General features: G+C 34.4%; 60 protein-coding genes, 6 pseudogenes and 1 riboswitch (2 of these 67 running past the window's edge). Of the genes and pseudogenes, 47 read left to right on the top strand and 19 right to left on the bottom strand.

Features of this window, described 5'->3' with window-relative positions:
* Nucleotides 1–200: the 3' portion of an alpha/beta hydrolase gene (locus ABH955_RS02595; RefSeq protein ID WP_404453195.1), read on the top strand. It extends 511 nt beyond the left edge of the window; only the last 200 of its 711 coding nucleotides appear in the window; the start codon falls outside the window, past its left edge; it ends in the stop codon at nucleotides 198–200.
* A gap of 126 nt (nucleotides 201–326) precedes the next feature.
* Here ABH955_RS02595 and ABH955_RS02600 read toward each other — a convergent pair whose 3' ends face one another.
* Nucleotides 327–701 (bottom strand): YxeA family protein, encoded by a 375-nt coding sequence (locus tag ABH955_RS02600; RefSeq protein WP_404449179.1) that lies wholly within the window; start codon nucleotides 699–701, stop codon nucleotides 327–329.
* 178 nt (nucleotides 702–879) lie between these two features.
* On the opposite strand from ABH955_RS02600, the pseudogene ABH955_RS02605 reads away from it, so the two are divergent.
* Nucleotides 880–1,358 (top strand): annotated as a pseudogene (locus ABH955_RS02605) (Y-family DNA polymerase); the annotation flags it as partial.
* Nucleotides 1,359–1,518: 160 nt separating this feature from the next.
* Here ABH955_RS02605 and ABH955_RS02610 read toward each other — a convergent pair.
* The 3 genes and pseudogenes from ABH955_RS02610 to ABH955_RS02620 all read right to left on the bottom strand — a co-directional run bounded on the left by ABH955_RS02610 (nucleotide 1,519) and on the right by ABH955_RS02620 (nucleotide 3,734).
* On the bottom strand, nucleotides 1,519–2,316 hold the full coding sequence (locus ABH955_RS02610; protein WP_113935831.1) for a sulfotransferase family 2 domain-containing protein: 798 nt from the start codon (nucleotides 2,314–2,316) through the stop codon (nucleotides 1,519–1,521).
* Nucleotides 2,317–2,357: 41 nt separating this feature from the next.
* Nucleotides 2,358–3,131, bottom strand: a complete 774-nt coding sequence (locus ABH955_RS02615) for a sulfite exporter TauE/SafE family protein (protein ID WP_375371240.1) — start codon at nucleotides 3,129–3,131, stop codon at nucleotides 2,358–2,360.
* 88 nt (nucleotides 3,132–3,219) lie between these two features.
* Nucleotides 3,220–3,734 (bottom strand): annotated as a pseudogene (locus ABH955_RS02620) (hypothetical protein).
* A gap of 293 nt (nucleotides 3,735–4,027) precedes the next feature.
* Between ABH955_RS02620 and ABH955_RS02625 the strand changes: the two are divergent.
* Together ABH955_RS02625 and ppsA are read left to right on the top strand one after the other, a co-directional pair.
* A complete protein-coding gene (locus tag ABH955_RS02625) occupies nucleotides 4,028–4,336 on the top strand; it encodes a YolD-like family protein (protein ID WP_404490831.1) in 309 nt (102 codons plus the stop codon).
* 130 nt (nucleotides 4,337–4,466) lie between these two features.
* Nucleotides 4,467–7,073 carry a phosphoenolpyruvate synthase gene (gene ppsA / locus ABH955_RS02630; RefSeq protein ID WP_404453203.1) on the top strand — a complete coding sequence of 869 codons (2,607 nt, stop codon included), beginning with the start codon at nucleotides 4,467–4,469 and terminating at the stop codon, nucleotides 7,071–7,073.
* Between the two features lie 57 nt (nucleotides 7,074–7,130).
* Here ppsA and ABH955_RS02635 read toward each other — a convergent pair whose 3' ends face one another.
* Nucleotides 7,131–7,748, bottom strand: a complete 618-nt coding sequence (locus ABH955_RS02635) for a TetR/AcrR family transcriptional regulator (RefSeq protein ID WP_002084688.1) — start codon at nucleotides 7,746–7,748, stop codon at nucleotides 7,131–7,133.
* A gap of 170 nt (nucleotides 7,749–7,918) precedes the next feature.
* On the opposite strand from ABH955_RS02635, the gene ABH955_RS02640 reads away from it, so the two are divergent.
* The 5 genes from ABH955_RS02640 (at nucleotide 7,919) to ABH955_RS02660 (ending at nucleotide 12,779) form a co-directional block, all read left to right on the top strand.
* A complete protein-coding gene (locus ABH955_RS02640) occupies nucleotides 7,919–9,100 on the top strand; it encodes a YhgE/Pip domain-containing protein (RefSeq protein ID WP_404453205.1) in 1,182 nt (393 codons plus the stop codon).
* A gap of 195 nt (nucleotides 9,101–9,295) precedes the next feature.
* Nucleotides 9,296–9,730 carry a ferritin-like domain-containing protein gene (locus tag ABH955_RS02645; RefSeq protein WP_404490832.1) on the top strand — a complete coding sequence of 145 codons (435 nt, stop codon included), beginning with the start codon at nucleotides 9,296–9,298 and terminating at the stop codon, nucleotides 9,728–9,730.
* A 232-nt stretch (nucleotides 9,731–9,962) separates the two neighbouring features.
* Nucleotides 9,963–10,424, top strand: a complete 462-nt coding sequence (locus tag ABH955_RS02650) for a DUF2691 family protein (RefSeq protein ID WP_404453208.1) — start codon at nucleotides 9,963–9,965, stop codon at nucleotides 10,422–10,424.
* 23 nt (nucleotides 10,425–10,447) lie between these two features.
* Nucleotides 10,448–11,326 (top strand): aminoglycoside phosphotransferase family protein, encoded by an 879-nt coding sequence (locus ABH955_RS02655; protein WP_404453211.1) that lies wholly within the window; start codon nucleotides 10,448–10,450, stop codon nucleotides 11,324–11,326.
* 124 nt (nucleotides 11,327–11,450) lie between these two features.
* Entirely contained in the window at nucleotides 11,451–12,779 is a 1,329-nt protein-coding gene (locus ABH955_RS02660; RefSeq protein ID WP_404453214.1) for a YjiH family protein, read from the top strand.
* A gap of 67 nt (nucleotides 12,780–12,846) precedes the next feature.
* Here ABH955_RS02660 and ABH955_RS02665 read toward each other — a convergent pair whose 3' ends face one another.
* On the bottom strand, nucleotides 12,847–13,239 hold the full coding sequence (locus tag ABH955_RS02665; protein WP_002128009.1) for an MFS transporter: 393 nt from the start codon (nucleotides 13,237–13,239) through the stop codon (nucleotides 12,847–12,849).
* 458 nt (nucleotides 13,240–13,697) lie between these two features.
* Here ABH955_RS02665 and ABH955_RS02670 point away from each other — a divergent pair, with 458 nt between their 5' ends.
* The 6 genes from ABH955_RS02670 to ABH955_RS02695 all read left to right on the top strand — a co-directional run bounded on the left by ABH955_RS02670 (nucleotide 13,698) and on the right by ABH955_RS02695 (nucleotide 18,064).
* The gene (locus tag ABH955_RS02670; protein WP_404453217.1) at nucleotides 13,698–14,042 is read left to right on the top strand and encodes an ArsR/SmtB family transcription factor; all 345 of its coding nucleotides are present in this window, start codon (nucleotides 13,698–13,700) and stop codon (nucleotides 14,040–14,042) included.
* A gap of 29 nt (nucleotides 14,043–14,071) precedes the next feature.
* A complete protein-coding gene (locus tag ABH955_RS02675) occupies nucleotides 14,072–14,587 on the top strand; it encodes an SRPBCC family protein (protein ID WP_016091703.1) in 516 nt (171 codons plus the stop codon).
* Nucleotides 14,588–14,677: 90 nt separating this feature from the next.
* Complete coding sequence (locus ABH955_RS02680) at nucleotides 14,678–15,058, top strand: VOC family protein (protein WP_002033018.1); 381 nt, start codon at nucleotides 14,678–14,680, stop codon at nucleotides 15,056–15,058.
* 160 nt (nucleotides 15,059–15,218) lie between these two features.
* Nucleotides 15,219–15,806 carry a GNAT family N-acetyltransferase gene (locus ABH955_RS02685; protein ID WP_404490833.1) on the top strand — a complete coding sequence of 196 codons (588 nt, stop codon included), beginning with the start codon at nucleotides 15,219–15,221 and terminating at the stop codon, nucleotides 15,804–15,806.
* Between the two features lie 322 nt (nucleotides 15,807–16,128).
* Nucleotides 16,129–16,761 (top strand): YdcF family protein, encoded by a 633-nt coding sequence (locus ABH955_RS02690; protein ID WP_002128006.1) that lies wholly within the window; start codon nucleotides 16,129–16,131, stop codon nucleotides 16,759–16,761.
* Between the two features lie 154 nt (nucleotides 16,762–16,915).
* Nucleotides 16,916–18,064, top strand: a complete 1,149-nt coding sequence (locus tag ABH955_RS02695) for an acyl-CoA dehydrogenase family protein (RefSeq protein ID WP_193665028.1) — start codon at nucleotides 16,916–16,918, stop codon at nucleotides 18,062–18,064.
* A gap of 197 nt (nucleotides 18,065–18,261) precedes the next feature.
* Here ABH955_RS02695 and ABH955_RS02700 read toward each other — a convergent pair whose 3' ends face one another.
* On the bottom strand, nucleotides 18,262–18,732 hold the full coding sequence (locus ABH955_RS02700) for a DinB family protein (RefSeq protein ID WP_404490834.1): 471 nt from the start codon (nucleotides 18,730–18,732) through the stop codon (nucleotides 18,262–18,264).
* 69 nt (nucleotides 18,733–18,801) lie between these two features.
* On the opposite strand from ABH955_RS02700, the gene ABH955_RS02705 reads away from it, so the two are divergent.
* Nucleotides 18,802–19,509, top strand: a complete 708-nt coding sequence (locus ABH955_RS02705) for an ArsR/SmtB family transcription factor (protein WP_016091700.1) — start codon at nucleotides 18,802–18,804, stop codon at nucleotides 19,507–19,509.
* 188 nt (nucleotides 19,510–19,697) lie between these two features.
* Here ABH955_RS02705 and ABH955_RS02710 read toward each other — a convergent pair whose 3' ends face one another.
* Nucleotides 19,698–20,123, bottom strand: a complete 426-nt coding sequence (locus ABH955_RS02710; protein WP_404453230.1) for a hypothetical protein — start codon at nucleotides 20,121–20,123, stop codon at nucleotides 19,698–19,700.
* A gap of 187 nt (nucleotides 20,124–20,310) precedes the next feature.
* Between ABH955_RS02710 and ABH955_RS02715 the strand changes: the two genes are divergently transcribed.
* The 12 genes from ABH955_RS02715 to lepB (ABH955_RS02770) all read left to right on the top strand — a co-directional run bounded on the left by ABH955_RS02715 (nucleotide 20,311) and on the right by lepB (ABH955_RS02770) (nucleotide 31,148).
* Nucleotides 20,311–20,988, top strand: coding sequence for a copper homeostasis protein CutC (locus ABH955_RS02715; RefSeq protein WP_404453233.1), 678 nt, complete (start codon nucleotides 20,311–20,313; stop codon nucleotides 20,986–20,988).
* Between the two features lie 23 nt (nucleotides 20,989–21,011).
* Nucleotides 21,012–21,563, top strand: coding sequence for a signal peptidase I (lepB, locus tag ABH955_RS02720; RefSeq protein WP_002013664.1), 552 nt, complete (start codon nucleotides 21,012–21,014; stop codon nucleotides 21,561–21,563).
* Nucleotides 21,564–21,720: 157 nt separating this feature from the next.
* A complete protein-coding gene (locus tag ABH955_RS02725; RefSeq protein ID WP_002128000.1) occupies nucleotides 21,721–22,473 on the top strand; it encodes an IclR family transcriptional regulator in 753 nt (250 codons plus the stop codon).
* Between the two features lie 14 nt (nucleotides 22,474–22,487).
* On the top strand, nucleotides 22,488–23,201 hold the full coding sequence (pxpB, locus tag ABH955_RS02730; RefSeq protein WP_404447346.1) for a 5-oxoprolinase subunit PxpB: 714 nt from the start codon (nucleotides 22,488–22,490) through the stop codon (nucleotides 23,199–23,201).
* On the top strand, nucleotides 23,192–24,181 hold the full coding sequence (locus ABH955_RS02735; RefSeq protein ID WP_404490835.1) for a 5-oxoprolinase subunit C family protein: 990 nt from the start codon (nucleotides 23,192–23,194) through the stop codon (nucleotides 24,179–24,181). The genes pxpB and ABH955_RS02735 overlap by 10 nt, the downstream gene beginning before the upstream one ends.
* 18 nt (nucleotides 24,182–24,199) lie before the next feature.
* Nucleotides 24,200–24,973: a 5-oxoprolinase subunit PxpA gene (pxpA, locus tag ABH955_RS02740; protein ID WP_404453237.1), complete on the top strand. Its 774-nt coding sequence runs from the start codon at nucleotides 24,200–24,202 to the stop codon at nucleotides 24,971–24,973.
* Nucleotides 24,974–25,007: 34 nt separating this feature from the next.
* Entirely contained in the window at nucleotides 25,008–25,703 is a 696-nt protein-coding gene (locus ABH955_RS02745) for a DUF969 domain-containing protein (protein WP_002127994.1), read from the top strand.
* A 1-nt stretch (nucleotide 25,704) separates the two neighbouring features.
* Nucleotides 25,705–26,667, top strand: a complete 963-nt coding sequence (locus ABH955_RS02750; protein ID WP_002137085.1) for a DUF979 domain-containing protein — start codon at nucleotides 25,705–25,707, stop codon at nucleotides 26,665–26,667.
* 16 nt (nucleotides 26,668–26,683) lie between these two features.
* On the top strand, nucleotides 26,684–27,331 hold the full coding sequence (gene pcp / locus ABH955_RS02755) for a pyroglutamyl-peptidase I (RefSeq protein ID WP_404453240.1): 648 nt from the start codon (nucleotides 26,684–26,686) through the stop codon (nucleotides 27,329–27,331).
* A 75-nt stretch (nucleotides 27,332–27,406) separates the two neighbouring features.
* Nucleotides 27,407–28,132: an NAD-dependent protein deacylase gene (locus ABH955_RS02760; RefSeq protein ID WP_404453243.1), complete on the top strand. Its 726-nt coding sequence runs from the start codon at nucleotides 27,407–27,409 to the stop codon at nucleotides 28,130–28,132.
* Nucleotides 28,133–28,358: 226 nt separating this feature from the next.
* On the top strand, nucleotides 28,359–30,533 hold the full coding sequence (locus tag ABH955_RS02765; RefSeq protein ID WP_404453246.1) for a peptidoglycan D,D-transpeptidase FtsI family protein: 2,175 nt from the start codon (nucleotides 28,359–28,361) through the stop codon (nucleotides 30,531–30,533).
* A gap of 93 nt (nucleotides 30,534–30,626) precedes the next feature.
* Entirely contained in the window at nucleotides 30,627–31,148 is a 522-nt protein-coding gene (gene lepB, locus ABH955_RS02770) for a signal peptidase I (RefSeq protein WP_404447327.1), read from the top strand.
* 10 nt (nucleotides 31,149–31,158) lie between these two features.
* Here lepB (ABH955_RS02770) and ABH955_RS02775 read toward each other — a convergent pair whose 3' ends face one another.
* Nucleotides 31,159–31,782, bottom strand: a complete 624-nt coding sequence (locus ABH955_RS02775; protein ID WP_080220981.1) for a cephalosporin hydroxylase family protein — start codon at nucleotides 31,780–31,782, stop codon at nucleotides 31,159–31,161.
* Nucleotides 31,783–31,967: 185 nt separating this feature from the next.
* Here ABH955_RS02775 and ABH955_RS02780 point away from each other — a divergent pair, with 185 nt between their 5' ends.
* On the top strand, nucleotides 31,968–32,492 hold the full coding sequence (locus ABH955_RS02780) for an NUDIX hydrolase (protein ID WP_404447324.1): 525 nt from the start codon (nucleotides 31,968–31,970) through the stop codon (nucleotides 32,490–32,492).
* 82 nt (nucleotides 32,493–32,574) lie between these two features.
* Here the strand turns inward: ABH955_RS02780 and ABH955_RS02785 are convergent, their stop codons facing one another.
* The gene (locus ABH955_RS02785) at nucleotides 32,575–33,339 is read right to left on the bottom strand and encodes a class I SAM-dependent methyltransferase (RefSeq protein WP_404490836.1); all 765 of its coding nucleotides are present in this window, start codon (nucleotides 33,337–33,339) and stop codon (nucleotides 32,575–32,577) included.
* A gap of 196 nt (nucleotides 33,340–33,535) precedes the next feature.
* Here ABH955_RS02785 and ABH955_RS02790 point away from each other — a divergent pair, with 196 nt between their 5' ends.
* On the top strand, nucleotides 33,536–34,027 hold the full coding sequence (locus ABH955_RS02790; RefSeq protein WP_002165521.1) for a DUF2716 domain-containing protein: 492 nt from the start codon (nucleotides 33,536–33,538) through the stop codon (nucleotides 34,025–34,027).
* Nucleotides 34,028–34,124: 97 nt separating this feature from the next.
* Here ABH955_RS02790 and ABH955_RS02795 read toward each other — a convergent pair whose 3' ends face one another.
* From ABH955_RS02795 to ABH955_RS02805, 3 genes are all read right to left on the bottom strand, one after another.
* On the bottom strand, nucleotides 34,125–34,895 hold the full coding sequence (locus tag ABH955_RS02795) for a DNA alkylation repair protein (RefSeq protein WP_404447318.1): 771 nt from the start codon (nucleotides 34,893–34,895) through the stop codon (nucleotides 34,125–34,127).
* Nucleotides 34,896–34,928: 33 nt separating this feature from the next.
* Nucleotides 34,929–35,234 carry an iron-sulfur cluster biosynthesis family protein gene (locus tag ABH955_RS02800; protein ID WP_404453258.1) on the bottom strand — a complete coding sequence of 102 codons (306 nt, stop codon included), beginning with the start codon at nucleotides 35,232–35,234 and terminating at the stop codon, nucleotides 34,929–34,931.
* Nucleotides 35,235–35,354: 120 nt separating this feature from the next.
* The gene (locus ABH955_RS02805) at nucleotides 35,355–36,821 is read right to left on the bottom strand and encodes an amino acid permease (RefSeq protein WP_404453260.1); all 1,467 of its coding nucleotides are present in this window, start codon (nucleotides 36,819–36,821) and stop codon (nucleotides 35,355–35,357) included.
* A 112-nt stretch (nucleotides 36,822–36,933) separates the two neighbouring features.
* Nucleotides 36,934–37,126, bottom strand: a riboswitch (Lysine riboswitch).
* Between the two features lie 384 nt (nucleotides 37,127–37,510).
* Between ABH955_RS02805 and ABH955_RS02810 the strand changes: the two genes are divergently transcribed.
* Nucleotides 37,511–37,960, top strand: a complete 450-nt coding sequence (locus tag ABH955_RS02810) for a GNAT family N-acetyltransferase (protein WP_061688491.1) — start codon at nucleotides 37,511–37,513, stop codon at nucleotides 37,958–37,960.
* A 40-nt stretch (nucleotides 37,961–38,000) separates the two neighbouring features.
* Here the strand turns inward: ABH955_RS02810 and ABH955_RS02815 are convergent, their stop codons facing one another.
* Nucleotides 38,001–38,903 (bottom strand): sulfite exporter TauE/SafE family protein, encoded by a 903-nt coding sequence (locus tag ABH955_RS02815; RefSeq protein ID WP_061688490.1) that lies wholly within the window; start codon nucleotides 38,901–38,903, stop codon nucleotides 38,001–38,003.
* Nucleotides 38,904–39,110: 207 nt separating this feature from the next.
* Between ABH955_RS02815 and ABH955_RS02820 the strand changes: the two genes are divergently transcribed.
* From ABH955_RS02820 to ABH955_RS02860, 9 genes and pseudogenes are all read left to right on the top strand, one after another.
* A complete protein-coding gene (locus ABH955_RS02820; protein WP_016120448.1) occupies nucleotides 39,111–39,908 on the top strand; it encodes a VOC family protein in 798 nt (265 codons plus the stop codon).
* 14 nt (nucleotides 39,909–39,922) lie between these two features.
* Entirely contained in the window at nucleotides 39,923–40,861 is a 939-nt protein-coding gene (locus ABH955_RS02825; RefSeq protein WP_404453264.1) for an aminoglycoside phosphotransferase family protein, read from the top strand.
* A gap of 13 nt (nucleotides 40,862–40,874) precedes the next feature.
* Nucleotides 40,875–41,618 carry a metallophosphoesterase family protein gene (locus tag ABH955_RS02830; RefSeq protein ID WP_404490837.1) on the top strand — a complete coding sequence of 248 codons (744 nt, stop codon included), beginning with the start codon at nucleotides 40,875–40,877 and terminating at the stop codon, nucleotides 41,616–41,618.
* Between the two features lie 144 nt (nucleotides 41,619–41,762).
* A pseudogene (locus tag ABH955_RS02835) lies at nucleotides 41,763–42,430 on the top strand (P-loop NTPase fold protein).
* 43 nt (nucleotides 42,431–42,473) lie between these two features.
* Complete coding sequence (locus tag ABH955_RS02840) at nucleotides 42,474–43,016, top strand: GrpB family protein (RefSeq protein ID WP_002127972.1); 543 nt, start codon at nucleotides 42,474–42,476, stop codon at nucleotides 43,014–43,016.
* A gap of 275 nt (nucleotides 43,017–43,291) precedes the next feature.
* A complete protein-coding gene (locus ABH955_RS02845; protein WP_061688489.1) occupies nucleotides 43,292–44,116 on the top strand; it encodes a DUF2785 domain-containing protein in 825 nt (274 codons plus the stop codon).
* A 107-nt stretch (nucleotides 44,117–44,223) separates the two neighbouring features.
* Nucleotides 44,224–45,210, top strand: coding sequence for an alpha/beta fold hydrolase (locus ABH955_RS02850; protein WP_003190124.1), 987 nt, complete (start codon nucleotides 44,224–44,226; stop codon nucleotides 45,208–45,210).
* 34 nt (nucleotides 45,211–45,244) lie between these two features.
* Nucleotides 45,245–45,916: a response regulator transcription factor gene (locus ABH955_RS02855; RefSeq protein ID WP_003190126.1), complete on the top strand. Its 672-nt coding sequence runs from the start codon at nucleotides 45,245–45,247 to the stop codon at nucleotides 45,914–45,916.
* Nucleotides 45,913–46,914 (top strand): sensor histidine kinase, encoded by a 1,002-nt coding sequence (locus tag ABH955_RS02860; RefSeq protein WP_404490838.1) that lies wholly within the window; start codon nucleotides 45,913–45,915, stop codon nucleotides 46,912–46,914. Before ABH955_RS02855 ends, ABH955_RS02860 begins: the two co-directional genes overlap by 4 nt.
* A gap of 288 nt (nucleotides 46,915–47,202) precedes the next feature.
* Here ABH955_RS02860 and ABH955_RS02865 read toward each other — a convergent pair.
* Nucleotides 47,203–47,465, bottom strand: a pseudogene (locus tag ABH955_RS02865) (hypothetical protein); the annotation flags it as partial.
* A 118-nt stretch (nucleotides 47,466–47,583) separates the two neighbouring features.
* Here ABH955_RS02865 and ABH955_RS02870 point away from each other — a divergent pair.
* The 3 genes and pseudogenes from ABH955_RS02870 (at nucleotide 47,584) to ABH955_RS02880 (ending at nucleotide 51,278) form a co-directional block, all read left to right on the top strand.
* Complete coding sequence (locus ABH955_RS02870; RefSeq protein WP_061688488.1) at nucleotides 47,584–49,989, top strand: PAS domain S-box protein; 2,406 nt, start codon at nucleotides 47,584–47,586, stop codon at nucleotides 49,987–49,989.
* Nucleotides 49,990–50,558: 569 nt separating this feature from the next.
* Nucleotides 50,559–50,704 (top strand): annotated as a pseudogene (locus ABH955_RS02875) (sensor histidine kinase); the annotation flags it as partial.
* Nucleotides 50,705–50,780: 76 nt separating this feature from the next.
* Nucleotides 50,781–51,278: a DM13 domain-containing protein gene (locus ABH955_RS02880; protein WP_002120388.1), complete on the top strand. Its 498-nt coding sequence runs from the start codon at nucleotides 50,781–50,783 to the stop codon at nucleotides 51,276–51,278.
* A 41-nt stretch (nucleotides 51,279–51,319) separates the two neighbouring features.
* On the opposite strand, the gene ABH955_RS02885 is transcribed toward ABH955_RS02880, so the two are convergent.
* The 3 genes from ABH955_RS02885 to ABH955_RS02895 all read right to left on the bottom strand — a co-directional run bounded on the left by ABH955_RS02885 (nucleotide 51,320) and on the right by ABH955_RS02895 (nucleotide 53,221).
* Nucleotides 51,320–51,445: a helix-turn-helix domain-containing protein gene (locus tag ABH955_RS02885; RefSeq protein ID WP_172796638.1), complete on the bottom strand. Its 126-nt coding sequence runs from the start codon at nucleotides 51,443–51,445 to the stop codon at nucleotides 51,320–51,322.
* An 842-nt stretch (nucleotides 51,446–52,287) separates the two neighbouring features.
* Nucleotides 52,288–52,557, bottom strand: a complete 270-nt coding sequence (locus tag ABH955_RS02890) for a hypothetical protein (protein WP_061688487.1) — start codon at nucleotides 52,555–52,557, stop codon at nucleotides 52,288–52,290.
* 526 nt (nucleotides 52,558–53,083) lie between these two features.
* The gene (locus ABH955_RS02895) at nucleotides 53,084–53,221 is read right to left on the bottom strand and encodes a hypothetical protein (protein WP_000283272.1); all 138 of its coding nucleotides are present in this window, start codon (nucleotides 53,219–53,221) and stop codon (nucleotides 53,084–53,086) included.
* A gap of 319 nt (nucleotides 53,222–53,540) precedes the next feature.
* Between ABH955_RS02895 and ABH955_RS02900 the strand changes: the two genes are divergently transcribed.
* Nucleotides 53,541–54,248, top strand: a complete 708-nt coding sequence (locus ABH955_RS02900; protein WP_061688486.1) for an alpha/beta hydrolase family protein — start codon at nucleotides 53,541–53,543, stop codon at nucleotides 54,246–54,248.
* 63 nt (nucleotides 54,249–54,311) lie between these two features.
* On the opposite strand, the pseudogene ABH955_RS02905 reads toward ABH955_RS02900, so the two are convergent.
* Nucleotides 54,312–54,579 (bottom strand): annotated as a pseudogene (locus ABH955_RS02905) (IS4 family transposase); the annotation flags it as partial.
* A gap of 69 nt (nucleotides 54,580–54,648) precedes the next feature.
* Between ABH955_RS02905 and ABH955_RS02910 the strand changes: the two are divergent.
* The 3 genes in view from ABH955_RS02910 to ABH955_RS02920 are tightly spaced (at most 4 nt apart) and all read left to right on the top strand, a layout consistent with a single transcriptional unit that may run on beyond the window.
* Nucleotides 54,649–56,184 (top strand): spore germination protein, encoded by a 1,536-nt coding sequence (locus ABH955_RS02910; RefSeq protein ID WP_002120381.1) that lies wholly within the window; start codon nucleotides 54,649–54,651, stop codon nucleotides 56,182–56,184.
* Nucleotides 56,185–56,188: 4 nt separating this feature from the next.
* Nucleotides 56,189–57,289, top strand: a complete 1,101-nt coding sequence (locus ABH955_RS02915) for a GerAB/ArcD/ProY family transporter (protein WP_061688485.1) — start codon at nucleotides 56,189–56,191, stop codon at nucleotides 57,287–57,289.
* Nucleotides 57,286–57,671 carry the beginning of a Ger(x)C family spore germination protein gene (locus ABH955_RS02920; protein WP_002168107.1) on the top strand. The gene runs 718 nt beyond the window's last position, so the window shows 386 of its 1,104 coding nt (coding positions 1–386); its start codon is at nucleotides 57,286–57,288; its stop codon lies off the right edge, out of view. The genes ABH955_RS02915 and ABH955_RS02920 overlap by 4 nt, the downstream gene beginning before the upstream one ends.

Here is a 57,671-nt window from a genome sequence, read left to right on the forward strand (position 1 = left end):
CTTTAGCAACAGTAGAAAAAATAGAGAACAGTAAAAAGTTAATGTCAAATAATACAACTATGCACATGATAAAAGGGGGAAACCATGCTAATTTTGGCATGTATGGTGAGCAAAAAGGTGATAATGCTAGCTTAATTACGTCAAAAGCACAACGAGATGAAACGGCTAAAGTAATTGAACAATGGTTATTAAAACAATGATAACTAATTTAATAAATTTACCGAAATAATGCTCCTTCCTCAAAGGAGAGGTAATCAAGAGCCAGCTCATACGAGTAGGCTCTTTTATTTATCCCGCTATTTGCCAGGCAGTAAGACTCCCACTGATTAAAGTTTCACTTTATCTTCTATCTCCAATTGCACCCTTATTTTCTCCGGAATGTCCTTTTCAGAAATAACGTCGTAAGAATAGACATACTTTCCTTTTACATGAATTTTTAAGTAAGTTTTTCTTATGAAATCATTAGGAGTATTAGTTCCTACTGTATATTTGTTCTCATTCCTTGCTTCATCAACACCTTTTAGGGAGTACATAGCTCTTCCTTTATGATGATAATCTGGAACGCCATATCCCTTCGCAATGGCGTATACATTTTTTTCTTCAGCAATCGGATTAAATCTGTCCAAATCCCCGCGTAATATGAAAGGTAGTAAGTATATAGGAAGGCTTATTCCTATTATGCAAAGTAAAAATTTCTTCATGATTGTTTCTCCTCTTATGTATTTACATTTTTCAGTATAGAAAAAACTTCTTATGAATATAGAGGGAAACTCCTTAAGTTTTTCTTAAATATGTTTTTAAAGTCTGGCTATTTTAACCAGAATTTTCATGGAAATATCTTTGATAAGAACCAACGTTCTTTGTTTGGGAGTGATAACCTTGGATAATCATTCTCTTTTACCAAATCGGATTATTTTATGTGTAGATCTTCGTAGCTTTTATGCGAGCGTATCATGTATTAAAAAAGGACTTGATCCACGTTATACAAAATTGGCTGTCGTAGGAGATGTGAATCGGAGTGGATCAATCGTATTGGCAGCAACACCGCCATTAAAAGCGTTAGGAATTAAGAAGATGGCTCGTTTGTATGAAATACCGAAGCGGCAAGATATTATTATTGTGAATCCAATTATGCATACGTATGTGAAATGTTCAAATTAAATAATGGGCTTAGCTTTACAGTATGTTGCGCCGGAAGATTTTCATCAATATAGTATCGATGAATTTTTCATGGATATGACTGCGAGTATTCATTTGTTTGCGAATTCGCATTAAAGTTCAAGCGAGGAATATATGAACGTACACGGATCGAAAGTACGATTGGTATTGGGCCAAACTTAGTATTGAGTAAAGTAGCTTTTAAAACATAAGAACAAGCTATTAGAAAGTGAAAATGAGCACTTAAAAACACAACTAAAAAAAGAATTAGGAGAAGTGTATGGAAATTTATAAATATGTGATGTTGTCGTATCAGTTTTAAGATAAAACACTTAATAGAGCCAGTGGCTTTGAACACTTTTATTTTGAGAGAAAAGAATTTAAATCATAATGATACATATTAAAATCTTTTGCAAATATTTCTTGAACCAATTGAGTTGTTTCTGCATCATAAAAACTATCATAAGTAGGTAATCGTGGGAAAAGAGGGGTTGTGATATCACCGTCTGCATAAACTCCTTTGTAAATCATCTTACTCTCTTGATAATGCCAAGCTTTTGATAACAGATCTAATGGTGATTTTTTTAATTTATATACTTCTTCTAGTTTCGAAATTCCTGTGTTGAAATTTTCTAGATAAATATAGTTCGTAACGAATTCCTCTTCTCCTTGTATATATTGTTGTGTAAAGTGAGGATCTACTTGATCTAATTTGGTCATGTGTGCTTTTAAATAATACAAAAATAGTTTAAAGGAAATGGGTTTATTGCAGGTTTCATCACCATACAGAAATTGTCGAATGGGTTTCCATGCGGGATTCTCAAAATTTGGTGGCGGAATCAGAGCAACAAAAGAACTTACTGCTCTTCTATAAGGATTTCTTACTAGTTTGTAAGTATTCTTCTCTTTAGTTTGTAATCCACTAGCTAATTGTGCTAAATGATGTGTAGAGTTTTTATATACTTCATACTCATAGTTGTGAATGAACGGGTTGTATTTTATCGCTTCTTTAAATAAATTAATTTGATAAAAAAACCAGTGGGCTAGCGAAGTACAACCGCTTTTTTGGCTCCAAAATAAGATTAGGGGAAAATCTTTATGGAAATGAGGGACACGCCCTTGCTTGTATATAAAATTATATAGTTCTGTATGAGCCATTTTGAACCTCCATTCTTATATAGCAAAAGCATAAATTTTTTTTAATAAGCGATAACTAACTTTAGTCCACTAACACCAATAATGATAGCTAGAAATATTTGAAGGGGTTTAACGGGAATCTTAGTGGAGAATTTACTACCAAGTATGACACCTGGGATAGAACCAATGAGTAAATGAATTAACAAGAGATAATCTACGTTGCCTAAATTCATATTTAGTATGCTTGCAACCGTCACTAATAAAAAAGCATGTGTAATATCTGTGCCTACTAACTCGGATGGTCTCAGTTGATATAAATATATCATTGCAATAGCGAATAAAGAGCCTGACCCCACAGAAGTAAGTCCAACGATAAAACCGAGTATTGCACCAATAAGAATTGTTAGGCTCTTTTTTTGTACCATAGTCTGTCTTTGAAAATAATTTTGTGTAGATTCATTATAGAAAAATGCCTTTATTAAAATAGAAATTGCCGCAAGGATTAGAACATATCCTAATATATACTTTATAATTCCTTCTCGACTATAGTGAAAGATCGGTAAGAAATGAATCGTTACTACTGCGATAATTGCACTAGGTATACTCCCAATAGCTAGATATTTTACTAGTCTAAAATTGATGGTCTTCTGTTTCCAGTGTTGGGATATTCCAAACATTTTAGTAATAGAGTTATATACTAGATCAGTTCCAACAGCTACAGAAGGACTTATACCTAATGTTAGAAGAAATGGAGTCAGTAATGCGGCCCCACCTATCCCTGTTACTCCAACCAATCCCCCTATGATGAAACCCATCATTATAATAGAAATACTCATTATATTCCCCTTCCATACCGCTGGCTTTTAATAGTGGTTTTCGTTTTTAAAGAGACTCTATGCATAGTGGGGGTTATAGGTATATTAGTTAAAAATTAATTTCATTCTTTTTATATCCATATGCTTCAAAATCGTCATTATATATTTCTGAAACAAGCTTTAGAGCTTCTTCATCATAAAAACTTCGATAGGTTGATAATGAAGGGGATTTTGGATTTGTAATATCTCTATTTGCATAGTTTCCTTTATAAATCATTTGATGTGCCCTATGATGAGTGGAGTTTGTAAGGAGTGATATATCAGAAGAAAGTAATCCATATTCTTTCTCCAGCTCCGGAATTATTGTATTAAAATTCTCTAGTTTTATATTTTGTTTGATGACCTTTTCTTCCCCCACAATATATTGTTGTTTTCAGATTCATAGTAATGAATGAATGGTGCATATTTCATTGCTTCTTTATATAACCCAATTTGGAAGAAAAACCAATTCGTCAGGGAAGTTCAACCGCTTCTGTGACTCCAAAATAAAATTATAGGGAAATCCCTATGATAGTGCGGAATCCGTTCACCATACTCAATCAATTCTTTAACAGTGTCCTTCATTATTTATGATATTTCATACGGGCATTTATAACGAACGCTTAAATATAATGGTAACTACTCATACCATTGTATTTAAACATTACTGTAAAGGTACTCATTTGCATATAAAATCCCAGTGTATTAAAAATAACTTATATATGTACCTGAATTTTCTAAGCATATCGAAACGTAATAATTACTTATCAAATTTTAAAATATAGAAATCTGTTATAAGGAGAATTATGTATGAAGATATGTGTACAAAGATAGAGGGATTAATATAGCTACAATAATTTGAAAAATGTCTTGATAATATGGTGAAGTGGCAACCGTTTGCCAGTATGCCAGAACAGTTCGCAGTTATTAAAGAAATTATAAGTGAACAAATGAAAGTCCCACGTCCAATCGTAACGCAAGATGAAAAGGGAATGATTGGAAATGAGCTGCTATGTTCATTTTTAGGTGAAGAAGAGGTTTTACTTACATATTATAAGGATTGCTATCTATATAAAAATTACATAACAGTAGCTGATATAAATCCATTAAATAAGAAGATTACTTGTACCGATGCTTTTCATAATCAAAGGATGTTTAAGTTTGTTGATGTAATTGAAGTGAATTAGAGGGGGAGAAATAAAAAATCATCTCTTCCTAACTTAATTATATCACGTAAATCACGTTCGAAATAGACTGTTTATTCTTATTTACTACTGCTACAATCAAGAACACACGCATAGTAAGGAGAGATGTTACATGAGTTCTTTCGTTCTCGATTTTCAGGAAATAGAAAAAACGCAGCTTTCGCTCGTTGGCGGAAAAGGATTGAATTTAGGGGCATTATCAAACATTCAAGGTATACAAGTGCCAGAAGGTTTTTGTGTTACAACGGTAGGGTATGAAAAGGCCATCGAACAAAATGAAGCGTTTCAAGATTTGTTGAGTCAATTAGCAATGTTAAAAATTGAAGACCGGGCTCAAATTGGTGGAATTAGTAAGAAGATTAGAGAAGTCATTATGGCAGTAGAAATCCCTTCTGATGTAGTGGAAGCGGTAGCTCATTATCTCTCACGTTTTGGAAATGAACATGCGTATGCCGTGCGTTCTAGTGCTACTGCTGAAGATTTACCATATGCCTCGTTTGCTGGTCAACAAGATACGTATTTAAATATAATCGGAAAAGAAGCGATTTTGCAGCATGTAAGAAAGTGCTGGGCGTCTTTATTTACAGAGCGAGCAGTCATTTACCGGATGCAAAATGGTTTTGAACATAATCAAGTTTCTATATGTGTTGTCGTTCAAAGAATGGTTTTCCCGCAGGCTTCAGGCATTTTATTTACTGCTGATCCAATTACTTCTAACCGAAAGGTGCTATCAATTGATGCCAGTTTTGGGCTTGGTGAGGCTTTAGTCTCTGGCTTAGTATGTGCTGATAATTATAAAGTAAAAGAAGGCGAAATCACCGGAAAGATGATTGCAACTAAAAAATTAGCTATCTATGCTTTAAAAGAGGGCGGAACAGAGACAGGGCAGATTGAGCCGGCTCAGCAAAAGATTCAAACACTTACGGAACAACAAATAATACAACTAGCACGCATCGGAAGGCAGATTGAAGCTTATTTTGGTTGTCCGCAAGATATTGAATGGTGTTTAGTGGATGATGCATTTTATATTGTCCAAAGCAGGCCGATTACGACTTTGTATCCAATTCCAGAAGCAAATGATCAGGGAAATCATGTGTATATATCGGTTGGTCATCAGCAAATGATGACCGATGCGATGAAACCACTAGGATTATCTTTTTTCCTGTTAACGACTAGTGCTCCTATGCGTAAAGCGGGAGGCAGGCTATTTGTTGATGCTACACAAAGATTAGCTTCACCTGCTAGCAGAGATTTCTTAATAAACACTTTAGGAAAATCTGATCCGCTCATACGAGATGCATTAACAACTGTAGTCGAGCGAGATGATTTTATTAAATTGTTACCAGATGATGAAAAAGAAAAGAGTGTTGGTAAAAGTGGACCACCTGCAAGCTCACAACCACAAATCGAAAACGATCCGGCAATCGTTACGAATTTAATAAAGACTAGTCAAGCATCACTTGAAGAGTTAAAACGAAATATGCAAACAAAATCAGGGGTGGATGTATTTGATTTTATTTTGAAAGACATCCAGCAATTAAGAACAGTATTATTCAACCCACAAAGTATAGCCGTCATTATGGCAGGTATGGATGCTTCAACATGGATCAATGAAAAGATGGAGCAATGGCTAGGTGAAAAAAATGCAGCAGACACGCTTTCTCAATCCGTACAAAATAATATTACGTCAGAAATGGGTTTAGCATTACTGGACGTTGCAGATGCGATTAGGCCATATCCAAAAGTCATTGCGTATTTACAGCATGTAGAAGATGATGGCTTTTTAGATGAGCTAGTTAAGTTTGAAGGCGGGGATAAAGCACGAGATGCAATCTATGCTTTTCTAAATAAATACGGAATGAGATGTAGCGGAGAAATTGACATTACGAAAACGCGCTGGAGTGAAAAGCCAACTACAATTATCCCGATGATTTTAAATAATATAAGAGACTTTGAAGCGGGGGCGAGTAAGCGGAAGTTTGAAGAAGGACTGCAAGAAGCTTTGAAAAAAGAAGAAGAGTTATTAAATCGATTACAGCACTTGCCGGATGGTAAACAAAAAGTAGAAGAGACGAAGCGAATGATTCGTAACATCCGGAATTTTATCGGTTATCGTGAATATCCAAAATACGGTATGATTAATCGCTATTTCATATATAAGCAGGCAATATTGAAAGAAGCCGAGCAACTCGTGCAAAATAAAGTTATTGATGAAGTAGAAGATATATACTATCTAACTTTTGAAGAACTTCACGAAGTTGTCCTTACGAATAAACTAGATTACGAGCTTATTCATAAACAAAAAAATGATTACAAATTATATGAAAAACTAACGCCTCCACGTGTAATGACGTCTGATGGAGAAATCATTACTGGGAAGTACAAACGAGAAAATCTCCCGGCTGAAGCAATCGTAGGTCTGCCTGTTTCTTCAGGAGTGATTGAGGGGAGAGCACGCGTTATTTTAAATATGGAAGATGCGAATTTAGAAGATGGAGATATATTAGTTACTGCCTTTACTGATCCTGGCTGGACACCATTGTTTGTGTCTATAAAAGGGTTAGTCACTGAAGTTGGCGGACTGATGACACACGGAGCAGTTATTGCACGTGAATATGGATTACCAGCAGTCGTCGGGGTAGAGAATGCTACGAAACGAATAAAAGACGGACAGCGAATTCGGGTACATGGAACAGAAGGGTATATTGAAGTGTTGTAATGAAATAAAAGATCATCCGCTATTATAGTGGATGATCTTTTATTATATAGCGGACTTTTATTTCTTTAAACCAGCCGCATAAAAAGGTCCATGAACTGCGATTGTTGATAAAATACGAGCAATCTCCTCAGGTGTTTCTTTTTGTCCATTATTTAACCATTGTTGAATGACACCTATATGAGCAGATGCCATATAAGAAGCTAAGTATTGGCTTGGGACAAGTAAATTCTCCTTATTAATGAGAGGACCATTCGTATCTTCAAATAGTGTTTTCCACATAAAGTCTTTCAGTTTCGTTTGGAAAGATAAATCTCCTTTTGGGCTTAGTACAGCTTTCATAAAATCACTATTTTCATTTAGAAATTCAAGAATAGAAGCGATAAGTATAAATGGCATTGTTGGGGAAGGGCTTGATCCAAGATCAGCAATAACTTCCGGTAATCTCTGTTTAGCAATGCTAGAAAATTCATACATAATTTCTTCTTGGCATTTTGTCATTAAATCAAATTTATCTTGGTAATGTGTATAAAATGTACCACGATTTATGTTTGCTTTCGTAGTAATATCTTTCACTGTAATGGCGTCAAAACCTTTTTCCTCAATTAATTCCACTAATGCATTTCGTATGGCAGTTTTCGTACGAATAACACGTAAATCTAAATTACTATCGCGCAAAGTATGTCCCTCCTTAATTTTAGCCAACACATTTCAAGGATGTGTCTTATAACCGACACATTCACGATTTTTGATTATTGTATAAGGTTCAACTCGAACATATAATTCAAATATAAATAAACAACACGTTGTTGGTTATTATAAATCAAATTAAAGGAGGAGAAAAGAAAATGTTTAAAAACAAACTTTTATTGTTATCTCCAGTTATTGCACTACTTGTTGTTTTTATTTTTTCATTAACATTATTTCCAACCGTTCAACCTAAGCCGAAAAACTTACCAATCGCAATTGTAAATGAGGATCAAGGAGTAGAAATTCCGAATCAACCGAAGATGAATATGGGGCAAACGATTGTTGATAATATGAAAAAGACATCAAAATCAGAGGAAGAACCTGCGGTGAAGTGGGTAGAAGTGCAAAATAAAGAAGCAGTTCAAAAAGGCTTAAATAATCAAGAATATTATGCAGCATTGGTTATTCCAAAAGACTTTAGCACAAAACAAGCATCATTACGAACACCACAGCCATCTTCGCCAGAGGTAGAAATATTCATCAATCAAGGAATGAATACAGCAGCATCAACTATGGCAGGACAAATGTTAAATGCGATCGTTGATAATATGAACAATACTGTTCGTACACAACTATTAGAAGGATTGAAAGCAAAAGGAGCTACATTAACAGCAGACCAAGTTTCAAATGTAGTAACACCTATTACGAAGAAAGTGACAAATGTGAATGAAATCGGCAAAAATAGTGCGAACGGTAACTCGCCAATGTCTTTATTCCAGCCGTTATGGATTGCAAGTTTAGCGAGCGCAGCAATTATCTTTATTGCGATAAGTAAAACGCAAGTGGGTACAAGAAAAGAGAACTTCGTATTGAAACTAAAACAAATAGTAACAGGAGCAATTGCTACACTTGTAATTGGATTTGGTCTTACATGGATTGCGGATGGAATGGTAGGATTAAATATCCCGAATTTCACGGATACGGCTTTATTCTTATCCATTACTTCTTTTTGTTTCTTCTTAATGATTTCTGCGTTGCTTTCATTAGTTGGTTTAAAAGGAATCGGGTTATTTGCACTGTTACTTTTCTTTGGGGCACCGCTATTGGCGCTAGCGCCTGAAATGATGTCTCCATTTTATCAAGACTGGATTTACTCCTGGTTACCGATGCGATTTATGATAGAAGGTCTCAGGGAAATATTCTTCTTTGGGAAAGGGTTAACTTGGAATACTCCTACTACAGTGCTCGTTTGGATTGGAGTAGTAAGTATGTTTATCATACTAGGAAGTGCTTTAAAACGTAGTGCGGTAAAGGGACACAAAACTGAATTAAATGCTTAAGAAATAAAAACCGTTTCACTCGTAGTGAAACGGTTTTTTGTGATGAAATCGATAGGGAAATAATTCAATGATAGATAGGCTTTTTCGATGTTTTAAAGGTGAGTGAAGAACTAGTATTTGCTGTCCCTTTATGTATACATGCTCCTACTATTTCGAAATGCATAAAATGTTATGTGAAATAACGGAGGGGATACGATGTATAATTCGAATTATGATGATTGGTATAGACAGAATGATAAGCTAATTAGTGATATTGAAAAAGCTATAAACGGAGAGTATAGCGCTATAAGCTGCTATGCAAAATTAGCTAACATGGCTCCAAATCAAGTAGAACAAAAACAAATTCTTGAAATCCGTAATGATGAAATAAGACATTTTCATCATTTTGTACAAGTCTATACGAATTTAACTGGCAGACAGCCGAAACCACAGATTACGGAAAATTGCCCTAATACGTACTTACAGGGATTAGAGTTCGCTATACAAGATGAGCAAAAGACCGTAGATTTTTACTTAGAAATTTCAGATGAGGCAGCAGATGCATCTATGAAAGAGTTATTGCGCAGAATAGCTGCAGATGAACAAAATCATGCGGTGTGGTTTTTATATTATTTTGTGAAAACGAAGTGAGTGTTAAAAATGAATGGCTGATGTGCTGAACATATTAGAAATTATTTTAAAACGCAGTGCAATAATTGAATGGAAAACTTGAATATAAATAGAAAGAAACCGTTTCATAAGTAGTGGGACGGTTTTTTCGCGGTGAAATACAAGTTACATAGGTATCGACAAAATATAGTAGTTGAATTAGGTATATAATGTATGGAATGAAAACGAAAATAAATAAGCTAGGAGCAAACAAATGAAAAGAGGAATTACAGTAGATATTCCAAATGAATATGATAATTTACTTTGGAAAGTGTTAAAGCCGATTGATATTTCTTCATTTAATTGGTGGGTGGGGAGTGAGGAGTCATACTTAGTAGCACGTGGTGGATTGGATGAGGCATTATTTCCAGAAGAACCAAGTATAGTGGAAGGATCAGATTTGAAAAGATTATTTAAAGACAATATATATTATGTTATTTTTGCAGATTTAAAAGCGTATCCAAAAGGAGAGGAAGTAGTAGATATTGAAACATATGAAGAATTTAAAGAGAGTAAGTGTGAATTAGTTTTACTAGTTGCGGATTGTACATACGTCACAGTTTACGCTAAAGACCAAGAAGCGATTGAATTGATGTATGAAAACGCAATTGATCAAGGGTTTTATGTTGAATATGTTACAGACGAAAATGAAGGTAGAACGCGTTTATCCGTGTGATAGGTATATAAAGGGGGAAGGAAATGAATCATATTAATGCTGATTTAGTTAAAAGGTTAGTAGGGGCACAATTTCCAGAATGGGCACATTTAGAAGTGAAACCTGTAAAATTTAGCGGTCATGATAATAGAACGTTTCACTTAGGGGATGAGATGAGTGTAAGATTGCCAAGTGATGCAGCATATTCACCGCAAGTAGAGAAAGAAAACATTTGGTTACCTTTATTAAGTAAGGGACTTTCTTTACAAATTTCTGCACCAATTGCGAAAGGGAATCCGACTGAAGAGTATCCGTGGCCTTGGTCTATTAATAAGTGGATCGAGGGGGAGACCGTGACGAAACAAAATGTCCGTGACTTAAATGAATTTGCGGCGGACTTAGGCTCATTTTTAATAGAGTTACAATCAATTGATGCGAGTAACGGGCCAATAGCTGGAGAACATAATTTTTACCGAGGCGGGCTTATATCTGTATACGATGAAGAAGCGAGGGTGGCTATTGAAAATAATAAGGATGTTTTTGATGAGACATTATTAAAGCATCTTTGGAATGTAGCACTTCGTTCAACATGGGACCACAAACCAGTTTGGATTCATGGAGATGTTGCACCAGGAAACTTACTCGTTAAGGATGGAAAACTTTGTGCCGTAATTGATTTTGGTATTTTAGGAGTAGGAGATCCGGCTTGTGATGCAGCGATGGCCTGGACATTTTTTGATAAGAATAGTAGAAACGTATTTAAAGAAGTATTACGCATGGATGAAGAAACGTGGAATAGAGCGAGAGGATGGGCGCTTTGGAAGGCGTTAATTACATATGATGCGAATAAGACTAGTAATAAGATAGTGGCAGAAGAATCTTATCGTGTAATTCAAGTAATTGTGGATGATTATAAGAGGTAATAGAAAAAGCTTATTTTGATTGTATATTTCAAAATAGGCTTTTTTACATGATTAAATATTCGAATTAAAAGAAGGAATCCGACGTTAATATACAGAATATTTAGATAATAGGAGGTGTCTAATTTTGAATGAAATTGAGTTAAAAAGTAATGTAATTAAGACAGGGCGAGAGAAGGGGATTATACTTCAGTTTATACTTGCTAGTCTAGTTGGTGTGTTTATGTTTTTCGTACCAGTTACGATAAACGGTGCTTCGTCTATTATGATTGATCATATCGTATCGTGGATAAGAGCTACGGTTCCTTCGGTAGTACCTTATTATGCACTGCTTGTTATGGTAATTGGTGCGATTTATCCATTTTATACGAAGAAATGGAATGCATCTATTGTAGATATTTGTTTTTCTATTTTAAAAGTAGTAGGTGTTGTTTTTGGCGTATTATATTGTTTGAAAGTGGGACCAGCTTGGTTCTTTGCGCCAGATGTTGGACCGTTTTTGTATGAGAAGTTAGTTATATCAGTAAGTTTACTCGTTCCAATTGGCTCAGCATTTTTAGCGTTATTAGTCGGGTACGGATTGCTTGAGTTTATCGGCACGTTTTGTCGTCCAATTATGAGACCGTTATGGAAAACACCTGGGCGATCAGCAATTGATGCGGTTGCTTCCTTTGTAGGAAGCTATTCGTTAGCCTTATTAATTACGAACCGTGTTTACAAAGAAGGAAAGTATACGACGAAAGAAGCAGCAATTATCGCAACAGGTTTTTCAACAGTATCCGCAACATTTATGATCATCATCGCAAAAACATTAGATATTATGCATTTATGGAATGTTTACTTTTGGACTACTCTTGTTGTAACATTCATCGTGACCGCTATCACCGTAAGAATCCCGCCTCTTAGTAGAAAACCAGATACATATATTACGAAAGAAGGGTTCCCAGAGCCCGTTTATAAAGAGAAAATGTTAGAGCGAGCTTGGGAAGATGCATTAGAAGTATCGAAGTCTGCGCCAAGTATTATGAAAAATATCGCAGTGAATTTAAAAGACGGATTTATAATGACGATGGGGATTTTACCATCAATTATGTCAGTAGGATTAATTGGTATCGTCTTAGCAAAGTTTACGCCAATATTTGATTGGGTAAGTTACATTTTCTATCCATTTACGTGGCTATTACAATTACCAGAAGCAGACCTAGCTGCTAAAGCAGTATCAGTTGGTATTGCAGAAATGTTTTTACCTTCTCTTTTAGTTGTAAGTGCACCGCTTGTTACAAAGTTTGTTATTGCGGTTGTGTCCGTTTCATCCATTTTGTTTTTCTCCGCATCAATCCCTTGCATATTATCGACAGATATTCCGTTAAAAGTATCTGAACTTATTATTTTATATGTGCAAAGAACGATTTTAACGTTGCTTATTATTACGCCGATTGCTTATTTGTTGCTTTAAACATATAGAGTTAAGTTTCTGAAGTTATGCCATTTTCTGATTATTAAAATCAGAAAATGGCATAACGTTAATTATGTTCTAAAGTAACTCTAGATGATTTTTTCATAAATAACGTATGAGCTAAGTATATAATCATACCAATACGTGTGATTAATACTCCTGCGAGTAGAAAAACTCCGCTTACTTTTATCCATAGGGCTAAAAGTGAACCTAATGTAGGTGAAATCACCATAGCGCCGTGCACCATTGTATTTGCGGTACTAGTTACTCTTCCCATTAATCTTGCAGGGGTTTGAAGTAAGTAACTATAGCATACAGAGATAGAAGCGATAAATATACCAATAAAAAACCAAATGATTAACGATAAAAATAAATTACTCGATAAAAAGCCGAACCCTCCAAGTCCAGTAAGGATCAACATTCCTCCAAGTAATATAGCTGAACCGTTTAAGATATTCATTTTGTTTACTGTATTTCCCTATTTTCCAATGGTTATAGCTCTGACTAAAGCGTCTAACCCAACGATACTTATAAAGATTCCAAACAAACTATCACGTATGTCCATTTCTTTTGCCAATAAAACAACTAAACTATCAAATAAAAATATGAAAAAAAATACTGTAGCGTTAAATAGTATTAAAAGTGTTAAAGCTTTCTTGGACCAGATAAAAACAAAGCCTTCGCGGAAATCGTTCCAAAACCCACTGACTAAAGCATCACTTTATCGTAAAACATAGGCTTGTGAAATGTTTTTAATCCATTTTTATTATTAAGTAACGATTTGGTATTACTTTAGTTTTCGAATATTCCTTGACGGGAATATTCCTCTTTGGTTATAATCGATTCAACAGGAAAATAATATTAGTGATGATATTGATGTGTTATAACCGGAGACCATCACTTAACGAGGTGAGTGATATGTCGGGGAAAATTCCGGGCGTGAATATGACGACGTTGAGCGCTTTATCTGAACCGAATCGTATGAATATCGTTGAACTCTTGCGTGACGGTCCCTTAACCGTTGGGGAAATCGCCGAACATTTGGGATTAAGGCAACCACAAACTTCGAAACATTTAAAAGTGTTAAGCGATACAGGGATTGTGGAAGTGCAGGCTGAAGCTAATCGCCGGATTTACAAGCTCCGACCTGAGCCTTTCCAAGCACTTGATTGTTGGGTGCAGTCATTTAAGTGTGTGATGGAAGAGAGATTCGATAATTTAGATGAGTATTTGAAGGAATTGCAAAAAAAGGAAAAGTTATAAAATCAGTTCATATTTAAGGAGGAATTAACATGTCAAACAATACAATGGTATCAAGAGTAGAGAACGATCGAGTATTAGTACTGGAGCGTGTTTTCGATGCACCGCGTGATCTTGTATTCAGTATGTTTAAAGAAGCAGAGCATTTGAAACACTGGTGGGGACCAAGGGGCTGGGAAATTCCAGCATGCACTGTCGACTTCCGTCCGGGAGGCGTTTGGCACTACTGTATGAAGTGTGTCGATCAGAACCTGGGGCAATTTTTTGGTATGGAATCATGGGGCAAAGGAGTTTATAAAGAGATTATTGAGCCAGAGAAAATTGTCTACACCGATTACTTTTCGGATGCTGAAGGCAATGTAAATGATTCTATGCCGTCAACCGAGATGACATTGGAATTCATCGATTTAGGTGGAAAGACAAAGCTAATAAACCGTGCTGAATATGTTTCCGAAGCAGCCCTTAAGACCGTTATGGACATGGGCATGCTACAAGGTATCACCGAAACTTGGGATCGTTTGAACGAGCGATTGGAGTCGCTGAAATAGATTTTTGTACCGCAACTTTATTTTCGGTGATAATTAGGTGTAAGTGTATGGAGTTTAATAAAAATTGTTTATAAAGGAGCGTTAAAATAAATGATTAATAATGTTGGTCAAATCATGTTGTATGTAAATAACCAAGATGAAGTGAAGGAGTTTTGGACAGAGAAAGTAGGATTTATTGTAATTTCAGAGGAAGATAACGGTCAAGGAATGCGATGGATTGAAATTGCTCCAACTAAAGAAGCTGAAACAAGTATTATTCTCCATAATAAGGAGCTAATTGCTAAAATGCAGCCGGAGTTAAATCTTGGTACACCTTCTTTAATGTTCTTCTCAAAAGAATTCGATCGTTTATATAGTGATTTAGTAAACAAAAACGTTACAGTCGGAGAAATTGTAAATATGCCTTCAGGTAGAATATTTAATTTTGCAGATAGCGAAAATAATTATTTTGCAGTAATGGAAAAGAAGTAAATTTCAATTCAATTTATGAGTGCGATGCTTGAATAAAGGCATCGTATTTTTTATTTTAAAGATATATTTTATTCCTTAACATAAATATAATTTTTATGTTCTTATATAACAATTAAACGGTAATAGAGTGTGATATAGTTACAACAAAGGGGGCTTAAAAATGGAAGTAATTCACGAAAGAGCAAAGTTACGGTTAATGGATAGCAATGATGTCGAAAAAATGTTTTCAATTGTGGAAGGAAATCGAGATATTTGGGCGTATTTAATCTCTAAAATGGATACTGTTCAAGATATGCAGCAATATGTTCAAAAGGCGATAAAAGCATATGGGGCAGGGAAGGATTTGCCATTTGTTGTTGTTGATCAAAAGACGAATGAAATAGTAGGGAGTACACGCTTATATAACATTTCAGTTGAAGATAAGACAGTGGAATTAGGGCAAACGTGGTATGACCCGAGTGTGCAACGTACGAGTATGAATACAGAATGTAAGTATATGTTATTACAATATGCTTTTGAAAAATTGCATATGCGGAGAGTACAAATTAAGACGGATGCACGAAATGAAAAAGCACAAAGAGCAATTGAAAGACTCGGCGCAGTAAAAGAGGGTGTACTTAGAAACGAAAGAAAATTACCGAGTGGGCATGTTAGAGATGCAGTTGTATATAGTGTTATTGCAAATGAATGGCCAGCTGTAAAGGAAAGGTTATTAGAAAAATTAGAGTCATATAAAGAAAAACGATAATTCATATTATTAAAGGTGTATTGATCGTCAAGATGAAAAATATACCTTTTTTCTTACAAAACAGTTACTTCTTTTGTTTCATCATTCCATTATGATAAAAAATTCGTTACAATGTAGTTGTATGGTAATAAACTTATAAATTACACAAATGTAATGAAAACCGCAAACGAAAAATGAATTGATAATCCTCAATTTTAAATGAAAACCCTTTAATGCATATATATGATAAGAAAAATTCCTTCTTTTAAACAAATTCAAACAAAATGATTTGATATATACGTTTTTATATAGAAGTATGGATGATGTACGGAGGCAGTTATAAATGAAAGAAAATAAGAAAAGTAAGAAAAGAAAAATCTTGCAAGTATTCTTGCTTATGATTTGTTCTATTATTTTATATGTAAGTTATGCAGCTTACGATATTTGGAGTTATCGCTTTAAAACAGATGATGGTGTGAAGACAGATGCTGGTATCGTGCTGGGAGCAGCTTCATGGAACGGAAAACCATCTCCTGTATTTAAAGAAAGAATTAATCATGCAATTTCCTTATATAAGAACGGTAATATTAAAAAGATTATTTTCACAGGTGGTACAAAGTTTGAGGCAGAGCTTGAGGAAGCGCGTACTGCTAGAGTGTATGCACTGAAACATGGTGTGAAAGAAGAGGATATTCTAATTGAAACAAAATCCCTTTTCACAGAGGACAATTTAAAGAATGCAAAGCAAGTTGGAATAGAGAACGGAATACGCACATATACGATTGTGAGTGATCCACTTCATATGAAACGTGCAATGAAAATTGCAAAACATATTAAAATTGAAGCGTATGCATCACCAACTCCAACGTCAGCGTATAAAACGTTAGATACAGAAATCCCTTTCTTTTTTAAAGAATTATGCTCGTATATTGGATATGTAACCTCTTTGCCATTAAAGGCATTGAAAGGGGATTAATATAAGAAAAGAACCTATCCTTTTTATAGGAACTTTTCTTATTGTTCAAAAGCATTGTATTTTTATCGGAATAGTGAAACAATAGAGAAGTAACTTCATATAATCATAATGACAAAATGAACGGTTTATGAATCGAACATAAAGGAGATTATGTATGGCACTCTCATTTGTTGAAACAGAAGAACAATCTTTAGTTATTGAGAAAATAAATAAATTGATTCCGAAGTTCATGGAAAGGGAGCATCAACTAAGTGAATTAGGATCATTTCCGTATGAAAATATTAATAATTTGAAAGATATCGGATATACGAAATTAACGTTGCCAAAAGAATTGGGAGGCAATGCGATTTCTTTATATGACTTCGTTTTATTTCAAGAGAAAATAGCAGAAGGCTGCGGTGCTACCGCATTATCGATTGGATGGCACCTTGGCATTGTAAAGGAATTAGCTGAAAATCGTTCTTGGAATGAGGAAATGTTCACTTGGTTTTGTGAAGAAGTACGTAATGGTGCGCTTTTTAATCGAGCAGCGACAGAGCCGAATACAGGTAGTCCTACGCGCGGCGGGAAACCAGAGACGTTAGCTGTCAAAAAAGGTGAGAAGTGGATTATAAATGGAAGAAAAACGTTTACGACAATGGCACCAGTACTTGATTATTTTATCATTTCAGCAAGTATTGAAGGCCAGGAAGATATCGGAGAGTTTGTCATTCCAAAGAATACGCAAGGCGTGACAATTGAAGAAACGTGGGATAGCATCGCAATGCGAGGAACTGCGAGCCATGATCTCGTTTTACAAAATGTAGAGATACCAGATCGCTTTTTCACTGATATAAAGGGTTCAAAAGTTAAAGCTAAGGGTATTGGCTGGTTGCTACATATACCAGCATGTTATTTAGGAATTGCACAATCAGCGAGAAATTATGCAGTTCAGTTTGCGGTATCATACAAGCCAAACAGTTTAAATCATTCTATAAGTTTATTACCGAATGTTAGAAGGTTAGTTGGAGAATTAGAACTTGAGCTTATGCAAGCTCGTGTCTTTTTATATCAAATTGCGAAAAAATACGATGAGGCAGAAGATAAATTATCATTGCAAGCCGAACTAGCAGCAGCGAAATATGTTGTAACGAACGCGGCAATATCTATTGTAGATAAAGCAATGCGTATTGTCGGGGCGAAAAGCTTATCAGAAAAAAATCCGCTTCATCGTTACTATTTAAACGTAAGAGCAGGACTACACAATCCGCCGATGGATGATGTAACACTGTCTATGCTGGCGGATGCGGCGTTTCGGTCGTAGTTTTTTAAACTTACATTTTATTGTTTATGGACAATATAGTTGTTTTGAAAGCACGTGTTTGATTAGTAATCGAACACGTGCTTTTTATGTGTACGACGTACCAAATTGAGATGTAGATTTTTAATATAAATGGTTATCATGATTTTGGATTGTTATTGGCTGAAAGAATATTTATTGCAATGTTAGTTTGGCAACTTTTAATCCCAAATTAAAGGTCTTTCCAAGTTTACCATTCGTAAATATTGTAAAAATTGACCTACATGGACCGCATCATGATAGGCAATTCGTAATAGCATGTCGCCTAAATATCTTTGATAGCCAACATCGCTTCGATCAATAAGGGTTGAATCTAGCTCAGCTATGCTTATGGATTGAACATATTCTATGAAGTCAGTAAAGTATGATTGTGCCAATTCAATTTCTTTTTTTACACAAGTAATTGGCTCGTCATCATAAGGGATATGTATGTCATTTATTGAGCCGTTGTTTTTTAAAATCATATGATAGTAAAAAGTTGAGGTCCAAACGTGACGAATCATCTCACCAAAGGACATGGCCTCATGATCAGGCTTCCAATTAAGAAAATTATCGGGGAGAGAATTCCATAATTTTTCTGAGCGCCTTCTCGTTTCTTTCAAATTTAATATACTAAGATCAATTGCATTCATAATAAATTCTCCTTTACTATTAAACTTAAAATAATTGTATCAATTTAACAGTTAGGGTATCATCGAAATATGAATGTATATCCGAATATCTCATATATAGCTAAATTAATTGCTGAACCTACAAGAGCAATCATCTTAGATTGTCTAATGAATAATCAGGCACTACCTGCTAGCGAATTGGCTTATATGGCAAAAGTGTCACATCCAACGATTAGTTCTCATCTTTCTAAATTAGTAGAGGGGAATCTACTTACAGTTGAACAACATGGTAGACATCGTTACTATCGACTTGCTAATCAAGAGGTAGCAGAAGTTATTGAAAAGTTAGGGACAATCGCACCAACAGTTGAAGTTCGCTCTTTAAAACAATCGGGTCAACTAAAACAAGTTCGCTATGCTCGAACTTGTTATGATCATCTTGCAGGCAAACTCGGTGTAGAGATAGCTGAAAAATTACTAGATAGGGAATTTATAATTTTAGAGGACGGAGAATATATTGTAACGGAACAAGGTAAGGAGTGGTTTCTGAATTTTGGAATAAATATTGATAAGGCCGATATAAAAAGGAGGGTATTTGCAAAACCTTGTCTTGATTGGAGTGAACGACGCTACCATATTTCTGGTTGGTTAGGATCTGCAATAGCAAAACTGTTTTTTGAACAGGAATGGATTACAAAAATGGATAAGAATCGAGCCGTTCATCTTACAAAAAAAGGTGTAAAGTTATTGGAAGATCAATTAGGCATTGATATGAAAACTGAGGAAAGAAATGCTTGAAATTATAAAAGTCCGTCAAAATGACGGACTTTTTCATTGGGTGAGTTTAGATTCGATGTAAGTAAGTATTAGACTGAAATATGTTTAAACATCCATCTTCACTTTTAGCGATATACTCTCCATTATATTACTTTTTGCATTATTCCGGTTGCACCTCAAGCCTCATACTACTCTCAGATCCATCTTCATTATAAGCGGATATAATAATAGTAACCTGGCTCAGGAGAGGTAACTAATGAACGCAAAGTAAATGTTTTACCTTCATTTGGTTTTATTGTATGTCTTACTAGTTTCTCTTCATCTTTTGATTTGATTGAATATGTAAATGCATTTGTACCGGCATTTTCAACTGTGACTTTTAGGTCACCTTGGCCACTAAAGTCAAATCCAGTACCCATGTCCCCGCGGAATGTATGTGAATTATTAAATGAAGACGAATGAAATATTTGGATTTCTTCTTTATTACCTGATGAAAGAGTCATAGTTTCTTTTTCTATACTTGAAGGTGAGGAAGCTAGTTTTGTAGTTTGCTTTGTTAATAAAGTAATCGCGCAAAGTGATGCAATTACAATAAATGAACTAGAGATAACGAACCGTTTTTTTGTAAGAATCATATATTCATCTCCTTTTATAGGAATATAAGAATGTGTAATTTTAAGAAAAATATAACATATATGATATTTATTATCAATTCAATAAATCTTTCTTTTCATTCTTCTTTTTATAGTTTTATAGTGGAATGCTATGTTTCTTATTTCACCTACTGTATAATAAGAAAAAAGTACGAAAAGAGGTTATCTCATGCTAGAGGTTATTGCAACTTGTTTAGAAGATGTGAAGCGAATTGAGAAGGCTGGTGGAAATCGAATTGAACTCATTTCATCATATACGGAAGGTGGTTTAACACCGAGCTATGCTTTTATAAAAAAAGCAGTAGATGCAGTGCAAATACCAGTTCATGTTATGATTCGTCCGCATGCGAAGTCTTTTACATATACGGAAGAAGAAATTGAAATGATGAAAGAAGATATTGTAGTTGCTCAAAATCTTGGAGCTGCTGGTGTTGTATTAGGTGTATTAAACGTACAAAATGAAGTTGATGAAGAGAAATTAGTAGATTTATTATCTGTTGTAGATGGAATAAATGTAACGTATCACCGTGCGATAGATGATACAGAAAATCCAGTAGAAGCGATGAAAGCTTTGAAAAAATTCAATAAAGTTACTCACGTGTTAACTTCAGGCGGACAAGGAAATGTAGTAGATAATATTCCGGTGCTTCGAGAGATGCAGAAGGAAAGTGAAGGGAATATACAGCTTGTTGTCGGAAGTGGAGTAACGAAAGAGAATGTAAAGCAATTGCTAGATGAAACTGGAATTTCTCAAGCTCATGTCGGTACAGCGGTAAGAGAAGGGAAATCATGTTTTTCTGAAATTGATCCTAATTTAGTACAAGAATTAGTTCAAATAATAAAATAAACACTTAAGAAAGAGGAGAAACGATGAAGGAAAATACGAAGAAAGAATTATTCTCATGGGCTAAAACGATAGGATTTACCCTTGTATTAATCGCTATTATTCGCGGTGTTTTATTTACACCTTCATTAGTACAAGGGGAATCGATGATGCCCACTTTAGAAAATAACGAACGAGTTCTCGTGAATAAGATTGGTTATAGTATAAGTGGATTAGACCGTTTTGACGTTATCGTCTTCCACGGAAAAGAAGGGTACGATTTAGTAAAACGAGTAATTGGTTTACCGGGTGATACAGTTGAGTATAAAGATGATGTTTTATATGTAAACGGAAAAGCGATGGAAGAACCGTATTTAAAAGAATTTAAAGAAAAGGCGTCTGGTCGTGTATTAACTCCTGATTTTACGTTAGAACAAATCACAGGGAAAACGAAAGTGCCAGAAGGCCAAGTGTTTGTTTTAGGAGATAATCGTGAAGTTTCTAAAGACGGTCGTATGTTTGGATTTATTTCAGAAGATGAAATTGTCGGAAAAGGACAAGCTGTTTTCTGGCCATTGAAACAAGTGAGAGCGTTATAAAGTAAAGCAAAAGTATGGGAGAAATATTCTTCCATACTTTTTTTGTTTGCGAAAAATATATTGATAGAATTGAAAGAATATTTTATAATTTTAAATTATATGTTTGTTTCGAAAAACGGAATTGAAGTTCCGAAATTCGGAACAAGAAGGAGATAGGATGAGTATAAATAAAACGGCAGTTAAGACAATGGATATTTTAGAGTTGTTTTATGAGCATGAGGAGCTAAGTTTAACAGAGATGGTTCAGCTTACGAGCATGCCGAAAACATCGGTTTATCGTTTAATTGGCTCGTTAGAAGAAATGGACTTTTTACAAAAAACAGAAAAGGGCAAGTATCGTCTCGGAGTCGTTTTTTTACGATTTGGTCAACTTGTTTCACAAAGGTTATCCGTAAGAAATATTGCGATTCCATATATGAAAGAGCTTAGAGATAGTTTAGGGCAGGCAGTTAATTTAATTATTCAAGATGGTAATGATGCAATTTACGTTGAAAAGATGGAAGGAGTTCAGCCAGTACGTGTTTATACGGCGGTTGGAAGAAGAGCACCGCTTTATGCGGGTGCATGTCCGAGAATTTTACTATCGTATTTTTCTGAAGAAGAGAAAAGAAAGTACGTAGAGGAAACTGATTTAAAGCAGTTTGCAGATGGAACGATTGTGAATAAGGAGCATTTACTAGAAGTGTTACATATGGCAAAACAAGCTGGATACACAATTAGCTATTCTGAATTAGAAAATCATACAGCGGCTATAGCAGCTCCGATTTTTACGAATGATGGAACGGTTGTAGCAGGTATTAGTATTTCAGGTTTAGCAATTGAGTATAGCGAAAGTAACATTTTATATTTTACTGCGAAAGTGAAAGAAACAGCATACCGCATTTCGAAAGAACTCGGCTTTTTGGCATAGAAAGAGGGAGTGGGATGAAATTTTCTGCGTTAGGGGATCAAGCAATTATTGTTACATTTGGTGAAGAAATTGGGATGGATATATACGAAAAAGTGCAGCGGTTATTTCAAGCGCTAAGGCGGCATCCATTTGCAGGAATGGTTGAATGCGTTCCGTCGTTTACTTCATTAGCGGTGTACTACAATTTGTACGAAGTATGGAAGAAAAATGATAGAAATATAAGACCATATGATTATGTTTGCCAGTATATACGGGAGCTGTGTGATTCATATAAAGAAGAAGTGAACCGAGATGTGAAACATATTTCTATACCAGTGTGTTACGGGGGAGAATATGGACCTGATTTAGAAGAGGTTGCGCATTATCAAGGATTACAAGTAGAGGATGTTATTCGAATACATAGTGAAACAACATATTTCGTGTATATGTTAGGTTTTACGCCTGGGTTCCCGTATTTAGGGGGATTACCGAAAGAACTAGAAACACCTAGAAAAGAAACACCGCGGTTACAAATTGCTTCTGGTTCAGTAGGTATTGGCGGAAATCAAACAGGTATTTATCCGCTTGAAACACCAGGAGGCTGGAATATTATCGGCCGAACACCTATTTCTCTATTTAATCCAAAAGAAGAAACACCAACATATATTCAAAGTGGTATGTATTTACGGTTTATACCAATAACAAAGGAAGAGTACGTATCGCTTGAGGGGGCTAAAGAATGGATGTAGAGGTTTTGCATGCAGGAATGTTTACAACAGTCCAAGATTTAGGACGATCTCATTATCAACAATACGGTGTACCTGTTGGCGGGGCAATGGATAAAAATGCGCTCAGGATGATTAATATGTTAGTAGGTAATGAAGAGAATGAAGCTGGACTCGAAATTACAATAATGGGACCTAAAATGTTAATAAAGAAAACGACATTGCTTGCGATTGGCGGTGCGGATATGGAACCGTTATTAAATGGAGAACGTATTCCATTATGGCGTCCCATATTAGCTGAAGAAGGAAGCATGCTTTGTCTCGGAAAAGCAAAGAGTGGTTGCAGAGTATATGTGACTTTTGCGGGTGGTATAAATATTGATTGTACGATGGGAAGTAAAAGTACTTACATACGTGCTGCTCTTGGCGGTATTGAAGGGAGAATGCTGAAAAAAGGAGATTATTTTCAAATTGGTACAGGGGCAGAAGTTGCAAGTCGTTTCATTCAAAATTTACAAGAAGAAAAGCGTATAAAAACGAAGTGGGCAATTTGTAACGATGCTTTACCAAAATATAAGAAGCATCCTATTCTTCGCGTCATAACAGACTTTGAATATGATCAATTTACAGAAGAAAGTATAAAGTCGTTTTTTTCGAAAGAGTATAAAGTGTCCAATTATGCTGATCGCATGGGATATAGGCTTGACGGAGATGTTTTAAATAGAGTTGAAGAGATAGAAATTTTATCGAGCCCAGTTACATTCGGAACAATTCAAGTACCAAATGGTGGACAGCCTATTATATTAATGGCGGATAGACAAACGACAGGTGGTTATCCGAGAATTGGAAATGTAATTTCAGTAGATTTACCTCTTCTAGCGCAGCTGAAACCAGGAGACTATGTAACTTTTGAAAAAATAACTATGGAAGACGCTGCACAATTATATATAAAGCAGGAAACAAGTATGAGTCTATTAAAGAAATTCATCGCTTTACGAAGCTGAGATTTGGAGGAAAACATCGTGACTACAATCGATTTAAACTGTGATTTAGGAGAAAGTTTTGGAGCTTATAAAATGGGGAATGATGATGAAATTCTTCCGTTCGTTTCCTCTATAAACGTTGCTTGTGGTTTTCATGCTGGTGATCCGGCCGTTATGCGGCAAACGGTTGAAAAAGCTCTGGGGCATAACGTAGCAATAGGAGCACACCCTGGATTTCCTGATTTAATTGGATTTGGAAGAAGGAACATGCATGTTTCAGCAAGTGAAGTATACGATTATGTTTTGTATCAAATTGGCGCATTAGACGGATTTGTTAAAGCTGCTGGAGGGAAAATGCAACATGTAAAACCGCACGGTGCCTTATATAATATGGCGGCAACTGATTCGGAAATTGCGGATGCAATCGCAAAGGCAATTTATCATATTAATCCTGGATTATTACTTTACGGATTAGCGAATAGTGAGGCATTTATAAAGGCAACAGAAAAATATAATATAACTCTCGTACAAGAAGCTTTTGCTGATCGCACGTATAAGCAGGATGGAACTTTAACGAGCCGTACAGAAGAAAATGCTCTTATAAAAAATGAAGATGAAGCGATAAAACAAGTACTTCAAATGGTGAAGGAAGGGTATGTAGAATCGGTTAATGGGGAGAAAGTAGCAGTTCAGGCGCAAACGATATGTTTACACGGGGATGGAGAGAAAGCAGTACAATTTGCGAAAAAAATATACAGAACATTCGAACTTAATGGTATTTCTATATGCGCACCAAATAAAGTGAAACTTTAATTAGCGGGATTAAAAATGAGAGGAAGTGTTAAAATTGGTGAAATTAATTGGGATTTTACTTGTTGCAGTTGGGTTTTTATTTAGGCTAAATACACTGTTAGTAGTAATGGTTGCGGGTATTGTTACTGGTATGGTTTCAGGCTTAAGCTTTTATGATGTGATCAGCATGTTCGGTAAATTTTTCATAGAAAACAGATATATGTCTATGCCAATCATATTAACTTTGCCGGTAATCGGAATTTTAGAGCGTTATGGTTTAAAAGAAAGAGCAGAAGCACTTATAACGAAATCAAAAGGAGCAACAACTGGAAGAGTATTAATGTCATATTTTACGATAAGAGAATCATCAGCAGCACTTGGACTGAATATCGGTGGTCATGCGCAAACGGTAAGACCGCTTGTTGCGCCAATGGCAGAAGGGGCTGCGCAAGGTAAATACGGTAAACTCCCTGAAAAATTGAGAGAAAAGATTAAAGCAAACGCAGCAGCTGCGGAAAACACAGCTTGGTTTTTCGGAGAAGATATTTTTATCGCAACTGGTGCCATTTTATTAATGAAAGGGTTCTTCGATTCAGTAGGTATGCATGTCGGTGTATGGGATATGGCGCTTTGGGGCATTCCAACTGCGATATCGGCACTGATTGTGAGCTGGATTAGGTTTAGAAGGTTTGATAAGTATATAGAGAAAACAATGAAGGCAGAAGAAAACCAAGAGAAGGAGGCTATATAAGATGAACATCATAACAATGGATACAATTTATTATGTATTAGGTATCATCGTTGCATTTATCGCTGTTCGTATTGCATTTGATCGTGAACATCCAAACCGATTCGGTTCTAGTTTATTTTGGGCATTGTTTGCAGTTACATTTTTATTCGGAAATGTAATCCCTTCGTTTTACGTTGGTTGTATTGTGCTCGCTATGGTCGTTTTAGCTTCATTGAATAAAGTAACAAAATCCGAGGAGAAAGAAGTACCAGTACAAGAACGTGTGAAACATGCAGAGAAATTAAAGAATAAAATTTTCATGCCTGCACTATTAATTCCTATTTTTACGATAATCGGTACGTTAACGTTAGGGAAAATTAAATGGGGAAATGTCGCACTTGTTGATCCTGATAAAGTAACATTAGTTGCATTAGCGCTAGGAGCATTACTCGCATTCATTGCGGCGATGCGTATTACAAAATCCAAAATAACAACGCCTGTTCAAGAAGGAAGTAGGTTACTACAGGCTGTCGGTTGGGCAGTTATTTTACCACAAATGTTAGCTGCACTTGGTGGTATTTTCGCGAAGTCTGGCGTAGGACAAGTCGTTTCGGAATTAGTCGGACAAGTGTTACCGACAGAGTATCCATTCGTTGCTGTTATGGCCTATTGTTTAGGAATGATGCTATTTACAGTCGTAATGGGGAATGCATTCGCAGCGTTTGCAGTAATCACTGGCGGAATCGGATTACCTTTAATTGTTCAAATGCACGGAGGAAACCCAGCAATTATGGCAGCACTAGGTATGTTTGCTGGATATTGCGGAACGCTGCTTACTCCAATGGCAGCAAACTTTAATATCGTACCTGCGATGCTTTTAGAACTGAAAGATAAAAATGCAGTCATTAAAGCACAAGTACCAATTGCTCTTTCAATTTTTATCATAAATATGTTTATAATGTACGGCCTTGTATATCGTTTCTAATTAGGAGAGTGAAACTATGAAAACAGTATTAGTAACAGGATTTGATCCGTTCGGCGGAGAAAGTATCAATCCAGCTTGGGAAGTCGCAAAAAGTTTGCATGAAAAAACAATCGGAGAGTACAAGATTATTAGTAAACAAGTTCCAACCGTATTTCATAAATCAATAAGAGTATTAAAAGAGTATATAGAAGAGTTGTCACCGGAAATGATTATATGTATTGGACAAGCTGGGGGCAGACCAGATATTACGATAGAGCGTGTAGCAATTAATATTGATGATGCAAGAATTGCTGATAATGAAGGAAATCAGCCGGTGGATATGCCGGTTGTAGAAGAAGGACCTAATGCGTATTGGTCTACACTTCCGATGAAAGCAATCGTGAAAAAACTTCGCGAAGAAGGTATACCGTCATCAGTTTCACAAACTGCAGGTACATTCGTTTGTAATCATTTATTCTATGGTCTCATGCACGAACTAGAAAAACATGATAAGAAAATAAAAGGCGGATTTGTTCATATTCCGTTCTTACCAGAGCAAGCGAGCAATTATCCAGGGCAACCGAGTATGTCACTTTCTACGATTAGTAAAGGTATACAATTAGCAGTTGAGATGACAACGGAAATAGAAGTGGATATTGTAGAATGTGGTGGCGCGACGCATTAAGTAAAATGAATTGTACAACACCTATTGTAAACAACTGGTATAATAAGTATAGGAATATACATAGAGGTGATTTTTGTGCAATTTGAAGAAGTACGTTCAATTTTAGAAAAAGCGAAGAAAATTACAGTGTTAACAGGTGCTGGTGCAAGCACAGAAAGTGGAATCCCTGATTTTCGTTCAGCAAATGGATTATATGCTGATGCGAATGTAGAGATGTATTTGTCGAGAGGCTATTATAATAGAAATCCGAAAGAGTTTTGGAAGCATTATAAAGAAATCTTTCAAATTAATACGTTTCATCAATATAAACCAAATCGCGGGCATCGCTTTTTAGCGGAGCTAGAAGAACAAGGGAAAGACATAACGATTTTAACGCAAAATATTGATGGTTTGCATCAAGTAGGTGGTAGTAAACATGTAATTGATTTACATGGAACACTTCAAACTGCGCATTGTCCGAAGTGTAAAACGGGATATGATTTACAATATATGATTGATCATGAAGTACCGCGTTGCAGGAAGTGTAATTTCATTCTAAACCCAGATGTTGTTTTATACGGAGATACGTTACCACAATATCAAAATGCAATAAAACGTTTATATGAAACAAATGTACTTCTCGTAATGGGAACGTCATTAAAAGTGCAACCTGTCGCTTCATTCCCAGAAATCGCAAAGAGAGAAGTAGGCGCAACAACAATTTTAGTAAATGAAGAGTTAACAGGGCAAGAATACAATTTTGATTTTGTTTTTCAAAATAAGATTGGTGAATTTGCCAAAGGGTTATCTTCGATTAAATAAGTTTTTGTTTTCGTAAAGAAACTGAGGTGAATGATGTCTACCTCAGTTTTTTTTGTATGAATTATATTCATGTTATTGCGTATAAGGGGAATGGTAATAAATAGGATGAGAAAATCAAAAACTGAAAATTAAATCTTTTATTTCTTTTGTAATTAATATAAAATTCTATATATAGCATATAAATAAATTTAATACATAATGATTTTTGCGCAGAAATGTTAATAGAATGAAGCGAGGGAGCAAAATGAGACAGAAAAAGGAGAAACAGAAACAGTCGAAAAAGAAAAAGACTCATATTCCGTTTCGGTTAAATGTACTATTTTTTATCGTTTTTCTTTTATTTTCAGCTATTATTATTCAATTAGGTAAAGTACAAATCATTGACGGAGAAACGTATCGAAATGAAGTGAATAAAAAGGAAGATGTAACGGTGAGTACTCCAGTTCCGAGAGGGAAGATGTTTGACCGGGAAGGGAAAGTTATTGTAAATAATAAACCGTTACGAACTGTTACATATACGAAGATGAAAGGAGTGGACTCAAAAGAGGTTTTAATAGTGGCAAGAAATTTAGCGCAGCTAATTGAAATGCCGCAAGAAGATATGGACAAGTTAACAGAGACAGATAAAAAAGACTTTTGGATGCAGTTAAACGAAAAACGTGCAGCAACAAAAGTAACGAAAGAAGATGAGAGTAAATTTAGGAAACAGGAAATAGAAGGGAAAGACTTAGATAAGAAAGTAGAAGAATTGAGAAGAGAAAGAATTACACAAGAAGAATTAAACGAGCTTTCGAAAGAGGATATAGAAGTACTAGCAATTAAAAGTAAAATGAATGCGGGATATAAAATGACGCCACAAATCGTCAAAAAAGATGTAAGTCAAAATGAATATGCAGTAGTGAGTGAAAGATTATCAATCTTGCCAGGCGTAGATACGACTGTGGATTGGGAGCGCGAATATCCAAATGATAAAATACTACGTTCTGTACTTGGTAGTGTTTCTACTGAAAATGAGGGATTACCAAGGGAGCAATTAGACTATTATTTAGTGCGAGATTATAACAGAAATGATCGTATTGGTAAGAGTTACATCGAAAAACAATACGAAGATGTGTTACATGGAACGAAAGAACAGTCTAAAAATATTACGGATAAAGCTGGAAATATTATTCGAACTGAAAAAGTGACAAAAGGAAAAAGTGGAAATAATTTAATGTTAACAGTTGATATGGATTTACAGAAAAAGGTGGAGGAAAGTCTTGAAAGGAATTTAAGGGCATTTCATTCTTCTGAACCGATGATGGATCGGGCATTCGTCGTTATGATGAATCCGAAAAATGGTCAAATTCTATCATTAGCAGGAAAGAAAATTGTAAATAAAGACGGCGGGATGCAAATAGAAGACTACGCTTTAGGAACGATGATTAGTTCTTACGAGTTAGGATCAACTGTGAAAGGAGCTACGGTATTAGCGGGATATCAAACAGAAGCGATTAAGCCATATACGCATTTTTTCGATGCACCAATGTACTTTAAAGGAAGTTCGAAGCCGAAGAAATCGTGGAAAGACTTTGGAGATATTGATGATTTAAGAGCATTGCAAGTTTCATCCAATGTCTACATGTTTAATACGGCGTTAAAGATTGCGGGGATTGATTATGTACCAAACAATCCGTTAGATATTAAACAAGAAGCGTTTAATAAAATGCGTTATTATTTTAGACAATTTGGTTTAGGTGTGCCAACTGGTATTGACTTGCCAAATGAATCGATTGGTCAAATGGGTAGAACCGATAATATACCTGGTTTTTTACTTGATTATGCGATTGGGCAATATGATACATATACGCCGCTGCAGCTTGCGCAATATATGTCAACGATTGCAAATGGCGGTTACCGAATGAAACCACAAATTGTACAAGAAATTAGAGAGCAACCGAATAGACCAGAGGAAGTCGGGAAAGTTATGCAATCGATGGAACCAGTCGTGTTAAATCGAGTGGATATGGATCTTTCATATATAAATCATGTGAAAGAAGGGTTTAGAAGAGTTTTCCAAGAGGTAGATGGGACCGGTGCTGGAACTTTTAAAGGATTACCTTATAAACCAGCTGGGAAAACAGGAACAGCAGAGACAGTGTACGGTGGAGAAAGTGATATTGGAAGAGATGAAAACAACTATCGAAAAAAATGTTATAATTTAACTCTCGCCGGGTATGCGCCATATGATGCTGATCCGGAAGTTGCTTTTTCTGTTGTTGTGCCATGGGTAAATAATGATAAATCAGGTATTAATTCTGCAATTGGTAAAGAGGTTTTGGATGCATATTTTGACTTAAAAACGCAGAGATCGGGTGCAAGTCCAGTCCCAGTAGCACAACAGCCGGATAAGGTACAGTAAAAAACTTCAAATTGTAGTATATCACTGCGCAAATGAACAGGTGCAGTGATATATTTTTGAGCTGAAAAGTGTTTTAATAAGGTGGGAATGGATATGAAAGAGGAGAGTAAGAGAGGTTGGGGAAAGTACATACTATTTATATTTGTCCTAGTAGTAACGTACCAGTCTTTCACTTTATGTAAGGTGGAAGGAAAATCAATGCAGCCAACTTTACATGAAGAAGACTACGTATTTGTAAATAAAGCTGCGGTACATTTTTCTAGCTTACAGCACGGAGAAATCGTCATTATTAAGGAAGAGGATGAGTCGAAATATTATGTGAAACGCGTAATAGGGCTTCCTGGTGACGTAATTAACATAACGAATGGAACTGTATACGTAAATGACAAAAAGCAAGATGAACCTTATATAAATAAAGATTTATATAACAATACACAAGTGTTTTATAATTTTCAAAAGACAAAGATTCCGCCAAATAAGTTATTTGTAATGGGAGACAATCGTGAACAAAGTAAGGATAGTCGAAATGGTTTAGGATATATTGAAGAAGATAATATAATAGGAAAAGTGGAATTTGTGTACTATCCTTTTTCGAAAATGAAAATACTAGACTAGTTTAGTCTAGTTATTTTATTTTCTTCAAAAAACCATTCGGATTAAATGATATGAAAAATTTATGCTTTGTCTCATCTACTATGAAATTATTATTTTTTGTTAAAAATTCTTCCACAGCTTCCATCGGACCAGGGCCCCAATCAGGAAGAATAGGATTTCCGTTAATACATGTATCCTCGACGATCATGTAGCTACCAGTAGTTACAATTGATTTATATAATTGCAGTTCTTTTAATACATGTTCTTTACTATGATCGGAATCTAAAATAACTAAAATAACATCGTCAGGTTTTCGCATACTTAAAATAGTTTGGACAGCACTTACAGAAACAGAAGAAGCTGTTAAATACGTAATCCGATTATGTGATGGGCGATTTGGTTGCGGCGTTATATCAATAGTAAGAACGTGACCTTTTCCTATTAAATCTAGAATAGAAGCTAAATAAAGTGCGCTACCACCATGGAAAGTCCCGCATTCAATAATTAAATCCGGTTGTAAGTCGTAAATAATTTCTTGATATAAGAAAAGGTCAGAGGGAAGTTTGCAAATGGGGACACCGAGCCAGTTTGTACCGTTTGGCCATACATTGCTATCATAAAAGCATTTTAAAAATTCATTTCCTATGTTATCGATGTTGAATTCTCCTTTCTCAAAAGGATTCTTTCGTTGGACGTAAAGTGTTTACGTATGAAAGTTGTACTGTATATTATGTGAGGAGCAATGACAAGGAGAGTGTTTTTACGTGAAAATGATAAGAATTCCTCATGTAGAAAATGAATTGCTTACAGAAGAGGATGTAAAAGAAAGGAAATGACGATATGTATAAGTACACAATATGCTTCATTAGAAAAGGGGATAACATACTCCTTTTAAATAGAAACAAAAAGCCAACAATGGGAATGTGGAATGGCGTTGGAGGGAAAATCGAGGATAATGAAACGCCATATGAAGGAATAATTAGAGAAACGTTTGAGGAAACGGGTATAGAGCTTCATAGTGCAACGTATAAAGGGAATGTTATTTTTAAAGTCAAAGACGAGCCTCAGGATAGAGAGGGAATGTATGTATTCCTTACTGATTTACCAGATGGAGTACATATTGATACGCCAGTAAGCACAGATGAAGGTATATTAGAATGGAAGTCAATTGATTGGATATTAGATGGTGATAATAGAGGTGTAGTTAGCAATTTGCAAAGATATTTACCAAGAGTATTAAAAGAAGAAAACAATTTAGAGCATACATTCACATATGATAACCGGAATATTATTGATTACACAACTACACTTTTGACAGAAGATGATACGAAAAAACGATATGAAAAACATCTCATTTCTCAATAGGATAAGATGCGTTAAAATAATAAGAAAAAGCCAAGTTCTTTATTGGGACTTGGCTTTTTTGTAGGGAATGCTAATTCAAATTTTACTCTTCATAATTTGCTTTAATAATAAAGCGGTGTTGCTTCACATCGAAATATCCTTTTTGCAAGATGATTTCATGTATGCGATACAATTCCTCGGTATAGCTGTCTACTGTAAATTCAGGAATTTGCCACGGAATTGCTTGCAAGTAATAGACAACAGAACCGACATCATAAAAACGCTGAAGAGGGAACTCTTCCTTCGCTTCTAAAATTGTAAATCCGCTTTTTCTCAATTCACTACATGCCGTTTCGAGTGACCAACTTGAAAATTCGCTATTCAGCGGTGTGCCAAACTGCTCATTCAGTTCCGCACAATCAAGACAACCGACTTGTTGTGTAAGAAATGTTCCATTAGTGGAAAGACTTCTTTTCACTTCAGAAGCAGAATAGGATTCATGTTGATTCACAATTAAATCAAACTGACCATCTTGAAATGGTAAAGCAGTATCATCAGTCACTTCTACGACTATAACTCCTAAAGGTTCTAATTTCTTTCGTGCAATTGGGACATTCGGAGCATAGCCCTCAGTCGCATAAATAGTTGACGGGAACGGTTGTAACATAGATAAAAACTCTCCGCCACCAGTCCCCATATCTAGCATTGATTTTGCACGTTGCATAAGTTGGAAAGCAGTGCTACCGTATGACCATGATAGGGGCTCGCTATTCATACGGCCAGTTTCTGAAATGAAAGAAAAATCCCAGCCGCTAAAGTTAGTCTTTGCACTTTCTAATAGTGCTGAAAATAATGGATCACGTTTCATAATATGTCCTCCTATTTCGTTAATGAATGATATAGTAAGAACAGAGAAATGGAGGACCTCTTGTAAAGATGAAGAGGTTTTACGTTTCGTGTTCGAATAGATTCATACAAATTCGCTCCTTGCGAGAATAATTATTTATATATTCGGGATAATCGAGTGAAAATCCTTTGAACTATAAAGGGAAGGTAGATATTTAATGAAGAATTGGATTGAGTTTACAGACAAAGAGTACGACCGAATATGGGATAGGGTATATAGTGATTTTGAGTTTTCACCAAGTATGTCTATATTCCCATCATTTAAGGTGCCAAGTCCTTTTATAACATATGATATTTCTCATTACTTTGGAGAATCGGTAGATTTAAATGTATATGACGATCTGGAAGAAAAAGCATTACTAGTTTTTAAAGAGAATACAGTATCGAATGAATATATAATGGCACTTGATTGGCAACATGAATGTTACTGGGTAAATTCACATTTAAAGTTCGATAGAAATGAATTTGATGAGTGGACAATCCCGATTTTTCCAACTGGAGATTACTATTTCTTTATTCAGAAGGACTTTAAGTGGGGGTATTTAGGGCATCCGTGGGAGGAGAGTATAACGATATTTGGAAAAGAATTAATAGATGCTTTTGATCAACATAAACCGGAAATGTTTCATAAGATTTTAAGGCAGGGTTAATGTTTAAAAGAGAAAAAACGTTTATACTTCCAAATGAAGTATAAACGTTTTTATTATTAGCTGTTTTCATATAGATTGTTGCTTTCTTTACAAATACTTAAAAACAAAAATCTTTTGGTAAAGTGCCATTTTTTATCACCGTTCTTAATCCATGTTTCATAATCCAAGGATTAACAGGATGGTTTTTATCGAGTAATTCTCGCAACCATCGAAAAACGAGTTCTTTATCTTCTTTCGTAATATCATTAATGTGATTGGCTACAGATTTTTGAACATAATTAGAAGGGTCATTCATTAATGGCTCAAGAAGCTTTAAATTATTTCTGAAGTCACCTTTCAAAGCTCCTATTTTTTTTGCCCAAGGAAGTCTTGGCCTAGTACCTTCTGAAACTAATCTCCTGATGTGGCTGTTTTCGTCACGTAACCACTGTTGCAATATGTTCAAGGTTTCTTCATGGTATTTTTCAAGATAAGGACGAATGGCATATTCAGCAGTATTTCTTTTTGTTATTTCATACATTGCATTGAATGAGGATTCAAAATCGTTAAGTCCATATTTTTCAACGTATTTTGCGATAGGCATATACATATAACCTTTTGTAAATGTGCCTACTTCTGTAGTATTTTCTGGTCCCAATGTTTTCAGTAATATATGTATTGCTTCATTAAAATCTTTTTGTAATGCATTGTGTAATTCATCTGCTATTACTTCTACACGTTGTTTTAACTCTAAATTTTCAACTTTACATGTTACAGAATCTACAAAGCTTTTTTTAGAGAAATTAGGATCATGTTTAGAAATAGAATCAGCCATTTTTTCTGCTAATTCTTCGTTAAATAAAAATTTTAATGGAACGTATTTACCCATTTTTTCACCTCAGTGGTCAAATAAAAACAATTTTTATTTTTTAACCGACAAGCCATAAACTAGAGTCTCACTAGGAGTCGTAATACTAAAACCAGTCGTCTTATAATCAAGTTTTAATGTACCACCAGTGTAGTCTTTCGTGAATGAGTCCATTTGTACAATAAGCATTTCATCTTCATATACAACATCATCCGCATTATATGTATCCCAAATTAAATCAACATCAACGAAAATGCTGCAAGAGTTTGTCATTGTTCCTCTAATGCGAATGATCTTTTTGTCTTCACGTTCTAGTCTATGTATAGCTGCTATTGCTTCATCAGTAATACGAATGTTCATGTGATCCCAACCTTTAAGTGTATTTACTTTATTATTGCAAAAAGATAAGAAATAGGGAAGTAAATGGGATTGTAATAAAAAAAACGAGCAAACAAATTTGTTTGCTCGTTTTGCTATACTCTATTTTAGTTCACATTTATCAAGTGGAATTACTTTCGTTTTCTTAGTAAATTTATATCCTAACCATAGTACTAAGAAGAGTGGTAAACCGATGTAAGAAACGAGTACACCGTTCCAGTCGATAGATGCTCCTGTAAATGCTCCGTAGTTTTGACCTAAAATAACGATAACACAAAGTGCAAATGCAAAGATTGGACCGAACGGGAACCATTTCGCTTGATAGGGTAAATCTTTTAAATCTTTCCCTTGTGCAATATAGGCTTTACGGAAACGGTAATGACTAATAGCAATCCCTACCCAAGCAATAAATCCTGACATCCCAGAAGCATTTAATAACCAAATGTATACAACACCGTCACCGAATAAAGAAGCGATGAAAGCGACGCTACCAACTACTGATGTTGCGATTAATGCGTTAACAGGTACACCGCGGCTATCTAATTTCCCTAAGAACTTTGGTGCTTTTCCTTGGCGAGCTAAATCCCAAAGCATACGAGTTGATGCATACATTCCAGAGTTACCAGCAGAAAGTACTGCAGTTAAAATGACAGCGTTCATAACAGAAGCAGCGAAGGCAACGCCCGCTTTTTCAAATACAAGTGTAAATGGACTTACTGTAACATCACTTGCTGCAAGGCTTTCAGTCGTATAAGGAATTAATAAACCGATAACGAGAATTGCTAAAATATAGAATAATAAAATGCGCCAAAAGATAGAACGAATTGCTTTCGGAATATTGCGTTCTGGATCAGCAGTTTCACCAGCAGCTACTCCCAATAATTCAGTTCCTTGGAATGAGAAACCAGCTGCCATAAATACACCGATAATTGCCATGATGCCGCCATTAAATGGTGCATCTGCAACAGTGAAGTTTTTAAAACCGACAGCTTCGCCGCCCATAATTCCAAAAATCATCATAAAACCGACAATTAAAAAGATAATAATAGTAACTACTTTAATAAGTGCGAACCAATATTCAGATTCACCAAAACCTTTAACAGATAAATAGTTTAAGAGAAAAATAATAGCTAAACAAAGTCCACTCCAAATAAGAGAAGGGGTATCTGGGAACCAAAATTTCATAATTAATGTTACGGCTGCTAGTTCAGCAGCGATCGTAATCGCCCAGTTATACCAATAGTTCCATCCAAGTGCAAAGCCAAGTGATGGATCAACAAATTTTGTTGCATAAGTGCTAAAAGATCCAGTAACAGGCATGTAAGCTGCGAGTTCTGCTAAGCTTGTCATTAAAAAATAAACCATAATTCCAATTGCGGCATATGCGACTAATGCACCGCCAGGACCAGCTGAATGGATAACACCACCACTGGCAAGAAATAATCCGGTACCGATTGTACCACCGAGAGAAATCATCGTAAGGTGACGAGATTTTAATCCGCGTTTTAATTCACCTTGTCCTTGTGTAGTTTGCGTTTTAGAGGTAGATTGATTTGTTGCGCTATTCATGTTCAACACTCCTTTTCTTGTAGGTTAGGAAGGAGCGGGGGAGAAAAATACAAAAAACCGCCAAAGGAATTAGGCGGAACGTTTCACAAATAACCACCCCATCATACCCTTCCGTTAAGATAGCACACCACGTTTACACGGTAATTTTGTAAACGTGACAGTTCTGTTCCTTTCGGAGACAGCCCCAGCTCATATTTCCAGAGAAGAAATATAAACTTCGGCAACTTTTCCTTTCAAACGGAGTCAGTGACATTCGCTGTGTCTCGTCCATTTTACTTTTAAAAGTCGCAACCTCTACCTCATCGGATTGATGAGGATTTATATATTGCTAAGATATTTAATATATGGCAATTGTAATGACTTTCTGAATATATTGCAAGGAATTTTGTTAGGAAAAGTCAAAAAATATCGGTTATTGTATAGGAAACGCTTGCATAACTCCACCCGAACCTACTATTATGTAGCAATAAGCAAAGAAAAAATTGTTATACAAATGTTTCGCAAAAAATATTGAAAAACCCTTTAAAATTAAAAGAAAATTCAGAAAATATAATTCGACATAACTATCAGAAGGGGATTATTCCTTAAATTCGTTTCAAAGAATAAGTATAAATTCGGTAAATAGAGTGAAAATTCTTTTTGTTTCTGGTAAAATTGAGATATTGTTTAATTGAAAAGGGGATATCATTATGAAATTAGAAACGGAAAGATTACATATAGTACCGTGTACAGAAGAATGGATTCAAATTGCGGATAATCAAGGATACAATAGTGGTCCGCATATTGTAGGACATATAGAAAATGTGAAACGAGATGCGGCTTCATTACCGTGGGGACCGAGGTATGTTATTCGGAAAGAGGATGATGTTGTTCTAGGTGATATAGGATTTAAAGGGAAACCAAACGAGGAACATACGGTAGAAATTGGTTATGGATTTATTGAGAAATATTGGAATAAAGGGTATGCAACAGAAGCAGTTAGTGAATTAATGAAATGGGCTTTTCAAACAGGGGAAGTGGAAACGATTATAGCGGAGACACTCCTTGATAACTATAGCTCCATTCGTGTATTAGAGAAATTACATATGAAAAGAGTAAATAGTACTGAAACGATGGTCAATTGGAAAATAGAAAAATAAAAAATACCGCTCGAAGTAAATCGGGCGGTATTATTATTAATTATGGTAGCATTTGTTTTTGATCTTTCGGATAGCCGGCTGTCGATACGTTAGAACGATTGGAATGATTACGAACAGCAATAAAAATAGATATAATAACGACAAGACCAACTGCAACGTAAGAAAGTGAAATAATAGTTGGATCTACTTTAAATATAGTAAGCAGTGTACGTATATTCGTAAAGATAATAAGTCCGCCAACGAGTACGCCAAGTAAATGAGAAGGAACGATGCGTACTAACCATGCGGCGATTGGTGCGGCAACAATACCACCAAGCATGAGGGCAAATACCCAAACCCAGCTTACTTGTTCCCAGCCAAGTGAAATGAAAAAGCCAATCGTTGCAGCGAGTGAAACAGGAAATTCACTCGTATCTACAGATCCAATAACTTTTCTAGCTTCATTTCCTCTTGCAAGAAGAACAGGTGTCGTAATCGGCCCCCAACCACCGCCGCCAGTTGAATCGACGAATCCAGCGAATAAGCCAAGTGGTACAAGTTGTTTAGCAGACATACGCTTATTTGAAGAAACAATTTGTTTTTGAATGATGAATCGTAATAAAATATAAACCCCTAAAGTAAATAAAAATATGGAAATGTACGGTTTAATTACATCACCAGGTAAATTGCTTAAAAAACATGCCCCAATAAATGCGCCAATTGCTCCTGGTAATGTAAGTCTGGAAACTGTATATTTATCAACGTTTCCAAATTTGATATGAGATGCACCAGAAGCGGCGGTTGTAACGACTTCAGCTAAATGAACTGATGCGGAAGCTACAGCTGGTGCGATACCAAACATTAATAATAGTGAGGTAGACGTTACCCCGTACGCCATACCAAGTGCGCCATCAATCAATTGAGCGAAAAATCCAATAATAGCAAAGACAATTAATTTCTGCATAAATAATCCCCCTGTAATAATAAATGAAAAAGACACTTTTCCCGTATGAGAAAAGTGCCTTTGGTTTTTCCAATCAGCAATAATTAAATTTGTTTTATTATAATACACATTAATCGTATAAATCAACTTGGTTTTAAAGTTTTTTGAATTGAACGAAAGAAAAATAAAATATACAATAAAAGGATGGAGAGAAAGGGGAGAAAGACTATGTTAGCATTTGATCATCTCGTTCACGCAGTGCATTGTACACCGGAGGAAGCAACAAAACAAATGCAGGAGCATGGATTTCATACTGCATTAGGCGGTGAGCATACGACTTGGGGTACTTGGAATAGTTTATGTTATTTTGATTTATCATATATAGAATTTTTAGCAGTTCAGCATGAAGAAAAAGCGAAAGAAGCAGAAAATCCATTAGTACAAGAAACAGTGGTGAAATTAAAAAATGGAGAAGGGATGCTACAAATCGCAATTCGAACAGATGCAATTGAAGAACTAGCAGTTAAATTTAGTAAGCACGGCTTACATACGATAGGACCATTTGAAGGGAAACGGATGAGAAAAGATGGCCGGCTTTTAGAATGGAAAATGTTATTTGTAAAGCAAGAAGAGAATGGACCGAAATTACCATTCTTTATACAGTGGAATGAAACGGATGAAGAAAGAAGAAACGATTTACGTAAAATAGGGACGATCACTGAACATAAAAATAAAGTACAAGAAATTGAAACGATTCATTATACGGTGAAAAATGTTCGAGAAACAGTGCGGAAATGGAAAGAAGTAATGGAGCTAACTGCAAATTCAATCATACAAAATGAAGAATGGAATGCTGAGTGTCAAAGTGTATCGTTTGGTGATGTTCATGTGCAGTTTTGTGAACCAGTTGGAGAAGGGCTAGTACTAGAACGTTTGAAGCATCATGGCGAATATCCATTTGCAGTGGAGTTTAAAGGGGAAAATAAACGAGAGTATGAAGTGTTAGGTAGTTTGTTCGTATATTAATAGAGGTGAGTTTTGTGGAAGAAATGTTAAGAGAGATAGAAAGAAAACTAGAGTGGTCACGTATTGTAAAATGTACAGCTATTACAAAAGGTTTTTCACATGAAGAGAAGTATAAAATTGACCTAGAGAATCGAGAAACTTATTTTGTAAAAGTGTGTGATTCTTCTAATTATGAACGAAAACAAGAAGAATATATGTATATGAAACAATTGGAGTTATTACATATTCCAACGCCGCAGTTAATTCATTTCATAAAACTTGAGGGATTAAATAAATGTGTTCAAGTATTTGAATGGACCCAAGGTGTAAATGGTCAAGAGAGCTTAAGCAAGCTATCGGTGGAAGAACAGTATAATGCAGGAAGAAAAGCAGGGGAAATATTAAAGAGAATTCACTCGATAGAAAGAGAAAGTGCAAGTAATAAATGGGAAATATTTAGGTGGAATAAGTATGAAAGGTACATAGAGGCATTAGCAGATTATGAGGTGAATTTTCTGGATTTGAAGCCAGTATTAACCTTTGTAGAAAATCATAAAGACTTATTGAAAAATCGGCCTATCACATTTTTACACGATGATTACCACCCAGCAAATAGTATGATTCATAATAATGAATTTATCGTTATCGATTTTAGTGGATATGATTTTGGCGATCCAATACACGATTTTTATAACGTAGCGATTTTTACTACAAGAATAAGCAAACCATTTGCGGTTGGACAAGTTCACGGTTATTGCGGAGGCGATCCGTCAATCCACTTTTGGAAACTGTATTCATTATATGCAGCGATGACATTCCCAGCGGATATCGTATGGACAAACCGAACTACACCACATTTAGTAGAGGATATGAAAGAAAGATTGAACCGAATTATAGAAGATCATAATCATTTTTCATCTTATATTCCAAAATGGTATCAATCACAACATGAGGATATAATAAACAATAAATAACGGAGGGATTCATTTGGATAAAATTGCGGTAATTTCAGATATACATGGTAATATTCCGGCATTAGAATCAGTACTGAAAGATATTAAATTAAGAGGAATTGAACGTATTATTTGTCTTGGAGATTTAGTAGGAAAAGGTCCGCATTCTAGCGAAGTAATTGAAATCGTTCGTAAAGAATGTGAAGGAACCGTAATGGGAAACTGGGATGATTTCATTACAAAACCGACTGAATTTGAAGCGTTAAAATGGCATCAAAAACAATTGTCAGAAGAACAAAATGAGTATTTAAGAAGCTTACCATTTTCAATCGAGTTTTATATGAGTGGGAAACTGATTCGTATGTTCCACGCTTCACCGAGAAGTTTGTATGAAAGAATTCAACCACATGCAACAAGAGAAGAGCGTATTAGTATGTTCGAAAATAGTGAGCTCACAGAGAATATAGAAGGGGAAAGAAAACCAGATGTCGTTTGTTACGGTGACGTTCATCAGGCGTATGTGCAAAATTTTAGAGGGAAAACGTTATGTAATGCTGGTAGTGTAGGTAATCCACTTGAAATTACACAAGCTTCCTATTTAATTTTTGAAGGAACATACAATGAAAAAGAAGCAGCAAGCTTTTCCATTCAACTCGCACGTGTACCATATGATATTGAACTAGCCATCAGACTAGCAGAAGAACTCGATATGCCAGAAATTGAAGAATACAAACAAGAGTTACGGACGGCTTTATATCGAGGGTTTAAGGGGAAATAAGGAAAATATAAATCAATAAAAATATATCTATCATAACTTAAAATATATCAACGATTTTTTTAAATATATCGATTTACCAACAAATAGCAATGAATTTAATTTACTGCAATTATATTATGTAAACAATATACAGGAGGGAATGTCATGCTCCGAAAACAATACATGAAAGAAATTGCTGATCATATTTTAAATTTAAATTTAACTCATCCAACAAGAGTTGGAGTGAGTGGTATTACAGCTTCAGGAAAGACAACATTTGCAAACGAACTGGCAGAGGAAATGAAAAATCGGGGAGTACAAGTAATACGCGCCAGCATTGACGATTTTCATAACCCTAGAGTGATTCGCTATACACAAGGCAAAGAATCAGCAAGAGGGTATTATGAAGATGCACACGATTATACAGCTTTCAAAGAAAGGCTATTAAAACCTTTAGGACCTAACGGGAATTTACAGTATGAAACGATTTCTCATAACTTAATAACGGACATCCCTGTACATAATACGCCGCTAGTGGCCTCGCCAAATATGGTGCTAATAGTAGATGGAACATTTTTATTGAAAAAAAAATTGAGTATCTATTTGACTATAAAATTTTCATAGATACAGATTTTGAGATTGCGAGAAAACGTGGTGCAGAGCGCGAGACTGAGGCTTTTGGAAGTTATGAAGAAGCAGAGAAAATGTTTATAAACAGATATCATGCGGCTTGTAAGATGTATATAGATGAGCATAATGCGAAAGAATGTGCAAATGTTATATTTCAGAATAGTAATTTTGATGATCCGGTAGTTGTATTTAAAGGAATTTAAAATCTTTTATATAACAAAAAGTTCGTGAAAGGGGATGCGTCGGGTGGATAAAAAAGATAATCCGAACGATTGGCCTGTATGGGCGAATGAGTCAGTAGAGATAGTTAATGCAAATCCTGATTGGCAAGATAAAGGCCGATATGAAGAACAGCAACTTTATGAACTGCTTACTCCTCTCGGTATTAGCAAAGTAATACATATAGGAAGTACATCCATACCTGGTTTACCTGCAAAACCTATCATTGATCTAATGGCTGAAACAGACTCATTTGATAGAGTGCTCGATATTTCAGCAAAATTGGCTATATATGATTGGCATTATGTAGGCCCGGAATTAGATGAAAGACCTTGGAGAAGGTTCTTTGTGAAAGTGAAGAATAATAGGCGTGTAGCTCATCTGCATTTGATGGTTAAAGGAACTGAACGATGGGAGCAACAACTTTTATTTCGTAACCGCTTACGAGAAAATCCACAATTAGTTTATGATTATTCAAATCTAAAGCAAGAGTTAGCTAAAAAGTTTAACCAAGATAGAGAAGCGTATACAAAAGCTAAAACAGAATTTATTAAACAAGTTCTAAAATGATTCAACTTTTGATTGTAACTACGTTTGAATACAAATGAAAAAACATACTTTATTTTATAATTTAAACTTATATAAAATGCATGTAAACAAAGTGAGAAGCTTTGGTGTTCCAATGTATTTCCTTTTATTTCTCGGGAGAAATTTATATAATTGAATCAAGTTCATAGAAAGATAGGGACTAAAACTATATTAAAAGTCGACTTAATTTATGAGGGGAATTACAGGGGATAAGGCGAAAATAAGTTAAAAAACGTAAAAAGGGGACAGGGAATATAATGACAGAAGTGCTAGAACTAAAAGAAGAATTACAACAAATTCAAAATAATAATTATGCTGTGCCAGAAGACGTAGACGCATATCCATATGCACAGTGGATGTTAGATTATATCGGATCACCTGATGCTGAATTACGTGATGATTTGATTTATAGTACGCTTCACAAATGGATTACAAATGATGTATTTAGACAAAAAGAATTACGAGGATTAATGTTACAAGCAATTAGTCCTGATTATTTATTTTATAAAATTGGTGAAAAGGGCACAGATTCTGTTTTTAAACGTGCGTTCTCTGTTTTAATTCCACCACTTATTTTATCTGTTCATGAAAGAGAACCATTGTTATCTGAAGAACAACTGTACAGTGTAGCAGAACAAGTTCTGGAATATGTCTATTTAGAAGAAGATGTAAGGGGGTACGTAGAAGGAAAAGGCTGGGCGCATTCTACTGCACATGCGGCAGATGCACTAGATGCTTTAGCACGTACAATACAAAATCGTGAGTTTTCATATGCAATACTAGCTGCTGTTCGTCAGAAGATTCGATTGAATGACTACGTATACATACACTTTGAGGATGAGAGATTAGTAACGCCAATTATGTCGTTGCGTAACCAAAATATTTTAACTGAAGAAGAGTGGAGCAATTGGCTACATAGTATAGCAATTGTTGAAGATATCCCACATCCTCAACATGATATTTTAGTACAAAATATTAGAGCTTTCTTAAGAAGTTTATATTTCAGAGCTTTAGAGAAAGAGGGCGCTACTGCCTTTACAGATGATATATTGGAGACTTTGGAGAAATTGCGTAGGTATTAAAAATGACCAATACTTTAGAAACAAAGAGAAAATAATAATTTTCAAAAATTTATTAGAAATTTATTTTTACATTGTACCCTTTCAGTATAAGTTGAAAGGGGTGTCAAATGAAAAAATTATTGAAGATAGGAAAGATTATATTTTTTGTGTGTATTAGCATTATTTTTCTTGGAATAGGCGCTGTATTTATATATCATAACTATCAATTAAGAATGGAATCGAAATTAATTAATAATGAAGGTGAACTTGTTAATTTCAATAATAAAAATGTGAATGTTTATAATGAGGGGAGCGGGAAGGATACGTTTGTATTTATGGCCGGATCTGGAATTGCCGCTCCTGTTTATGAATTGAAAGGCCTATATAGTAAATTTTCGAAAGAAAACAAGATTTCTGTAATTGAGAGAGCTGGTTATGGATACAGTGATGTTTTTCATGATGATAGAGATATTGATAAGATATTAGAACAAACGAGAAAAGCGCTTATTAGAAGTGGAAATAAACCTCCCTATATTTTAGTGCCACACTCTCTATCGGGTATAGAGGCTATTTATTGGGCACAAAAATACCCAAGTGAAGTAAAAGGGATTATTGCGTTAGATATTGGTTTACCTAATCAGTACGTAACTCATAAAATAGACGAGGTTGATTCATTAAGAATAAAAGGAATGAATATTTTAACGAAAATTGGTTTTCAGCGATTAGTTCCTTCTATTACTTATAATCCCGAAGTAATTCAGCAATCCTTTTTAACCGAACAGGAAAAAAATATTTATAAAGCGCTCTCATATAAACAAGCTTTTAATGATGATATGAAGCAAGAACTTTTACAAAGTTACAATAACAGTAACAAATCTAATTCCTTATCATTCCCAAAAGAAACACCAATTTTATTTATAGATGCGATTGCTAGGGAAAATAAAAACTCGAAATATACAAAGCAAAAAAACAGAGATTATGAGGAGTTTGCTAGCAAGTTATTGATAGCTGATGTGAAAAAAATTGAAAGTACACATAGTATTTATTTACACGCTCCTGATGAAATATACAAACTTGCTACGGATTTTATTAATAATAAAGTAGTGAAGAACTAAGCTATTGTTATTTTAGTGATGGAAGGTCTACATAATGAAAGAATATAACATATTAATTGTTGAAGATGATTTGATGATAGGAGATTTATTACAAAAAATTTTGCAGCGTGAGAAGTATAAAGTGTATTGGGAAAAAGAAGGAAAGAATGTTCTTGATGTAATTCATGAAATAGATTTAGTCATAATGGATGTTATGTTACCAGGTGAAGATGGTTATCAAATTACAAAGAAAATAAAAAATCTAGGATTAAATATTCCAATCATATTTCTATCAGCTCGGAATGATATGGATAGTAAACTAAAAGGTCTTATCATTGGAGAAGAATACATGATAAAACCTTTTGATCCTCGAGAATTATTGTTAAGAATTCAGAAAATGTTAGATAATCAATATGGTACTTTCACGCAAATTAAACATTTATTTATAGATGCAGAATATAAAAGGGTTTTCATTAATGGTTTGCGTGATGAAGTTGTGTTTACAGCGATTGAGCGTAAAATATTTTTCTATTTGTATGAAAATAGGGATAGAATTCTAACAAAAGAACACTTCTTTGATTACTTATGGCAACTCGAAGATAGAAATCAAAATATCATGAACGTACATATAAAGAAAATTAGGACCAAAATCGATGATAAAACAGGTAACATTATTCAGAACATATATGGAGAAGGGTATAGATTAAATACCTTTATGAAGAAATGAAATTAAAGAAGAAATATCAGTTACTACTATTCTCCGCTATTGTTAGCGTACCACTGTTATTGTTGTCGATTAGTATCTTTGTATCAGTTATTTATAATGTTGTCTTTAAAACTAAAAACAAAAACATTCCTTTTCACGAATCCTTTGCATATCCTACTATGTTAATCATATTTTTATTATCACTATTAGTATTAGCTTTTTTATTTTCAAAATCGATTAACTCATTATTAAATAAAATTAATGTATTAAATCAAACGATTCGAGATTTAGCAAGTGATAAAAAAATCCCTAATATAATAGATGTCAAAATCGATGATGAGATGGGGGAACTGATTAAATCAGTAAACTTGCTTATAGAAAGAACGACTTATCGAGAATTAGAACTACAACAACAGGAACAAATAAAAAAAGAATTATTAAATAAATTACGGCATGATATTAATACACCCTTAACTGCGGTTAGATTACAATTATATTATTTAGAAGGTGAGTACGAGGAACAAGCACCAGTACTTGAATCACTGTATGAGCAGATACAATATATAAGTAATTTAACTAACGAATTTAATATTCAATCTACAGAGACCTTAGAGAATACTTATATTGTGAACGATGAAGTGAATATACATAATTTAATAGAAAATATGATGAAAAAATGGAGCTATTTGTATAGCATTCATAAAATTGAATTAGTATATAATCCACAAGATAAAGAGTTGATATGGGATAGTAATGAGTTATGGATTCAAAGGCTATTCGATAATATTTTTCAAAATGTGCTTAAACATTCACAAGCTAAAAAACTCAAAATCATTATAGATGAAGATATTGTTTCCTTTAGAGATAATGGAATTGGCTTTGATATAAATGTCAAAGGAACGGGAATAGGATTAAAAAATATTGAAGGTATATCAAAGATGTTCAATATAAAATACACTTTACAATCAAATAGTGAGGGGACGATGCTTTCTTTTAAAAACACTCAAAAAAATATATAAATTTCATTTTGAATTTCTAGTTTAAGTTTTATTAATAACGCCTATCATGTCGTTACGGAACCCAAACCTTTTTACTGAAGCAGAGGGGGATACTGCCTTTACAGATGGTATATTGGAAACTTTGAAGAAATCGCGTAGGTTTTAAAGAAGGGGGAATATTTGGTCCATCACTCGATCCCATCATAAATGAGCATTTCAGCAAAGAATAAGAATTAAAAAAACGATCTTTTCTGTAGGTTCCTACAAAAAGGATCGTTTTTGTATTTAAATTGAAATTTCAGACTAAATAAGATTGCTGTTAAAATAGAATGTTGATTTCTGCCGAGTGCTTTGGAATTTATGCAGTACTTCTGTCTTTTCGAGAAGATTTCTTTCTTCAAGTTTTGTTGCAATAAAACGATATATTACTTTTATTAGACTAGAAAAGAGCACTTCCATTATGAAAGTAAATATTTTTGGTTGCTTTTTGCAGATACGATTATATGAGTCTAAAAAAGCATAGTTTTTGTAAATTCAATATTTGCTTTAGAGAATTTTTGGATCTCAGAATGTCCAAGATTTAAAGATTATTTACATCTATTTTAATTTTTTTGCACCAGAACTGTTTATACTATTTGTAGGATTTTCTGCTTTTTTGTCGAATATACTTAATCCAAGGAGGGACATTACATGATTATTAAAGATTATTTCATCAATCTTTCTATTTTTTCTCTATTAGTTAGCGCAGCAATATTTATTCAAGTGTTTACGATTCATTCCAGGCGATATTTTGAAAAATTCTATGGAGGGATTATCGCAGTTACTTTGATGTTCTTTTCTTTTCCGTACATGGGATTTTCCTACGATCTTAGAGTTGTTCCTCTTATTTTATCTTTTATTTACTTTGGTCGCATTGCTGGTTGGATTACATTAATTAGCATTATTATAATGCGTATCCTTTACATTGGTGGGTATTGGGAGCCACCTGTGATTGCATATTTAAGTATGAGTATCCTATTTGCTACTTTTAAAACATATTTTAAAAACCTTCATCCTTTTAAAAGTGCATCTTTATATTTTTCTGTTTTTGTGGGAATAAAGTGGTTAGTTGGTTTATGTTTTAATACTACATTGCTTTACACTGGAGGCTTATTATATATAGCTTTAGGACTTCTAATCGGGCTCTTTCTTATGGAAGCTTACCAGAGATTGTATTATTTAACACAAGATTTATCTAAAATAAATCGAGAATTAATTAAATCGAAGCAAGAACTCACAGATACCGTACATGAACTTCAAGGCGGGATTTTTAAATTTAAAAAAGTGGGTAAGCACTTTATACACACTTTATGTGATGGGCAGTTTTATTATCAAAAAGGATTTTATTCTGAACAGGTGGTAGGAAAAAGCTTACGCACTATTGATGCTTCTATTGTTCCTCCACATTTAGTTCCACAATTGATGAAGCATTATCTTCAGGCATGGGAAGGAAAAGAAATTATATTCGAATTACCCTGGCCAAATGATAAAACTATTATTCTTATTGCGCTTAGGCCGATTAAACGAAATGGACAAGTTATTGAAGTTGTTGGTTCTACAGTCGATATAACCAAAAGGAAAAAGGTAGAATCAGAATTAAGAGCTACCAAAGAATTACTGGAATCGTTTATAAAGCATAATGTAGATGCTATTACCATATCTGATCGAGAAGGGCATATTTTACAAGCCAATAAAGCTTATGAAAAGATATTTGGGTGGTCATCACAAGAAATCATAGGTAAGAGATTACCTTGTGTACCAGATTTCTTAATGGATGAATCACTTGAAAATATCCAGAAAATTCTAACAGAGGAATCCATAGTTACTAGATTAGAAACGATTAGACAACGTAACGATGGAAGTCTTCTTGATGTCAGTCTGACAGTTTCTCCTATACTAGATGTAAGAGGAAATGTGATAGCTTTATCAGCAATATGTAGAGATATTTCTGAAAGAAAACAAGCAGAAAGAGAAAGGCATCGATTACACCAACAATTAAGAGATAGTGAAATGAAGTACCGTGCACTAATCGAACAAGCAACTGACGCAGTATATGTAGTAGAGCTGAATGAAGATCATGTTCCAAGTCGATTTATTGAGGTAAACCCTGTTGGGTGTAAAAGATTTGGGTATAGTAGAGAAGAACTGCTCTCGTTGCCATTTCCAAGTGTTGTACCACAAGATTCTCGATTGATCGTAAGGTTACTAGAAAAAATTAGAGAGGGACAAACTTCCTTCACTTTGCAAGATGAATATGTTTTTCCAACAAGAAAAATAATAACAACTGAGTTTAGTGTCCGTGTTTTTAACTTAAATGGTAAAATAGTTTTCCTAAGCATTTCTCGTGATATTACTGAACGGTTAAAAACAGAAGAATTACTACGAAAATCTGAAAAACTTGCTGTCGTAGGACAATTAGCGACTGCAATGGCTCATGAAATTAATAATCCATTAACCGCAATGAAAGGGTTTATGCAATTACTAAAATCAACGGGAAATGAGAATGATCAGGGTTATATAAATATAGTATCATCAGAGATTGAGCGTATAGAAAGTATTACAAATGAATTTATGGCGGTAGCTAAACCACAGGTGGTAAAGATACAACCTAATGATATTGGTGTGCTAATGGATCAAGTTTTGACGCTACTGCAACCTCAAGCAATGATGAATAATATACAAATTAGAATCGATTTTACACCTGATATTCCATTGATTCCATGCGAAGGAAATCAATTAAAACAAGTATTTGTTAATATTTTAAAAAATGCAATTGAATCCATGCCAACGGGAGGCGAAATTCTGATTCAAATTGATAAACTTGATAATGATCAAATAATCATTCGTTTTATGGATCAAGGGTGTGGAATTTCAAAAGAACGTATACCATATCTAGGAGAACCTTTCTACAGTATTAAGGAAGAGGGCATTGGTTTAGGATTAATGATCTGCTATAAAATTATCGAAACACATCACGGAAAGGTATTTATTGAGAGTGAAATAAATAAAGGAACAACGGTTGAAGTTACTCTCCCTATTTGTACCATTCAAAATTAATATATTTCCTTACAAAAATTCTCTAAAGAAATTTATAAAAATATAATGCTATTTTCGTCTAATGAAATAGAAAAAGCGTATAAGGTACTTTAAAATTCAAAGTGTTTATATGAACAAAATAAATAAACAATAGAATGGAATTATGAATGGACATTGTCTTAGGAAGTGCTACGTTACTAACACGAGGTGCTTATGTATATGCAATTATGGATTACGGTATAATAGATGAATATAGTAAAGAAGCCTAGCTAAAGACTAAAGAAACAGCTAATCAAGCAACTATTAATCACTTTAAAACAGAAAAAAATATGGATGTTGTCATTACTAAGATTGGTTTCTCAGGAGAATATGCGACACCTGAGATTTAATTAGAGAGACATGTCTCTGGCAATGAAAAACAAAAGATTTCTGCTACTGTTAATTCTTCAGAAGATTATTGAGTTAAAGCCACAGTTAAAAACTAAATTTACTAACTGCTCTTTTTAAGTTTCCTGAATAGGCCTCACTATACTTTTAATGGTTCTGATGCAAAAAAATTCTAAGACTCTTGCAAGCAAAGTCCTGAATTTGGATTAGCTATTGCAAAATCATTGATTGAAATGCACAAGAGATAAAATGGTGAGAGGGGGCGCGCAGACGGCAAGCAGGGTAGTGAATTTTGGTTTACGCTTCCCATCGCATCAGAAAAAATAAGACCGCTGAAAGACTTTTGTAATATTTATGTTATAAAAATGAAAGACCTTCTTGCTAACATACTACTACACAGTATGTTACAGGAGGCTTTTTACTTTATGAAAAGAAAATATGTATGGTTTATAGGCGGTTTGATAATTGTAATGGGGGTTTTATGGTCATTGTTCCGACCAGAGAAATTATTTATTGATAAGCAAGTGAATGAAGCATTGCCACAAACAGAAGTACAATCAAATGAAACAAAGCAACAAAGTGATCGAGTAATAAGTGAAGGAAGGTTTCAAAATGGTGTTCATGAAACAATTGGAACGGCAACAATTCATCAATTAGCGGATGGAAAACGTGTTTTACGACTTTCTGATTTTAAAACATCTAATGGGCCGGATGTGCGAGTTGTATTAGTTCCTACGAATCGTTTGAAAAATAATGAAGACGTGAAAAACTATCAGTATATTGAATTAGGAAAATTAAAGGGAAATGAAGGAGACCAAAACTACGAAATTCCTGAAGGGATAGATGTAAGTGCATATGGTTCGGTTTCTGTTTGGTGTAAGAGGTTTAATGAAAACTTTGGTGCTGTTTATTTTAAGAAGTAAATATGGACTTAAAAGTGGGTTTGTGTAACACATGTATAATTTTATAGAGAAAGAAGACGATTAAATACCAAATAACAGTAACCAATAGATTTAGGAATTAATAGTACTTGTTTTTTATTTGGATAGATACGAAATATATATGCCTGCTTCACTAATATGGTGTGCACCTCATTTTTAAATAGGATGCCTACAATATCTTTCTATTCATGATAATGGTTGCGGGTTTGATATTCAAAGGCTGGATCGACCAGGATTCCCTTTTGGTGAAAATGATTCCAGAGGGTTTATGATGGGATCATTTTTAGCAAACGTACAATCAGATGTGGGAGGAGTGGCAATCGTTTGCATCGGGTGTGGCTTGGATCAATCATTGCATTGGCTACAATTCGAATATGGGGAGAAATAATTCCACGTGCAATCCTGCTCATTTTGCATGGATAATGTGTATCACCCTAGTGTTTGTAATTCCTGATGTCCGGGTATTACAGAATTTCGCTTATTCATTCATGCTACATTTTCAACTCATTGATTGGCCTGTTATAAATCAACTTCTATGTACGGTAGGAGGATTATTATGGGGAGCGACAGCACATTGGTTTATCAGCAACGGAGTCGGGGAGCATGTGTGAATTGTGGGCGTCAAAATGAATAGTAATATTAAGTATATAAAAAAGAGAAGAACTCACCAATGTTCTTCTCTCTTTTTATATGTAATTAGGGTTTCCATAACTGTAGATATGGATGGTGTAAATTAATGGATGAATAATTTACTCTTAAAATTATAACAGAACAAATAAAGATTTTGATATGTAATATTGCATCTTATAACCAACTTTTATACTGTTATAATGATAGAGATAAATTCTACAGCATTTTTCGAAGTACTAAATAGCAAATGAACATGAAATTTCTCGTAAATAAAAAAGGAAGAGAATTATAAAAATTCCCTTCCTTTTTTATATGTTCATAGATTTAGTGATATAGAAGAGATGTCCGGATTAAATTTCAACTACATAATTCTTCCGAATATCCAAATAAAAGGAATCAAAAATACTAACACATTTAATAGTATCCCGATTTTCGCTCCGATATTTTTATCTACTACATAGGAAAAAATAGCTAAGATAAATCCAATTGGACAAAGAAATACAGGTAAAAGTATAGAGGCTCCAACAAATTCAGTTAAAATAATTTTGTATGCAACATTAACAATAGATAAAATCAATAAAACCGGTATTAAAATCGGTATAATTGTGCCTATTCTATTTTTCTTTATCATAATATCCTCTTTTTTATTCAAATAAAATACATTGACCTATAAATAGAAAAGAAAAAACACTGTTATTAAGCTAGTGTTTTTTCTTTTCTTCCTACTTGATAAGAAGTTTATAAATAATAAATTATTGCTGATAAGATAAATACAAATAATACATAGTTAAATATTTTCGCTGTGCCATTCATTATTTTCACTATATTACTTAATAATCCAATTGTACAAAGACTGAATATCACCATTGTGGATCCTATAAAGTCAATTGAATAACATTGATATATAGATGTTATATTTTAAATAATTTATATAAAATTACAATAATTTAATGTGAATTATTTTCGTATCAAAGGGTACACCTTTTGAAGTGGCGTGATTTCTATGAAAAACAATGTGTCAAAAAGTTGGAGATAACATTTTGAAGTAGGGGTACCTCCACATGCCCATCAACCTAGCAGAAGAGCTTGTCCCAAAAATGATAAAAACGAACTTTGTTTCTACAAAAGACATAAAACAATAAACACGTACTTCATATTTACTTTTGTTGTGGACGATAAAAAGCATCTACCAATTGATTATACTCGCTTCTTGAAATTTCTTTATTATATAGTTTAATTAATAACTCTTTATGCGCCTTCGAAAACGCTATTTTATCAATAAATTTTGGATACATACGATCATTTTCTCCCTGTCTGATAAATTATTCTGTTGAATTCCTTCTATTTCCCTGAATATTTTAAAAAATAAACCAACAATGTTTTATGAAATATTACATATCGAAATGATTGGACATTTTATAAGCGCTTACTATTACGAAAATGACAACAACCCTTCATTTCTCCTATGAAGAGGGTGAAGCAAAAACATTAAACTATTATATTTAAAGTTTAATCTACATGAATCGACATGGAAAGACTTTTTTAGACGAAATTATACATAATTTTATGTAATTGTACATATCCAAATAAAGTAAAAATGTATTTAAAGTATCATTGGTCTTAATATCTCATGGCACTGGTGGTTCACCATTAGTTTATCGAACGATTGCTCGTCACTTGGCTCGTAACGGATTTGTTGTGGAAATGCTTGAGCATCCATTCAATAATCGAAACGACAATACAGTGGAAGGTACAGTCGATAATCTAACTATTAGGCCAAAACATATTTCTATGGCGATTGATTGGTTCTTTAATAGTGAAGATTTTACAAAGGTTTTAAAACCTGATTCTGTTTCAGTCATCGGACATTCTATGGGAGGATACACAGCATTAGCAGCATCAGGAGGAATATCAACCTCTTTCCCTTATGAGTCTTTTGATGAGAAATCTCATCTTATCAATGTTACACCTGATTACAGAATAAAATCTTTAGTTCTTTTAGCGCCAGCTTCAGTTTGGTTTAAAACAAAAGGGGCTTTGGAAGGCATAAACATCCCTATTTTGATACTTGTTGGGGAGAAAGATCGATTTACACCTTATTTTCATGCGGAAATTATATTGAACGGGATAACTGACAGTACTAAAATTCAACATAAAATAGTTGAGAACGCAGGACATTTTTCGTTTCTTAGCCCGTTTCCAAAAGAAATGACGAATGCGTCTTTTCTTCCGTCGCAAGATCCACCTGGTTTTAATCGAGAATATTTCCATCATGAACTAAATGAAGAGATTACAGAATTCTTATTAAAGAATATACAATAATAAGAGACGTTTGATAAAGATTAGGACTATGTATCTGAAAAAACAATTGATTTATTCACAAAGCATTCTCGTTAAACAAATGGAACCATAAATTTTCTCATTATACTTTCCTGATCCTACATGAACATGTAGAAACTGACCACTTGGTAAAGCATACTCTAGTTGAAATTTTACACTAGCATTTTGGCTACTCCGATCCAATCCTGATATGTAGAAGCAAATTCATAAAATCTTAAAATATTTTATAATACAGTGTAAAGATATGGTGAAAATAGATTGTTTACAAAGTTGGAATTTTGCTTGAAGAACAAAATTGCTGCTGAAGTAAATAGTGGTATAAATCCTTTTAAACTATACACAATAAAAATACTGAAAAGTCTTTTCGAGGGGAGTCAATGTTGTGTTTTCTATATTTAAATTTTTAAAACAAGGACGTTATTCTATAAATGATTCGGAGAACAGAAATTCAAATGTTCAGAAAGAAACTATGGGAAATCATAATATCAGCTGTGACTTATTCCAAAACACAAATGATCTTCAAAAGCTTTTTCAACAAGCTCCTGATTTGGTAATTCGTCAATTTCAACTAGTAAATAAATCAGAAGCCGCTTTGATATACTTATCTGGATTAACAGATAAACAATCTATTCATAATAATATACTGCCCCCTTTGATGCATAACCCATTTGATGTTAGTAATGGTCTACCTGTCACAATAGGAGAAATTCAAACAATCAATACTTGGAATCAAGTCGAAAATGCTATTTTTCAAGGGGATAGTATTTTATTAATTCACGGTCAAAACACAGGGTATCAACTAAATACAAAAGGATGGCCACAAAGAGATATAACAGAACCTAGAAATGAAATATCTCTAAAAGGGACGCATCAAGGGTTTGTAGAAACATCTAGTCAGAATATAGCTTTAATACGAAGATATATTCCTAATAGAGAGTTAGTATTAAAAGAGGTTTTAATTGGAAGTAGAGGGAAGACCAAAGTATCTATTTTATATTTAAGAGATGTAGCTTCTCAAGATGTACTTAAGGAATTGGAAACTAGATTTCAAAATATTAAGGTGGACTCGATTATTAATACTGGCGAAATAATTGAATTTATTGAAGATAATCCATATTCACCCTTTCCGCAGTTTATCTTGACCGAAAGACCAGATTCAACTGTATCACACATCCTTCAGGGGAGATTCGCCATTGTTGTGGATCGAAGTCCCAATGTTTTGATTGCCCCCATAAATTTCATTTCCTTCTTTCAATGGGTAGATGACTACAACACACGTTGGTTAGTATCTTCCTCTGTTCGATTACTACGTTTTATAAGTTTTTTTATAGCCTTATTGTTACCTGCAACATATGTAGCGTTTATTTCATTTAATTATGAAGTTATTCCTGTACAGCTCTATTTATCAATTGCAGAATCGAGAGAACGCGTTCCGTTTCTTCCGGTGATAGAAGCTTTACTTATGGAGATTACCTTAGAAATGATGAGAGAGGCTGCCCTTCGTTTACCCACTCCCATTAGCCAGACCGTAGGGATTGTTGGAGGTATTGTGATTGGACAAGCTGCTGTTCAAGCAGGGATTGTGAGTAATATCATGATTATTATTGTTGCTATTACAACTATAGCTTCTTCTATTGTTCCTAATTTTGAAATGGGTTTGGCAATAAGATTACTGCGTTTTCCTATGATGTTATTAGCTGCTTTATTTGGAATTGTAGGAATTATTATCGGCTGGATGACTATAATTGCACATCTTATAAGTTTAGAGTCTTTAGGTACTCCTTATGGTAGTCCTTTGTCACCTTTTCGAATATCAGGTATGAAGGACACGTTCGTTCGCTTTCCTTTGTGGTCAATGAAGAGAAAATCTAAAAATATTACGAAGAATCACAAAGAAACCAATCCTGATAAAGGGTGAAAATATGAAAAAATATGCATATAATGACATCACTGTCATGCAATACATCTTTATTATTAATGCCTCACAAGTAGGAACTGGAATTCTGTCCCTTCCAAGGGTACTTGCAGAAAAAGCTGGAACAGATAGCTGGATAGCACTATTTATTGGTTGGTTTTGCGCTATGACTGCCAGTATTTTGCTAATTCAAACAGCCAAACACTATCCAAATGATACCTTATATGAAATTCTTATTCGATTGTTTGGGAAAATCATTGGTACCATGGTAATTATTCTTTATATGATATATTTTGCTTTTTACGCATGGACAGTTCTAATTAATGGCATGCTTTATATTAAGGGCTGGCTCCTTCCAAAAACACCCGACTATATTATTTTGTTTCTATTCTCTATTCCAACCTTTTTGGTTGCACGCAATGGTGTTCGGATAATAGGTCGATACTGCGAATTATGCTTTTATATGACAATGTGGATTCCATTTTTTTTATTCATACCATTAAAAGATAGCAATTGGTTACACTTTCTTCCAGTATTAAAGGAGGGTTGGAAACCTGTCTTTTCGGCTGTTCCGTCTACTATCTTTTCCTTTATAGGATTTGAAATTGCATTTTTTCTTTATCCTTTTTTGCAAAAAAAGCAATATGCAACGCAAGGAATTATTATAGCAAATACCTTAACATTTATATTTTATCTATTTACTATCCTTATCTGCTTTTCGTACTTCAGTCCAGATGCAATTTTAGAGTTTAATCAACCTGTACTAAACTTGCTTAAAGTTATTGAATTTCGTTTTTTAGAACGGTTTGATATGATTTTATTGGCTATTTATCTAATTGTCGTCTCTACTGCATGGATTCCTTGTGTATACGGTGCTGTATTTTGTTCTAGTCAACTAATTGGAAAACAAGATCATACTCTTCATGTAGCTATTTTATTATTGGCAGTAATTATAGTAACGTTTTGGATCCATCCCTCATGGAATGAATCTGAACTATTTCAAAAGCTTACATCGAAAGCTGGACTTGTATTAGCTTTCTTATTCCCTGTATTTTTATGGATATATAACTTAATCCACAAAAAATACTTTCGGAGGGAAGCACATTGAAGCAGAAAATATTATGCAGTGTTTTAATTCCGCTAATATTGCTCACTGGGTGTTTAGACCAAATGAATGTAGAAGATGTTACACTCACGCTTATACTGGGTTTAGATTTGGACGAAAATGATAATTTGAAAGTATACTTATCCAGTCCTGTTTTCAATAAAGAAGCCAAGATTAAAGAGGAACAATATGGTGTGAAATCTGTTACAGTGCGAAACTCTCGTGAAAAATTCGACACCATGGCTATGGCTTTGACATCGGGAAGCAAGACACAACTTATTTTGATTGGTAAGCGACTTTTAAAACAAAAGAAGTGGGCGGATTATTTAGATCCTTTTTATCGAGATCCCAAAAATACGGTTACTACAAGAATTGTTGCTGTGGA

Source organism: Bacillus sp. RC240 (genome assembly GCF_044907945.1).
GTDB classification, from domain to species: domain Bacteria; phylum Bacillota; class Bacilli; order Bacillales; family Bacillaceae_G; genus Bacillus_A; species Bacillus_A mycoides.

Coding starts and splice junctions, on each gene's coding strand:
- ABH955_RS02780 (WP_404447324.1), top strand. CDS start 31,968: ATGTATAAGTACACAATATGCTTCATTAGAAAAGGGGATAACATACTC.
- ABH955_RS02870 (WP_061688488.1), top strand. CDS start 47,584: ATGATTATTAAAGATTATTTCATCAATCTTTCTATTTTTTCTCTATTA.
- pxpB (WP_404447346.1), top strand. CDS start 22,488: ATGAAATTTTCTGCGTTAGGGGATCAAGCAATTATTGTTACATTTGGT.
- ABH955_RS02810 (WP_061688491.1), top strand. CDS start 37,511: ATGAAATTAGAAACGGAAAGATTACATATAGTACCGTGTACAGAAGAA.
- ppsA (WP_404453203.1), top strand. CDS start 4,467: ATGAGTTCTTTCGTTCTCGATTTTCAGGAAATAGAAAAAACGCAGCTT.
- ABH955_RS02645 (WP_404490832.1), top strand. CDS start 9,296: ATGTATAATTCGAATTATGATGATTGGTATAGACAGAATGATAAGCTA.
- ABH955_RS02670 (WP_404453217.1), top strand. CDS start 13,698: ATGTCGGGGAAAATTCCGGGCGTGAATATGACGACGTTGAGCGCTTTA.
- ABH955_RS02715 (WP_404453233.1), top strand. CDS start 20,311: ATGCTAGAGGTTATTGCAACTTGTTTAGAAGATGTGAAGCGAATTGAG.
- ABH955_RS02815 (WP_061688490.1), bottom strand. CDS start 38,903: ATGCAGAAATTAATTGTCTTTGCTATTATTGGATTTTTCGCTCAATTG.
- ABH955_RS02895 (WP_000283272.1), bottom strand. CDS start 53,221: ATGTATCCAAAATTTATTGATAAAATAGCGTTTTCGAAGGCGCATAAA.
- ABH955_RS02800 (WP_404453258.1), bottom strand. CDS start 35,234: ATGAACATTCGTATTACTGATGAAGCAATAGCAGCTATACATAGACTA.
- lepB (WP_404447327.1), top strand. CDS start 30,627: ATGAAAGAGGAGAGTAAGAGAGGTTGGGGAAAGTACATACTATTTATA.
- ABH955_RS02850 (WP_003190124.1), top strand. CDS start 44,224: ATGAAAAAATTATTGAAGATAGGAAAGATTATATTTTTTGTGTGTATT.
- ABH955_RS02860 (WP_404490838.1), top strand. CDS start 45,913: ATGAAATTAAAGAAGAAATATCAGTTACTACTATTCTCCGCTATTGTT.
- ABH955_RS02805 (WP_404453260.1), bottom strand. CDS start 36,821: ATGAATAGCGCAACAAATCAATCTACCTCTAAAACGCAAACTACACAA.
- ABH955_RS02735 (WP_404490835.1), top strand. CDS start 23,192: ATGGATGTAGAGGTTTTGCATGCAGGAATGTTTACAACAGTCCAAGAT.
- ABH955_RS02700 (WP_404490834.1), bottom strand. CDS start 18,732: ATGAATGCAATTGATCTTAGTATATTAAATTTGAAAGAAACGAGAAGG.
- ABH955_RS02625 (WP_404490831.1), top strand. CDS start 4,028: ATGGTGAAGTGGCAACCGTTTGCCAGTATGCCAGAACAGTTCGCAGTT.
- ABH955_RS02710 (WP_404453230.1), bottom strand. CDS start 20,123: ATGATTCTTACAAAAAAACGGTTCGTTATCTCTAGTTCATTTATTGTA.
- ABH955_RS02765 (WP_404453246.1), top strand. CDS start 28,359: ATGAAGCGAGGGAGCAAAATGAGACAGAAAAAGGAGAAACAGAAACAG.
- pcp (WP_404453240.1), top strand. CDS start 26,684: ATGAAAACAGTATTAGTAACAGGATTTGATCCGTTCGGCGGAGAAAGT.
- ABH955_RS02820 (WP_016120448.1), top strand. CDS start 39,111: ATGTTAGCATTTGATCATCTCGTTCACGCAGTGCATTGTACACCGGAG.
- ABH955_RS02685 (WP_404490833.1), top strand. CDS start 15,219: ATGGAAGTAATTCACGAAAGAGCAAAGTTACGGTTAATGGATAGCAAT.
- ABH955_RS02600 (WP_404449179.1), bottom strand. CDS start 701: ATGAAGAAATTTTTACTTTGCATAATAGGAATAAGCCTTCCTATATAC.
- ABH955_RS02655 (WP_404453211.1), top strand. CDS start 10,448: ATGAATCATATTAATGCTGATTTAGTTAAAAGGTTAGTAGGGGCACAA.
- ABH955_RS02690 (WP_002128006.1), top strand. CDS start 16,129: ATGAAAGAAAATAAGAAAAGTAAGAAAAGAAAAATCTTGCAAGTATTC.
- ABH955_RS02650 (WP_404453208.1), top strand. CDS start 9,963: ATGAAAAGAGGAATTACAGTAGATATTCCAAATGAATATGATAATTTA.
- ABH955_RS02890 (WP_061688487.1), bottom strand. CDS start 52,557: ATGATAAAGAAAAATAGAATAGGCACAATTATACCGATTTTAATACCG.
- ABH955_RS02750 (WP_002137085.1), top strand. CDS start 25,705: ATGAACATCATAACAATGGATACAATTTATTATGTATTAGGTATCATC.
- ABH955_RS02615 (WP_375371240.1), bottom strand. CDS start 3,131: ATGAGTATTTCTATTATAATGATGGGTTTCATCATAGGGGGATTGGTT.
- ABH955_RS02785 (WP_404490836.1), bottom strand. CDS start 33,339: ATGAAACGTGATCCATTATTTTCAGCACTATTAGAAAGTGCAAAGACT.
- ABH955_RS02845 (WP_061688489.1), top strand. CDS start 43,292: ATGACAGAAGTGCTAGAACTAAAAGAAGAATTACAACAAATTCAAAAT.
- ABH955_RS02610 (WP_113935831.1), bottom strand. CDS start 2,316: ATGGCTCATACAGAACTATATAATTTTATATACAAGCAAGGGCGTGTC.
- ABH955_RS02695 (WP_193665028.1), top strand. CDS start 16,916: ATGGCACTCTCATTTGTTGAAACAGAAGAACAATCTTTAGTTATTGAG.
- ABH955_RS02880 (WP_002120388.1), top strand. CDS start 50,781: ATGAAAAGAAAATATGTATGGTTTATAGGCGGTTTGATAATTGTAATG.
- ABH955_RS02640 (WP_404453205.1), top strand. CDS start 7,919: ATGTTTAAAAACAAACTTTTATTGTTATCTCCAGTTATTGCACTACTT.
- ABH955_RS02725 (WP_002128000.1), top strand. CDS start 21,721: ATGAGTATAAATAAAACGGCAGTTAAGACAATGGATATTTTAGAGTTG.
- ABH955_RS02790 (WP_002165521.1), top strand. CDS start 33,536: ATGAAGAATTGGATTGAGTTTACAGACAAAGAGTACGACCGAATATGG.
- ABH955_RS02680 (WP_002033018.1), top strand. CDS start 14,678: ATGATTAATAATGTTGGTCAAATCATGTTGTATGTAAATAACCAAGAT.
- ABH955_RS02665 (WP_002128009.1), bottom strand. CDS start 13,239: ATGAATATCTTAAACGGTTCAGCTATATTACTTGGAGGAATGTTGATC.
- ABH955_RS02915 (WP_061688485.1), top strand. CDS start 56,189: ATGAAAAAATATGCATATAATGACATCACTGTCATGCAATACATCTTT.
- ABH955_RS02795 (WP_404447318.1), bottom strand. CDS start 34,895: ATGGGTAAATACGTTCCATTAAAATTTTTATTTAACGAAGAATTAGCA.
- ABH955_RS02855 (WP_003190126.1), top strand. CDS start 45,245: ATGAAAGAATATAACATATTAATTGTTGAAGATGATTTGATGATAGGA.
- ABH955_RS02675 (WP_016091703.1), top strand. CDS start 14,072: ATGTCAAACAATACAATGGTATCAAGAGTAGAGAACGATCGAGTATTA.
- lepB (WP_002013664.1), top strand. CDS start 21,012: ATGAAGGAAAATACGAAGAAAGAATTATTCTCATGGGCTAAAACGATA.
- ABH955_RS02705 (WP_016091700.1), top strand. CDS start 18,802: ATGAATGTATATCCGAATATCTCATATATAGCTAAATTAATTGCTGAA.